Source organism: Roseococcus sp. SDR, from assembly GCF_019083995.1.
Lineage (GTDB): Bacteria > Pseudomonadota > Alphaproteobacteria > Acetobacterales > Acetobacteraceae > Roseococcus.
In genome coordinates, this window is the sequence record NZ_JAHRCU010000008.1 from 1 (window position 1) to 53972 (window position 53972).

57 protein-coding genes and 2 tRNA genes (1 of these 59 running past the window's edge) are annotated in these 53972 nt (G+C 69.8%); 40 read left to right on the forward strand and 19 right to left on the reverse strand.

The features are described 5' to 3' along the window. Positions 1 to 106 precede the first annotated feature (106 nt). Both rfbA and rfbB read right to left on the reverse strand, forming a co-directional pair. Complete coding sequence (rfbA, locus tag KTR66_RS10500; RefSeq protein ID WP_213612551.1) at positions 107 to 988, reverse strand: glucose-1-phosphate thymidylyltransferase RfbA; 882 nt, start codon at positions 986 to 988, stop codon at positions 107 to 109. Positions 989 to 1127: 139 nt separating this feature from the next. Next, complete coding sequence (gene rfbB, locus KTR66_RS10505; protein ID WP_213612552.1) at positions 1128 to 2186, reverse strand: dTDP-glucose 4,6-dehydratase; 1059 nt, start codon at positions 2184 to 2186, stop codon at positions 1128 to 1130. Positions 2187 to 2316: 130 nt separating this feature from the next. Here rfbB and KTR66_RS10510 point away from each other — a divergent pair, with 130 nt between their 5' ends. The 3 genes from KTR66_RS10510 to KTR66_RS10520 are packed head-to-tail and all read left to right on the forward strand — an operon-like array spanning position 2317 to position 4681. Next, positions 2317 to 3150 (forward strand): ABC transporter permease, encoded by an 834-nt coding sequence (locus KTR66_RS10510; protein WP_213612553.1) that lies wholly within the window; start codon positions 2317 to 2319, stop codon positions 3148 to 3150. A gap of 5 nt (positions 3151 to 3155) precedes the next feature. Then, positions 3156 to 3887 carry an ABC transporter ATP-binding protein gene (locus KTR66_RS10515; protein ID WP_213612554.1) on the forward strand — a complete coding sequence of 244 codons (732 nt, stop codon included), beginning with the start codon at positions 3156 to 3158 and terminating at the stop codon, positions 3885 to 3887. Between the two features lie 41 nt (positions 3888 to 3928). After that, positions 3929 to 4681, forward strand: coding sequence for a class I SAM-dependent methyltransferase (locus KTR66_RS10520; RefSeq protein ID WP_213612555.1), 753 nt, complete (start codon positions 3929 to 3931; stop codon positions 4679 to 4681). Between the two features lie 172 nt (positions 4682 to 4853). On the opposite strand, the gene obgE is transcribed toward KTR66_RS10520, so the two are convergent. The 3 genes from obgE to rplU all read right to left on the reverse strand — a co-directional run bounded on the left by obgE (position 4854) and on the right by rplU (position 6621). Next, positions 4854 to 5846, reverse strand: a complete 993-nt coding sequence (gene obgE, locus KTR66_RS10525) for a GTPase ObgE (RefSeq protein ID WP_213612556.1) — start codon at positions 5844 to 5846, stop codon at positions 4854 to 4856. Between the two features lie 175 nt (positions 5847 to 6021). Continuing rightward, entirely contained in the window at positions 6022 to 6291 is a 270-nt protein-coding gene (gene rpmA, locus KTR66_RS10530; protein WP_213612557.1) for a 50S ribosomal protein L27, read from the reverse strand. 15 nt (positions 6292 to 6306) lie between these two features. Then, positions 6307 to 6621, reverse strand: coding sequence for a 50S ribosomal protein L21 (gene rplU, locus KTR66_RS10535; protein WP_213612558.1), 315 nt, complete (start codon positions 6619 to 6621; stop codon positions 6307 to 6309). A 240-nt stretch (positions 6622 to 6861) separates the two neighbouring features. On the opposite strand from rplU, the gene KTR66_RS10540 reads away from it, so the two are divergent. After that, positions 6862 to 7266 (forward strand): RidA family protein, encoded by a 405-nt coding sequence (locus tag KTR66_RS10540; RefSeq protein ID WP_213612559.1) that lies wholly within the window; start codon positions 6862 to 6864, stop codon positions 7264 to 7266. 1 nt (position 7267) lies between these two features. On the opposite strand, the gene KTR66_RS10545 is transcribed toward KTR66_RS10540, so the two are convergent. Beyond that, a complete protein-coding gene (locus tag KTR66_RS10545; protein ID WP_213612560.1) occupies positions 7268 to 8047 on the reverse strand; it encodes a fumarylacetoacetate hydrolase family protein in 780 nt (259 codons plus the stop codon). A gap of 2 nt (positions 8048 to 8049) precedes the next feature. Next, positions 8050 to 8745 carry a bifunctional 2-polyprenyl-6-hydroxyphenol methylase/3-demethylubiquinol 3-O-methyltransferase UbiG gene (gene ubiG / locus KTR66_RS10550; protein WP_213612561.1) on the reverse strand — a complete coding sequence of 232 codons (696 nt, stop codon included), beginning with the start codon at positions 8743 to 8745 and terminating at the stop codon, positions 8050 to 8052. Positions 8746 to 8835: 90 nt separating this feature from the next. On the opposite strand from ubiG, the gene KTR66_RS10555 reads away from it, so the two are divergent. From KTR66_RS10555 to KTR66_RS10600, 10 genes are all read left to right on the forward strand, one after another. Beyond that, positions 8836 to 10056: an aspartate kinase gene (locus tag KTR66_RS10555; RefSeq protein ID WP_213612562.1), complete on the forward strand. Its 1221-nt coding sequence runs from the start codon at positions 8836 to 8838 to the stop codon at positions 10054 to 10056. Further along, on the forward strand, positions 10056 to 11099 hold the full coding sequence (locus KTR66_RS10560; protein ID WP_213612563.1) for a nitronate monooxygenase family protein: 1044 nt from the start codon (positions 10056 to 10058) through the stop codon (positions 11097 to 11099). Before KTR66_RS10555 ends, KTR66_RS10560 begins: the two co-directional genes overlap by 1 nt. A 109-nt stretch (positions 11100 to 11208) precedes the next feature. Further along, positions 11209 to 12177, forward strand: a complete 969-nt coding sequence (locus tag KTR66_RS10565; RefSeq protein WP_213612564.1) for a helix-turn-helix domain-containing protein — start codon at positions 11209 to 11211, stop codon at positions 12175 to 12177. Positions 12178 to 12263: 86 nt separating this feature from the next. Further along, entirely contained in the window at positions 12264 to 13409 is a 1146-nt protein-coding gene (gene ispG, locus KTR66_RS10570) for a flavodoxin-dependent (E)-4-hydroxy-3-methylbut-2-enyl-diphosphate synthase (protein ID WP_213612565.1), read from the forward strand. A gap of 23 nt (positions 13410 to 13432) precedes the next feature. Next, positions 13433 to 14098, forward strand: coding sequence for a glutathione S-transferase family protein (locus KTR66_RS10575; RefSeq protein ID WP_213612566.1), 666 nt, complete (start codon positions 13433 to 13435; stop codon positions 14096 to 14098). After that, the gene (locus KTR66_RS10580) at positions 14098 to 14607 is read left to right on the forward strand and encodes a VOC family protein (protein WP_213612567.1); all 510 of its coding nucleotides are present in this window, start codon (positions 14098 to 14100) and stop codon (positions 14605 to 14607) included. Before KTR66_RS10575 ends, KTR66_RS10580 begins: the two co-directional genes overlap by 1 nt. Before the next feature lie 124 nt (positions 14608 to 14731). Then, entirely contained in the window at positions 14732 to 15985 is a 1254-nt protein-coding gene (hisS, locus tag KTR66_RS10585) for a histidine--tRNA ligase (protein ID WP_213612568.1), read from the forward strand. Beyond that, a complete protein-coding gene (prfA, locus tag KTR66_RS10590) occupies positions 15982 to 17034 on the forward strand; it encodes a peptide chain release factor 1 (protein WP_213612569.1) in 1053 nt (350 codons plus the stop codon). Before hisS ends, prfA begins: the two co-directional genes overlap by 4 nt. 160 nt (positions 17035 to 17194) lie before the next feature. Further along, complete coding sequence (gene prmC / locus KTR66_RS10595; RefSeq protein ID WP_213612570.1) at positions 17195 to 18082, forward strand: peptide chain release factor N(5)-glutamine methyltransferase; 888 nt, start codon at positions 17195 to 17197, stop codon at positions 18080 to 18082. Between the two features lie 149 nt (positions 18083 to 18231). Continuing rightward, positions 18232 to 18738 carry a DUF4167 domain-containing protein gene (locus KTR66_RS10600; RefSeq protein WP_371819086.1) on the forward strand — a complete coding sequence of 169 codons (507 nt, stop codon included), beginning with the start codon at positions 18232 to 18234 and terminating at the stop codon, positions 18736 to 18738. A 78-nt stretch (positions 18739 to 18816) separates the two neighbouring features. Here the strand turns inward: KTR66_RS10600 and KTR66_RS10605 are convergent. From KTR66_RS10605 to KTR66_RS10615, 3 genes are all read right to left on the reverse strand, one after another. Then, positions 18817 to 18892 (reverse strand) — tRNA-Glu (locus KTR66_RS10605). A gap of 19 nt (positions 18893 to 18911) precedes the next feature. After that, the gene (locus tag KTR66_RS10610; RefSeq protein ID WP_213612572.1) at positions 18912 to 19085 is read right to left on the reverse strand and encodes a DUF2256 domain-containing protein; all 174 of its coding nucleotides are present in this window, start codon (positions 19083 to 19085) and stop codon (positions 18912 to 18914) included. Further along, positions 19085 to 19375, reverse strand: coding sequence for a DUF6476 family protein (locus KTR66_RS10615; RefSeq protein ID WP_213612573.1), 291 nt, complete (start codon positions 19373 to 19375; stop codon positions 19085 to 19087). The genes KTR66_RS10610 and KTR66_RS10615 overlap by 1 nt, the downstream gene beginning before the upstream one ends. Between KTR66_RS10615 and KTR66_RS10620 the strand changes: the two genes are divergently transcribed. Continuing rightward, entirely contained in the window at positions 19376 to 20389 is a 1014-nt protein-coding gene (locus tag KTR66_RS10620) for an RluA family pseudouridine synthase (protein ID WP_249732028.1), read from the forward strand. A 227-nt stretch (positions 20390 to 20616) separates the two neighbouring features. Then, positions 20617 to 21498, forward strand: coding sequence for an RNA polymerase sigma factor RpoH (gene rpoH / locus KTR66_RS10625; RefSeq protein WP_213612575.1), 882 nt, complete (start codon positions 20617 to 20619; stop codon positions 21496 to 21498). Positions 21499 to 21543: 45 nt separating this feature from the next. Here the strand turns inward: rpoH and KTR66_RS10630 are convergent, their stop codons facing one another. Beyond that, positions 21544 to 25782 carry a cadherin domain-containing protein gene (locus KTR66_RS10630; RefSeq protein WP_213612576.1) on the reverse strand — a complete coding sequence of 1413 codons (4239 nt, stop codon included), beginning with the start codon at positions 25780 to 25782 and terminating at the stop codon, positions 21544 to 21546. A 124-nt stretch (positions 25783 to 25906) separates the two neighbouring features. Next, positions 25907 to 26629, reverse strand: a complete 723-nt coding sequence (locus KTR66_RS10635; RefSeq protein WP_213612577.1) for a M48 family metallopeptidase — start codon at positions 26627 to 26629, stop codon at positions 25907 to 25909. Between the two features lie 59 nt (positions 26630 to 26688). Here KTR66_RS10635 and KTR66_RS10640 point away from each other — a divergent pair, with 59 nt between their 5' ends. The 3 genes from KTR66_RS10640 to KTR66_RS10650 are packed head-to-tail and all read left to right on the forward strand — an operon-like array spanning position 26689 to position 29010. Beyond that, on the forward strand, positions 26689 to 27591 hold the full coding sequence (locus KTR66_RS10640) for a DMT family transporter (RefSeq protein WP_213612578.1): 903 nt from the start codon (positions 26689 to 26691) through the stop codon (positions 27589 to 27591). A 59-nt stretch (positions 27592 to 27650) separates the two neighbouring features. After that, positions 27651 to 28139 carry a VOC family protein gene (locus KTR66_RS10645; protein ID WP_213612579.1) on the forward strand — a complete coding sequence of 163 codons (489 nt, stop codon included), beginning with the start codon at positions 27651 to 27653 and terminating at the stop codon, positions 28137 to 28139. Positions 28140 to 28161: 22 nt separating this feature from the next. Beyond that, positions 28162 to 29010 (forward strand): SDR family NAD(P)-dependent oxidoreductase, encoded by an 849-nt coding sequence (locus tag KTR66_RS10650; protein WP_213612580.1) that lies wholly within the window; start codon positions 28162 to 28164, stop codon positions 29008 to 29010. On the opposite strand, the gene KTR66_RS10655 is transcribed toward KTR66_RS10650, so the two are convergent. Further along, complete coding sequence (locus KTR66_RS10655) at positions 28963 to 29706, reverse strand: carboxylesterase (protein ID WP_213612581.1); 744 nt, start codon at positions 29704 to 29706, stop codon at positions 28963 to 28965. The two genes, KTR66_RS10650 and KTR66_RS10655, sit on opposite strands and share 48 nt — an antisense overlap. Positions 29707 to 29765: 59 nt before the next feature. On the opposite strand from KTR66_RS10655, the gene KTR66_RS10660 reads away from it, so the two are divergent. Together KTR66_RS10660 and KTR66_RS10665 are read left to right on the forward strand one after the other, a co-directional pair. Next, the gene (locus tag KTR66_RS10660; protein WP_213612582.1) at positions 29766 to 30875 is read left to right on the forward strand and encodes a glycosyltransferase family 4 protein; all 1110 of its coding nucleotides are present in this window, start codon (positions 29766 to 29768) and stop codon (positions 30873 to 30875) included. After that, positions 30872 to 31786, forward strand: coding sequence for a glycosyltransferase family 9 protein (locus KTR66_RS10665; RefSeq protein WP_213612583.1), 915 nt, complete (start codon positions 30872 to 30874; stop codon positions 31784 to 31786). The genes KTR66_RS10660 and KTR66_RS10665 overlap by 4 nt, the downstream gene beginning before the upstream one ends. On the opposite strand, the gene KTR66_RS10670 is transcribed toward KTR66_RS10665, so the two are convergent. After that, positions 31756 to 32577: an NYN domain-containing protein gene (locus KTR66_RS10670; protein WP_213612584.1), complete on the reverse strand. Its 822-nt coding sequence runs from the start codon at positions 32575 to 32577 to the stop codon at positions 31756 to 31758. The genes KTR66_RS10665 and KTR66_RS10670 overlap by 31 nt on opposite strands. 104 nt (positions 32578 to 32681) lie before the next feature. Here KTR66_RS10670 and thrS point away from each other — a divergent pair, with 104 nt between their 5' ends. The 13 genes from thrS (at position 32682) to KTR66_RS10735 (ending at position 44229) form a co-directional block, all read left to right on the forward strand. Next, a complete protein-coding gene (gene thrS, locus KTR66_RS10675) occupies positions 32682 to 34631 on the forward strand; it encodes a threonine--tRNA ligase (protein WP_213612585.1) in 1950 nt (649 codons plus the stop codon). A gap of 73 nt (positions 34632 to 34704) precedes the next feature. Next, positions 34705 to 35229 carry a translation initiation factor IF-3 gene (infC, locus tag KTR66_RS10680; RefSeq protein ID WP_213612586.1) on the forward strand — a complete coding sequence of 175 codons (525 nt, stop codon included), beginning with the start codon at positions 34705 to 34707 and terminating at the stop codon, positions 35227 to 35229. A gap of 101 nt (positions 35230 to 35330) precedes the next feature. Next, entirely contained in the window at positions 35331 to 36284 is a 954-nt protein-coding gene (locus KTR66_RS10685) for an alpha/beta hydrolase (protein ID WP_213612587.1), read from the forward strand. 13 nt (positions 36285 to 36297) lie between these two features. After that, the gene (locus tag KTR66_RS10690) at positions 36298 to 37263 is read left to right on the forward strand and encodes a tripartite tricarboxylate transporter substrate binding protein (RefSeq protein WP_213612588.1); all 966 of its coding nucleotides are present in this window, start codon (positions 36298 to 36300) and stop codon (positions 37261 to 37263) included. Positions 37264 to 37400: 137 nt separating this feature from the next. Further along, on the forward strand, positions 37401 to 38774 hold the full coding sequence (gene ffh, locus KTR66_RS10695) for a signal recognition particle protein (RefSeq protein WP_213612589.1): 1374 nt from the start codon (positions 37401 to 37403) through the stop codon (positions 38772 to 38774). A gap of 22 nt (positions 38775 to 38796) precedes the next feature. After that, positions 38797 to 39129: a 30S ribosomal protein S16 gene (gene rpsP / locus KTR66_RS10700; RefSeq protein ID WP_213612590.1), complete on the forward strand. Its 333-nt coding sequence runs from the start codon at positions 38797 to 38799 to the stop codon at positions 39127 to 39129. Positions 39130 to 39137: 8 nt separating this feature from the next. Then, positions 39138 to 39665 carry a ribosome maturation factor RimM gene (rimM, locus tag KTR66_RS10705; protein ID WP_213612591.1) on the forward strand — a complete coding sequence of 176 codons (528 nt, stop codon included), beginning with the start codon at positions 39138 to 39140 and terminating at the stop codon, positions 39663 to 39665. Further along, entirely contained in the window at positions 39662 to 40375 is a 714-nt protein-coding gene (gene trmD / locus KTR66_RS10710; RefSeq protein WP_213612592.1) for a tRNA (guanosine(37)-N1)-methyltransferase TrmD, read from the forward strand. The genes rimM and trmD overlap by 4 nt, the downstream gene beginning before the upstream one ends. A 26-nt stretch (positions 40376 to 40401) precedes the next feature. Beyond that, complete coding sequence (gene rplS, locus KTR66_RS10715; RefSeq protein ID WP_213612593.1) at positions 40402 to 40806, forward strand: 50S ribosomal protein L19; 405 nt, start codon at positions 40402 to 40404, stop codon at positions 40804 to 40806. A gap of 66 nt (positions 40807 to 40872) precedes the next feature. Then, a complete protein-coding gene (gene leuC, locus KTR66_RS10720) occupies positions 40873 to 42303 on the forward strand; it encodes a 3-isopropylmalate dehydratase large subunit (RefSeq protein ID WP_213612594.1) in 1431 nt (476 codons plus the stop codon). Between the two features lies 1 nt (position 42304). After that, complete coding sequence (gene leuD, locus KTR66_RS10725; protein WP_213612595.1) at positions 42305 to 42931, forward strand: 3-isopropylmalate dehydratase small subunit; 627 nt, start codon at positions 42305 to 42307, stop codon at positions 42929 to 42931. Next, a complete protein-coding gene (leuB, locus tag KTR66_RS10730; protein ID WP_213612596.1) occupies positions 42928 to 44040 on the forward strand; it encodes a 3-isopropylmalate dehydrogenase in 1113 nt (370 codons plus the stop codon). The genes leuD and leuB overlap by 4 nt, the downstream gene beginning before the upstream one ends. Before the next feature lie 113 nt (positions 44041 to 44153). Beyond that, positions 44154 to 44229 (forward strand) — tRNA-Arg (locus KTR66_RS10735). A 75-nt stretch (positions 44230 to 44304) separates the two neighbouring features. Here the strand turns inward: KTR66_RS10735 and KTR66_RS10740 are convergent. From KTR66_RS10740 to KTR66_RS10755, 4 genes are read right to left on the reverse strand one after another with little or no spacing between them, the layout of a single operon-like run. Continuing rightward, positions 44305 to 45267 (reverse strand): tripartite tricarboxylate transporter substrate binding protein, encoded by a 963-nt coding sequence (locus KTR66_RS10740; protein WP_213612597.1) that lies wholly within the window; start codon positions 45265 to 45267, stop codon positions 44305 to 44307. A gap of 26 nt (positions 45268 to 45293) precedes the next feature. After that, complete coding sequence (locus KTR66_RS10745) at positions 45294 to 45947, reverse strand: nucleoside phosphorylase (protein WP_213612598.1); 654 nt, start codon at positions 45945 to 45947, stop codon at positions 45294 to 45296. Further along, positions 45940 to 47304 (reverse strand): amidase, encoded by a 1365-nt coding sequence (locus tag KTR66_RS10750; RefSeq protein ID WP_213612599.1) that lies wholly within the window; start codon positions 47302 to 47304, stop codon positions 45940 to 45942. Before KTR66_RS10750 ends, KTR66_RS10745 begins: the two co-directional genes overlap by 8 nt. Next, positions 47301 to 47492, reverse strand: coding sequence for a hypothetical protein (locus KTR66_RS10755; RefSeq protein ID WP_213612600.1), 192 nt, complete (start codon positions 47490 to 47492; stop codon positions 47301 to 47303). The genes KTR66_RS10750 and KTR66_RS10755 overlap by 4 nt, the downstream gene beginning before the upstream one ends. Before the next feature lie 264 nt (positions 47493 to 47756). On the opposite strand from KTR66_RS10755, the gene KTR66_RS10760 reads away from it, so the two are divergent. The 6 genes from KTR66_RS10760 to ychF all read left to right on the forward strand — a co-directional run bounded on the left by KTR66_RS10760 (position 47757) and on the right by ychF (position 52772). Continuing rightward, entirely contained in the window at positions 47757 to 48926 is a 1170-nt protein-coding gene (locus KTR66_RS10760) for a CaiB/BaiF CoA-transferase family protein (RefSeq protein ID WP_213612601.1), read from the forward strand. Continuing rightward, positions 48923 to 49816, forward strand: a complete 894-nt coding sequence (locus KTR66_RS10765) for a hydroxymethylglutaryl-CoA lyase (RefSeq protein ID WP_213612602.1) — start codon at positions 48923 to 48925, stop codon at positions 49814 to 49816. The genes KTR66_RS10760 and KTR66_RS10765 overlap by 4 nt, the downstream gene beginning before the upstream one ends. 137 nt (positions 49817 to 49953) lie before the next feature. Then, the gene (locus KTR66_RS10770; protein WP_213612603.1) at positions 49954 to 50625 is read left to right on the forward strand and encodes a 50S ribosomal protein L25/general stress protein Ctc; all 672 of its coding nucleotides are present in this window, start codon (positions 49954 to 49956) and stop codon (positions 50623 to 50625) included. 12 nt (positions 50626 to 50637) lie between these two features. Beyond that, positions 50638 to 51210, forward strand: coding sequence for an aminoacyl-tRNA hydrolase (gene pth / locus KTR66_RS10775; protein ID WP_213612751.1), 573 nt, complete (start codon positions 50638 to 50640; stop codon positions 51208 to 51210). Next, positions 51210 to 51653 carry a hypothetical protein gene (locus KTR66_RS10780; RefSeq protein ID WP_213612604.1) on the forward strand — a complete coding sequence of 148 codons (444 nt, stop codon included), beginning with the start codon at positions 51210 to 51212 and terminating at the stop codon, positions 51651 to 51653. The genes pth and KTR66_RS10780 overlap by 1 nt, the downstream gene beginning before the upstream one ends. Positions 51654 to 51677: 24 nt before the next feature. Continuing rightward, entirely contained in the window at positions 51678 to 52772 is a 1095-nt protein-coding gene (gene ychF, locus KTR66_RS10785) for a redox-regulated ATPase YchF (RefSeq protein WP_213612605.1), read from the forward strand. 63 nt (positions 52773 to 52835) lie between these two features. On the opposite strand, the gene KTR66_RS10790 is transcribed toward ychF, so the two are convergent. After that, a protein-coding gene (locus tag KTR66_RS10790; protein WP_213612606.1) for a Zn-dependent hydrolase crosses the window boundary here: on the reverse strand, positions 52836 to 53972 show its 3' portion. The gene runs 126 nt beyond the window's last position; only the last 1137 of its 1263 coding nucleotides appear in the window; its start codon lies beyond the right edge, outside the window; it ends in the stop codon at positions 52836 to 52838.

Below are 53972 nucleotides of genomic sequence, written 5' to 3' on the forward strand. Positions count from 1 at the left end.
GCCGCCAGTGCGCTGCGCTTCCACACCTCGCTGAAGAAGCCGCGCGCATCGCCGAAGCGGTTGGGCTCGATCAGGAGCACATCGGGGATGGATTGCGGCGTGATCTTCATGCGTGGACCCCATCGGCCAATTGCACGAGATATTGGCCATAGGCCGTCTTGCCCAGCGCCTTGCCGCGCGCGCGCAGCTCATCGGCCGTCAGGAACCCGCGGCGGAAGCCGATTTCCTCCGGGCAGCCCACCACCAGGCCCTGGCGCTCCTGCACCGTCTGCACGAAGGTCGCCGCCTGCAGGAGGCTCGCCGGCGTGCCCGCATCGAGCCAGGCGCAGCCGCGGCCCAGCTGCTCGCAGGAGAGGTCGCCCGCATGCATGTAGAGCAGGTTGAGATCGGTGATCTCAAGCTCGCCGCGCGCCGAGGGCTTCACCCGCTTGGCCATCTCGACCACGCGCTTGTCGTAGAAATAGACGCCGATGACGGCCCAGTCCGACTTGGGCTTGGCGGGCTTCTCCTCGATGGAGATCACGCGGCCCGCGCCGTCGAACTCCGCCACGCCATAGCGCTCGGGGTCGGCCACGCGATAGCCGAAGACGGTGGCCCCCCCGGCCTCGGCACGGCCGCGCGCCGCACCGAGGCGCACCGAAAGGCCTTCGCCATAGATGATGTTGTCGCCCAGCGCCAAAGCGCAGGCGTCGCCCGCGATGAACTCCTCGCCGATCAGGAAGGCCTGCGCGAGGCCGTCGGGCGAGGGCTGCTCGGCATAGCTGAGCCGCACGCCGAAGGCGCTGCCATCGCCCAGCAGGCGCCGGAAGGCGGGCAGGTCCTGCGGGGTGGAGATGATCAGGATGTCCTGGATGCCGGCCAGCATCAGGGTGCCGAGCGGGTAATAGACCATCGGCTTGTCATAGACCGGCAGCAATTGCTTGGACGCCGCCAGCGTCATCGGATGCAGCCGCGTGCCGGAGCCCCCGGCCAGGATGATGCCCTTCATGATTTGATGCCCTCAAGCGCCGGGCGGCCGCGTCCGCGGCCTTGGCTCGAAACGCTGAAGCGTTTCGGCTCGGCTATGCGCCTCGCATCCTCGGAGGAGGATGCCTTCCTATCAACGGTTTCGCGGGTTGCGCGCAGGCTCACGACTTCACGCCGCCAAGCCGCTGGCCGGCATAGGCCTTCTCGCGGATCGGGCGCCACCAGGCCTCGTGGTCCAGGTACCAGCGGATGGTCTGCTCCAGCCCCGCCTCGAAATCGTAGCGCGGCTTCCAGCCCAGCGCCGCCTCGGCGCCCGAGGGGTCCATCGCGTAGCGGAAATCATGGCCGGGCCGGTCGCGCACGAAGGTGATCAGCCGCTCGCGCGGGCCGGCGGCATCGGGGCGCAGCCGGTCGAGCGTGGCGCAGATCGCCTTCACCACCTCGAGGTTGGTGCGCTCCTGCCGCGGCCCGATGCAATAGGTCGCCCCCGGCTTGCCATGCATCAGCGCCAGCACCAGCGCCTCGGCATGGTCCTCGACATGCAGCCAGTCGCGGATATTGGCGCCCTCGCCATAGACCGGCAGCGGCTTGCCCTCCAGCGCGTTCAGCGTGACCAGCGGGATCAGCTTCTCGGGGAATTGCCACGGCCCGTAATTGTTCGTCGTGTTCGAGACGAAGGAAGGGAAGCCATAGGTGTGGTTCCAGGCCCGCACCAGGTGGTCGGAGGCCGCCTTGCTCGCCGAATAGGGGCTGCGCGGGTCATAGGGCGTCTCGGGGGTGAAGGGCGGGTCGCCCGGATAGAGCGAGCCGAAGACCTCGTCCGTCGAGACATGATGGAAGCGGAAGGCCGCCTTCGCCTCGCCCTGCAGCGTGTTCCAGTATTCCCGCGCCGCCTCCAGCAGCACCTGGGTGCCGACGACGTTGGTGCGGATGAATTCGGCCGGCCCGTCGATCGATCGGTCCACATGGCTCTCGGCGGCGAGATGCATCACCGCCGTCGGCTTGTGCGCGGCGAAGACGGCGCGCATCGCCTCCACGTCGCAGATATCCGCCTGGACGTGGACGTGCCGGGCCTCGCCGGCATGCATGCCGAGCGAGGCGGGGCTCGCCGCATAGGTCATCTTGTCCACGTTGACGACCGTGGCACCCGTCGTCGTCAGAAGGCGCCGGACCACGGCCGAGCCGATGAAGCCGTATCCGCCGGTGATGAGGAAAAGCAAGGCGCATCGTCTCCTGGAAAGCCGGGGGGGCCTAACACAAGACCCGGGCCTGTCAATACGACGGCGCCGGTTACAAACGGAAGCCTTCCTCGGCTTTCGGCCCTGGAGCCCTGCGTGTATAGCCGCCCGCATGGCCACCTCGTCGCCCCGATCCTTCGAACATGACGCCGCGCGCCCCGAGCGCGGCGCCCGTGCCCGCGCGGACCTGCTGGAGGGCTTTCAGCGCTGGCGCCTCGCCTGGGTGCTGGCCCGGACCGACATCACCCACCGCTACCGCGGCTCTGTGCTGGGTCCGCTCTGGGTCACCATCTCGACGGCGGTGATGTTGATCTCGCTCGGCTTCCTCTACGCCAAGCTTTTCCAGATCGAGGTGGGGGTCTACCTGCCCTGGCTCGCCGTCAGCCTCATCATCTGGGCCATGATCGGCCAGGCGGTGACCGAGGCCTGCGCCACCATCACCTCGGCCGAGGGCGTCGTCCGGCAGATGCCCTTGCCCTATTCGGTGCATGCCCTGCGGACCGTCTTCCGCAACGCCGTGGTGGCGGCGCACAACCTGCCGCTGATCGTCGTCGTCTTCCTGATCTTCGGCGTATCGCCCGGCTGGGGCGCGCTCTGGGCGATCCCGGGCCTCATCCTGCTCGCCATCAACGTCTTCTGGGGTTCGCTCCTGCTCGGCCTCCTCTGCGCGCGCTTCCGCGACATCCCGCCCATCGTCGCCTCCGTCATGCAGATCGCCTTCTTCCTGACGCCCGTCATCTGGAAGCCGGAACTGATCGAGGGCGCGCAGGTCTACCTGCCCCTCAATCCCTTCTTCGCGGTGATGGAGACCATGCGCGGCCCGATCATGGGCACCGGCGCATCGGCCACCGTCTGGATCGCGGCGATCGTCTACACCGGCATCGTCTGGGCCGTGTCCCAGGCCTTCTTCACGCGGTTCCGCAACCGCGTCGCTTTCTGGGTCTGACCGACATGGCACGCATCGAGGCCGAGGGGCTGGCGATCGAGTATCCGCTCTACCATCACAATGCGCGCTCGCTGAAGCGGCGCCTGATGGGAGCGACCCCGCGCCGCCTGAAGGAGGACCCCTCGCATCGCGTCGTGGTCGCGGCCCTGCGCAACCTCACCTTCACCATCGAGCGCGGCGAGCGCGTGGCGCTGATCGGCCCCAATGGCGCGGGCAAGTCCACCCTGCTGCGCACCGTCGCCGGCATCTATGAACCCGTCGCCGGCCGGCTGCGCGTGGAGGGCGAGATCGGCTCCCTCATCGACCCTGGTGCGGGCATGGAGGCGCTGGCGACGGGGCGCGAGAACATCGTGCTGCGCGGCCTCTATCGCGGCATGTCGGAGGCCGAGGCCGAGGCGATGGCGGAGGAGGTCGTCGCCTTCGCCGATCTCGGCGAGTTCATCGACGTGCAGATCCGCGGCTATTCCGCCGGCATGCAGGTGCGCCTCGCCTTCGCGCTGGCCACCGCGATGATGCCCGAGATCCTGCTCATGGATGAATGGTTCCTGGCCGGCGATGCCGAGTTCATGGCCCGCGCGGAGGAGCGCCTGAAGCAGCTGGTGACCGGCGCCGACATCCTGATGCTGGCCACGCATGACATGGCCGTGGTCCGCCGCTGGTGCACGCGCGCCATCCGCATCGAGGGCGGGGTCATCCTGCAGGACGGCACGGTGGACGAGGTGCTGGGCCCGGCCTGAGGCCGATTGCGCCGCGGCCGCGCCCTCGCTAGGTGTGCGGCATGATCTGGCCCTTCCGCCGCCGCAAGCCGGCCACCCCCGATTCCCTGCTGCAATCCGACCCGGCGAACGAGCTCTACCGGCTCTTCCTGGAGCGCGGCGCCCGCACGCACAAGACCGCCAAGTGGCACCACTATTTCGACATCTACGACGCCTTCCTGGCGCGCTATCGCGGGCAGTCGCCCACGCTGCTCGAGATCGGCGTGGATGAATGCGGCTCGCTCGAGATCTGGCGCGAATGGCTGGGCCCCGGCGCGCGCATCTTCGGCATGGACATCAACCCGAAATCCGCCGAGCTGGCACCGCCCGGCTGCAAGGTCTTCATTGGCGACCAGGCGGACCCCGCCTTCCTGCGCCAGGTGCTGGCCGAGATCGGCACGCCCGACATCGTGGTGGATGATGGGGGCCACACCAGCAACCAGCAGATCGAGAGCTTCGAGGTCTTCTACCCCGCGATGGCGCCGGACGGCGTCTATATCGTGGAGGACACGCACACCGCCCTCTGGGGCGGGCAGTGGGATGACCGGCCGGGGATGACCTTCCTCGACTATGCGGCGGAGCGCGTGAAGGACCTGCACGCCTGGAGCGGCATCCACGCCAATTTCCGCCGTTACCACACGCATCCGAGCGAGCGCGTGGGGGCGGAGGCCGAAGTGCCGGCATTCACGCGCACGACGCGCGCCATCTCCTTCTTCGACAGCATCGTGGCCTTCGAGCGCGGCCCGCGCCGCGAGCCCTGGCAGGAGCGGCGCTGAGCCCGATCGCCTTTGGCCTCTTCGCCAAAGGCGTGAATCGGCCTCGCGGTGTACTGAGCCCGATCGCCTTTGGCCTCTTCGCCGAAGGCGTGAATCGGCCTCGCGGTGTACTGAGCCCGATCGCCTTTGGCCTCTTCGCCAAAGGCGTGAATCGGCCTCGCGGCGGTGATCGCTACTTCGCGCGCACCACATCCATCACGGCGCGCAGCACCTCCGGCACGCCTTCGCCGGTGGCACCGGCGGCCAGCATCACCGGCCCACCCGTTGCGCGCTCCAGCGCCTTCACGCGCGAGGCGCGGGCCTGCCGCGTCATCGCATCGAGCTTGTTGAGGACGACGATCTCGGGCTTTTCCGAGAGGCCGCCGCCATATTCCTCCAGCTCATTGCGGATCATCCGCCAGGCGCCCGCCGGGTCTGCCTGGCTGCCGTCGATCAGATGCAGCAGCACACGGCAGCGCTCCACATGCCCCAGGAAGCGCGTGCCGAGCCCGGCCCCCTCGCTCGCGCCCTCGATCAGCCCGGGGATGTCGGCCAGGACGAATTCCTCCGTCGCGTTGAGCCGCACGACGCCGAGCTGCGGGTGCAGCGTGGTGAAGGGATAATCCGCGATCTTGGGGCGCGCCGCACTCGCCGCCGCCAGGAAGGTGGACTTGCCCGCATTGGGCAGCCCCACCAGCCCCGCATCGGCGATGAGCTTGAGCCGCAGCCAGACCCATTTCTCCTCGCCCGGCCAGCCCGGATCGGCCCGGCGCGGCGCGCGGTTGGTGCTGGTCTTGTAATTCGCATTGCCGAAGCCGCCATCGCCGCCCTTGGCCAGCAGCACGCGCTTGCCCACCACGTCGAGGTCGGCGATCAGCGTCTCGCGATCCTCATCCAGGATCTGCGTGCCGACGGGCACCTTCAGCGTCACATCCGGTGCGGCTGCCCCGGTCCGGTCCGAGCCCGCGCCATTGCCGCCCTTGCGCGCCTTGAAATGCTGGGCGTAGCGGTAGTCGATCAGGGTGTTCAGCCCCTCCACCGCCTCGGCATAGACGCTGCCGCCGCGGCCGCCATTGCCGCCATCCGGCCCGCCATATTCGATGAAGCGCTCACGCCGGAAGGCGATGACGCCATTGCCGCCATCGCCCGATTTGATGAACACCTTGGCTTCGTCGAGAAACTTCATTTGTGCCGCCATGCAAGTAGCCGCGACACCAACCCTACTCGCATGGCGGCAAGGGGGGGCAGGGCCCCCCCTAGACCCCCCCTTTTCGCAAGGGGAGCGCTTGGGGGTTGGGGCGGTCTAAACAAAAACGGGGGCCACGAGGGCCCCCGCTGGTCACGCCACCCGGGGCGTCAATTCACTCGGCCGCGAGCTTGATCGGCTCGACCGAGACATGGACGCGGTCCTCGGCCTTGCGGGCGAACTTCACATGACCCTCGACCAGCGCGAAGAGCGTGTGATCGCGGCCCACGCCGACATTGGTGCCGGCCTTCATCTTGGTGCCGCGCTGCTTGACGAGGATGTTGCCGGCCAGCACGTGCTCGCCGCCGAACTTCTTCACGCCAAGCCGCTGACCGGGACTGTCACGCCCGTTGCGAGAGGAGCCGCCTGCCTTTTTGTGTGCCATCTGTCTTGCTCCTTCTTACGCCGCGATGCTGGCGATGCGCAGGACCGTCTGTTCCTGGCGATGGCCGCGCTTGCGGCGGCTGTTCTTGCGGCGGCGCTTCTTCAGGATCAGCACCTTGTCGCCGCGATTCTGGTCCACCACGGTGGCGGTGACGCTGGCACCCGGCACGGTCGGCGCGCCGATCTGCAGGCCGGCATCGTTGCTCACGGCCAGCACCTCGTGGAAGGTGACGGTGGCGCCGGGCTCAGCCTCCAGGCGCTCGACGATGACGACGGCGTTCGGCGTCACCCGGTATTGTTTTCCGCCAGTGCGGATCACTGCGAAGCTCATCACACGCGCCCTTCGGGCTGCCGCGCAAGGCGACGCTGCCCGTGATACTGAATGGTTATGGCCGCTGGCCGGAAGCACCGCACGGGCGCCCCATGAACGACCACGGGCGACACGCATGCGCCGCCCGGGAGGGGAGCGTGTAGGGGAGGGCAGGGCCGCGCGTCAAGTCGCAAGGCGGGCCCCGGGGGTGACATTCCCCGCAGGAGTGGCAGCCTCCGCCCGGTCAGGAGGAACCCCGCCATGTCCCGAATCCGCCGCGTCAGCAGCCCCGCCGTCCCCGAGCCGCCGCCCGGCCTCTGGTCCAACTGCCTGGTGGTGGACGGGATCGCCTATCTTTCCGGCTTCACCGCGCGCGACCAGGCGCTGCGCGCGCCCGAGGGCGCCGACATGCTGGCCCAGGCCCGGACCATCTTCGGCAAGATGCGGTCCCTGCTCGAGGCCGCCGGTGGCTGCATGGCCGATATGGTGAAATTGACGATCTTCGTGACCGACATCACCCAGCGCGAGGCCGTCTGGCAGGCCCGGCGCGAATTCTTCACCGGCGATTTCCCGGCCTGCTCGCTCGTCCAGGTGGCCGCGCTGGCCGAGCCCTCCATCCTGGTCGAGATCGAGGGCGTGGCGCATCTCGGCGCCAGCCGGGGTTAGCCTATTCGGGCGCGAAGGCGTTGGTCAGCGTGCCGATTCCCGCGATGGTGACGGCCACCTCCATCCCCGGCCGCATCGGCAGCGCGCCGACCGAGGTGCCGCAGGCGATCACATCGCCCGGCTCCAGCGTCATCTCCTGCGAGAGCAGCGAGACGATGCGGGCCGGCGGCAGGATCATGTCCGCGCAGGGGTAGTCCTGCCGGACGCGCCCGTTCAGCGCGACCTGCACGCGCAGCTCCCGCCAATCGAGCCCCTGGGCGATGCAGGGGCCGATCGGCCCGAAGCTGTCGGGCGACTTGGCCCGCGCCCATTGGGGAAAGGAAGGGTCGGCGGTCAGGATATCGAGCGCCGTCACGTCATTCACGCAGGTCAGGCCGAAGATCGCGGCTTCCGCCTCCGTCTCATCCGCGCGGCTGACCCGGCGGCCGATGACGAGGCCGAGCTCCCCCTCATAGAGCGTCTTGCCGGCATAGCCCGCGAGCGGGCGGATCGCCGCACCTGGCCCGATCACGGAACCCGGCGACTTCAGGAACCAGAGCGGTGTCTCGGGGATGGCATTGCCCTGCTTGGTGGCGAGCTCGTGATAATTGTTCCACAGCCCCACGAAGCGGGTGGGCCGCACCGGGGCCAGCAGCGCCACGTCGGACACCGCCAGAGCCGCCCCCGAGCCGGTATGGGCGCCGAACATGTCGCCGGCATGCGGGGTGATGCTCTCGCCCGCCAGCGTGCCGAAGCCCTCCGCGCCTTCGGCCGTGCGGAAGCGAACCCAATGCGTGACCATGCTCAGACCTTTCGTGCCGCCATCAGGTAGTTCACGCCCGTGTCGCGGGCGATGCGGAAGCCCGTGCGCAGGCTCGGCACCATGCCCGCCACATCGGTGACGGCGAGGCCGGCGCCGCGCAGCAGCCGGCCCAGCTCCTCGGGCGTGACGAACTGCTTCCAGTCATGCGTGCCGCGCGGCAGCCAGCGCAGGATCTGCTCGGCGCCCAGGATGGCAAAGAGGTAGGAACGCCGCGTGCGGTTCAGCGTGGAGAGAAAGACCTGCCCGCCCGGCCGTGTGAGCCGCGCCAGCGCCGCGCAGAAACCCGCGCGCTCGGCCGGCGGCACATGCTCGATCACCTCCAGCGAGATGACGGCATCGAAGGCCTCGGCCGCGAAATCCTCGGGCGTGCCCTCGCGATAATCGACGCTGACACCGTGGGAGGCCGCATGCGCGCGCGCCGCCTCCAGCGCCGCGCCCGCGGCATCCAGCCCGGTGACGATGGCGCCCCGCCGCGCCAGCCATTCCGACGCCAGGCCCGCCCCGCAGCCGACATCCAGGATGCGCAGGCCTTCCAGCGGGCCGAGGCGTTCGGCGATCCAGCCCATGCGGGCCGGGTTCATGGCGTGCAGCGGCGCCATGGGGCCCGTCGGCTTCCACCAATCCTGAGCCAGGGCGTCGAACTTCGCCACTTCCTGGAGGTCTGCGCTACCCGACATGTTGCCCATCCGCGTCATGAACGGTATCTGACCCGCCCTCAGGCCCACCGCAAGGCCTGTCCCCTCCAGGGGGGCAGGCCAGGAACTCGCATGTCCCGTATCGTGATGAAGTTCGGCGGCACCTCCGTCGCCGATCTCGACCGCATCAGAAACGTCGCCGCCCGCGTGAAGCGCGAGGTGGAGGCCGGCCACCAGGTGGCCGTCGTCGTCTCCGCCATGTCGGGCGCCACCAACCAGCTGGTGAAATGGTGCCAGGATCTCTCGCCCCTGCATGACGCCCGCGAATACGACACCGTCGTCGCGACCGGCGAGCAGGTGACCATCGGCCTCACCGCCATCGCGCTGCAGGCGATCGGCGTGGATGCGCGCTCCTGGCAGGGCTGGCAGGTGCCGATCCTGACCGACAACGCGCATGGCAAGGCCCGCGTGGACCGCATCGAGGGCGATGAGCTGATCCGCCGGATGGAGCAGGGCCAGGTCCCCGTCGTCGCCGGCTTCCAGGGCCTCGAGCCCACGCGCAACCGCGTCACCACGCTGGGCCGTGGCGGCTCCGACCTCTCGGCGGTGGCGCTGGCCGCGGCGCTCAAGGCCGATCGCTGCGACATCTACACCGATGTGGACGGCATCTACACGACCGATCCGCGCATCGTGCCGCGCGCGAAAAAGCTTGAGCGCATCTCCTATGAGGAGATGCTCGAACTGGCGTCGGTGGGCGCCAAGGTGTTGCAGACCCGCTCCGTCGAACTCGCCATGAAGGCGCGGGTTCGCGTGCAGGTTCTTTCCAGTTTCGAAGACAAGCCAGGCTCCCTGGTCGTGGATGAGGACGAGATCATGGAGAAGCCGATCGTTTCCGGCATTGCCTATTCGCGCGATGAGGCGAAGGTCACCCTTCGCCGCGTGCCCGACCGCCCGGGTGTCGCCGCCCGCGTCTTCGGCCCGCTTTCGGCCGCCAATGTGAATGTGGACATGATCGTCCAGAACATCGGCGCCGATGGCGGCACGGACATGACCTTCACCGTCGGCCGTTCGGATTTGCCGCGCGCCACCGACATCCTGGAGAAGGCCAAGGGCGAGCTGGGCTACGAGGCGCTGATCGCCGACCCCGAGGTGGCCAAGATCAGCGTGGTCGGCATCGGCATGCGCACCCATGCGGGCGTGGCGTCCACCATGTTCAAGACGCTGGCCGACAAGGGCATCAACATCCAGGTGATTTCGACCTCCGAGATCAAGGTGAGCGTGCTGGTCGCCGCCGACTACACCGAGCTCGCGGTCCGCGCGCTGCACACGGCCTACGGGTTGGACGCCGCCTGATGGACGCGACGCCGGTGGTCCCGCAGGCGGCCTTTGACGAGGTGGATCGCCTCATGGCGCGCGGCGCCGCCTTCTTCGGCTCGCGCTATGCGCTGCTGGGCGGCGCCATGTCCTGGGTGAGCGAGCGCAACCTGGTGGCGGCCCTCTCCAACGCCGGCGCCTTCGGCGTCATCGCCTGCGGCGCCATGGAGCCGCATCACCTGGATGCCGAGATCGCCGGCACCAAGGCGCTGACCGACAAGCCCTTCGGCGTGAACCTGATCACCATGCATCCGCGCCTGGAGCAGTTGGTGGACACCTGCCTGTCGCATGGCGTCTCCCACATCGTCTTCGCGGGCGGCATTCCGCCCACGGCGGCGATCAAGCGCGCGAAGGAGGGCGGGGCCAAGATCGTCTGCTTCGCCCCCGCGCTGGCCTTGGCCAAGAAGCTGATCCGCTCCGGCGCCGATGCGCTCGTCATCGAGGGCAGCGAGGCGGGGGGGCATATCGGCCCGGTCAGCCTCAACGTGCTGGCGCAGGAAATCCTGCCCCACATCACCGAGGTGCCGGTCTTCGTGGCTGGCGGCATCGGCCGCGGCGAGGCGATCCTCTCCTACCTGGAGATGGGCGCGGCCGGCGCGCAGCTCGGCACGCGCTTCGTCTGCGCCACCGAGTGCATCGCGCACCCCAACTTCAAGCGCGCCTTCATCCGCGGCAATGCGCGCGATGCGCTGCCCACCGTCCAGCTCGATGAGCGCTTTCCGGTGATCCCCGTGCGCGCCCTGCAGAATGAGGGCACCAAGCGCTTCATGGAGCACCAGGCCGCCGTGCTGAAGCGCTTCCAGGCCGGCGAGCTCGGCAAGGAGGAAGCCCAGCTCGACATCGAGCATTTCTGGGCCGGCGCGCTCCGCCGGGCCGTGGTGGATGGCGATGTGGAGCAGGGCTCGCTCATGGCCGGCCAGTCGGTCGGCATGGTCTCGCGCGAGCAGCCGGCCGTTGAAATCGTGGCGGAATTGATCGGCCAGGCCGCCGCCGCCGTGGCCGCCCGCCGCGGCCTCGCCTGAAGAATCGCGCCTGAGGGGAAGGGGGGGCTTTGCGCCCCCGCCCGGAAGGCGCTAACCATGGGCCGTGTTCGACGACATGAAACGCTTCCGCCCCCAGGAGGCCCAACCCGTGGATGCCGCACGCCTCGGCGAAGAGCTGCGTGACGCACGGCTGGCGCTTGGCCTGTCCATCGAGGATGTCGCGGCGGAGCTGCGCATCCGGCGCGTCTATCTGATCGCGCTCGAGGAAGGCCGCCTGAAGGATCTGCCTTCCCCCGCCTATGCGGTGGGGTTCGTGCGGAATTATTCCGGTGCCCTGGGCCTCGACCCGACCGAAATGGTCCGCCGCCTGCGCGATGCGGTGGCGACCGGCGCCCGCAAGACCGACCTCGTCTTCCCCGAGCCGGTGCCCGAGCGCGGCTTCCCGGCCGGCGTGCTGGTGCTGGCGGGTGCCGTCATCGCGGTTGGTGCCTATGTCGCCTGGTACAACTGGGCCGGCACGGGCAACCGCACGGTGGATGCCGTGCCCCCCGTGCCCGCCCGCCTGGAGCCCGCCGCCCGCACGGGCGAGGCCCTGCGCCCGACGACACCGGCCCCCGTGGCGCCCACCGCCGCGCCGGCGCCTGCCCCGGCCCCCACGCCTGCGCCCAGCGCACCCGTTGCCGCCACTCCGCCCGGCGCCGCCGTGATCGTCCCGGCCCTGCCGGTGCCCACCCCCGTGCCGGTCCAGGTGCCGACCCCCGCGCCGCCCGTCGCCGCCGCCCCGCCGGCTGACCAGCCGCGCATCACGTTGCGCGCCAAGGCCGAGATCTGGACCCAGGTGCGTGACACCCGCGCGAACCAGACGCTGATCTCCCGCAACATGCGCCCGGGCGAGACCTTCGTGGTGCCCAATCGTGAGGGGCTTCTGCTCTCGGTCGGCAATGCCGCGATGATCGACGTGCTGGTGGATGGCCAGCCCGCGCCGGCCTTCGGCAACACGCCCGGCGTGCGGCGTGACGTGCCCCTGGTGCCGGACCAGCTGCGTCCGCGCCCGGCCGCCGGTGCCACGCCCCCGGCCGCGCCTGCCCGCCTGAACCCGCCGCCCCAGCGGCAGTAACGGGCCTCGCCTCCGGCGAACGGCAAGCTTGGGCATTCCCGCGCGCGCGCCTATATTGCGCGCGAACGCCGTTTCCGAGGGAATGCATGAGCTACCGGCCTTATCAGCACATCGCGCGCCGCAAGTCGCGCCAGATCCGCGTGGGCAAGGTCCTGGTGGGCGGGGATGCCCCCATCAGCGTGCAGACCATGACCAACACGCTGACCTCGGACGCCGCCGCCACCATCGCGCAGATCCGCAAGTCCGAGCTCGCCGGCGTGGACATCGTCCGCGTCTCCTGCCCCGATGAGGAGAGCACCGCCGCACTCGCCGAGATCGTGCGCGAGGTGAATGTCCCGATCGTCGCCGACATCCATTTCCACTACCGCCGCGCCATCGAGGCGGCCGAGGCGGGGGCCGCCTGCCTGCGCATCAACCCGGGCAATATCGGCTCGCCCGAGCGCGTGAAGGAGGTGGTGAAGGCCGCGCGGGACCATGGCTGCGCCATCCGCATCGGCGTGAATGCCGGCAGCCTCGAGAAGCACCTGCTGGAGAAGTATGGCGAGCCCAACCCCGAGGCGCTGGTCGAAAGCGCCCTCTGGCACGCCGACCACCTGCTGCAGAACGACTTCCACGAGTTCAAGATCAGCGTGAAGGCGAGCGACGTCTTCATGGCCGTCGCCGCCTACACGCAGCTCGCCGAGCAATGCGACCACCCGCTGCACATCGGCATCACGGAAGCCGGCGGCAAGCGCGCGGGCACGGTGAAGAGCGCGATCGGCCTCGGCAACCTGCTCTGGGCCGGCATCGGCGACACCATGCGGGTGTCCTTGAGCGCCGAGCCGGAGGAGGAGGTCGCCGTCGCCTGGGACATCCTGAAGTCGCTCCATCTGCGCCATCGCGGCGTGAAGATCATCTCCTGCCCCTCCTGCGCGCGGCAGGGCTTCGACGTGATCCGCACGGTGGAGAAGCTCGAGGAACGCCTCGCGCATGTGACGCAGCCGGTCAGCCTTTCCATCATCGGCTGCGTGGTGAACGGCCCGGGCGAGGCGCTGATGACCGATATCGGCCTGACCGGCGGCGGCGCCGGGCGGCACATGGTCTATTCCACCGGCAAGCAGGACCACACGACCGATACGGAGGCCATGATCGACCACCTGGTCGAGATGGTGGAGGCGCGCGCCGCCCTGCTCCAGGCCGAGGCGGATGCGAAGAAGGCCGAAGAGGCGAAGGCGAAGATCGCCGCGGAATAAGGCGCCGGCAAGGAGCCAAGGCTTTGAAATTGCACTATTTCGACGGCTCGACCACCTGCCGCCCCATTGTCATGTTCGCGCATGAGGCGGGGCTGCCTCTGGAACTCGTGCCGGTGAACCTCTTCATTGGCGAGCACAAGGGCGAGGCCTATACCGGCATCAACCCGAACCAGCTCGTCCCCGTGCTGGAGGAGGCGGATGGCCACCGGCTGATCGAATGCTCGGCCATCCTGAAATACCTGGCGGACCTGCAGGGCCACCCTGCCTGGCCGGCCGACAAGCGCGCCCGGGCCGCGGTGAATGCGCGGATGGACTGGTTCAACACCGGCTTCTACCGCGTCTTCGGTTATGGCCTGGTCTATGGCCAGGTCCTGCCCGACTACATGTGGCCCGATGCCGCCATGCAGGCCGCCGCGCTGGAAAAGGCCGAGGCCAAGTCCCGCGCCCTGCTGACCGTGCTGAACGACCACATGCTGAACGATGCCGCCCCCTTCCTGGGCGGCGCCGAGCCCGACCTTTCCGATCATCTGGGTGCCGCCTATGTGACGCTGGGCGAGCTGATCGGCTTCGACTTCGCGCCCTGGCCGCGCGTTGAACGCTGGATCGCGGCGATGAAGGCCCGACCGAGCTGGGAGGCCGCCAATGGCGGCTTCAACGCCTGGCGCGGCATGCTGCGGGGTGCCGCCTGATGGTCGCGAACCCGGCCCATATGTTCCACCACGTCGCCTATCGGTGCCGGGATTCCGAGGCCACGCGCGCCTTCTACGAGGATTTCCTGGGCATGGAGCTGGCCCAGGCCTTCGTCATCGAACGCACGGCGACGGGGCGCGACGCCTCCGTCCTGCACAGCTTCTACAAGCTGGGCGATGGCAGCTTCCTCGCCTTCTTCGAGGTGCCGGACAGCGAGTTCGATTTCAAGCAGCAGCATGATTTCGACCTGCATGTCGCCATGGAGACCTCGCCCGTGGAGCTGGAGGCCGTGCTCGCCAAGGCGCGGGCGGCTGGCATCGAGGCGCGTGGCCCGGCCGATCACGGCATCATCCGCTCCATCTATCTGCGCGACCCGAATGGCTATGTCGTCGAACTGGCCGCGAAGACGGAACGCCACGCGGCCGAGATGGACCCCACGCGCAACAAGGCGCGGGCCACGCTCGACGCCTGGACCGCCCGCAAGGGGCATCAGAGTATGATCCGCTGAGGTGGCATCACCGAAGCGGTGAATCATCCTCTCAACATGCCTGGATCGTGACCCGGCGAGTGCGGATCGCGATCCAGCCCGCCCTTGCGGGGGCGCGCGTCAGGCGTTACCCGCCATCCCCATCATGTCCCAGATCAAGCTCCAGCCTCCGCGCGGCACGCGTGACCTCATCGGCGAGGAATTCCGCCGCCACCACCGCGTCATCAAGACCGCGCGCCGCATCTCGGCGCTTTATGGCTTCGAGGAATGGGCGACCCCCATCTTCGAGGACACGCGCGTCTTCGCCCGCGGCCTGGGCGAGACCTCGGACGTGGTCAGCAAGGAGATGTACGAGTTCCAGGATCGCGGCGGCGAAAGCGTCACGCTGCGCCCCGAGAACACGGCCGGCGTCTGCCGCGCGCTGGTTTCGGGCGGGCTCACGCAATCCCTGCCGCGCAAGGTCTTCTATGCCGGCCCCATGTTCCGCTACGAGCGCCCGCAGGCCGGCCGCTACCGCCAGTTCCACCAGATCGGCGCGGAAGTGCTGGGTGCCGCCGAGCCGCTGGCCGATGCCGAGGTGATCGCCTGCGGCTACCACATCATCCGCGAACTCGGCCTGGATGAGGGCGTGATCCTGGAGGTGAACACGCTGGGCGATGCGGAAAGCCGCGACGCCTACCGCGCGGCACTCATCGCCCATTTCACCGCCCATCGCGACAAGCTCAGCGAGGACAGCCAGCGGCGCCTCGAGAAGAACCCGCTGCGCATCATCGACAGCAAGGAGGCGCAGGACCGTGCGCTGGTGGCGGAAGCGCCCACCATCGAGCCCTTCCTGACCGAGAAGGCCCGCGCCCATTGGGACGCGCTGCGCCGGCACCTGACAACCTTCGCCGTGCCCTTCCGGGAGAACCCGCGCATCGTCCGCGGCCTCGACTACTACAGCCACACCGCCTTCGAATTCGTGACCGACCGCCTGGGCGCGCAGGGCACGGTGATGGGCGGCGGCCGCTATGACGGGCTGGTGGAGGAGATGGGCGGCCCACCGACACCCTCCGTCGGCTGGGCGGCGGGCGTGGAGCGCCTCGCCATGCTCATGGAGAAGGCGGGCCTGACGCCGGCCGCCCCGCGCCTCGTCACCGTGATCCCGGTCAGCGATGCGGAGGAGGGCGTCGCGCTGAACCTGCTGCAATCGCTGCGCGCGGCCGGCCTCGGCGCCGAGATGGGCTATCGCGGCAACCTCAAGCGCCGCATGGAGCGCGCCAACAAGCAGGGTGCGCGCGCCGCCATCATCATCGGCGAGACCGAGGCCGCCGCGGGCGTGGCGCAGCTGCGCGACCTCGATGCCGGCACGCAGGAGCAGGTCCCCTTCACGGCGCTGGTGGAGCGGCTGAAGAAGTGAGCCTCCCCGCCTCGCTGGAGCGTGTGATGCTGCGGGCGGAGGAGCTGCGCGCGCAGCTCGAAACCGCCGATGGCTCGCAGATCGGCGCCATCTCGAAGGAGCTTTCGGGCCTTGATCCGCTGGTCGAGAAGGTGCGCGAATACCGCGCGCTGGAAGCCGCCGAGGCCGAGGCGCAGGCCCTGCTCGACGATCCCGAGATGCGCGAGCTGGCCGAGGCCGAGCTGCTCGACGCCAAGCACCGACTGCCCAAGCTGGAGCGTGAGATCCGCCTCATGCTGCTGCCGAAGGATGCGGCGGATGAGCGCAGCGCGATCCTGGAAATCCGCCCGGCCGCGGGCGGCGACGAAGCCGGTCTCTTCGCCGCCGAGCTGTTCCGCGCCTATCAGAAATACGCGGAAAGCGTCGGCTGGCGCTTCACCGTACTCGAATATGACGAGAACGAGCTGGGCGGCATCAAGGGCGCCAGCGGCGAGATCGAAGGGCAGGGGGTCTTTGCCCGCCTCAAGTTCGAAAGCGGCGTGCACCGCGTGCAGCGCGTGCCGGCGACGGAGACCCAAGGCCGCATCCACACCTCCACCGTGACGGTCGCTGTCCTGGCGGAAGCCGAGGAGGTGGATGTGCGGATCGACGAGAAGGATCTGCGCATCGACACCTACCGCGCGCAGGGCGCCGGCGGCCAGCATGTGAACAAGACCGACAGCGCCGTGCGCATCACCCACATCCCGACCGGCACCGTGGTCGCGATGCAGGAAGAAAAGAGCCAGCACAAGAACAAGGCCAAGGCCATGAAGATGCTGCGCGCCAAGATCTACGACGCGCAGCGCCAGGCCCTCGATTCCGCGCGCGCCGCCGACCGCAAGGGCCAGGTCGGCACCGGCGATCGCAGCGAGCGCATCCGCACCTACAATTTCCCGCAGGGCCGCGTGACGGATCACCGCATCGGCCTCACGCTGCACAAGGTGGACCGCGTGATGATGGGCGAGATGGCCGAGATCTTCGACGCGCTGATCAGCGAGGACGAAGCCCAGCGCCTGGCAGCGGAAAATTGAACGCCCTCAGGCGCGTCACGCCGCAGGCGTGCCTTCGGCACGATGCGCGGCCTCCGGCCGCTTGGCTTCGCGCCGCCGCTGGTGCGCGGGTGGCAAGGTCGGTCTGGGCGCGCCGGCCGCCTTGCGGCCGGATTCTCGTGGCGCGGCTCTTGTTTCTCCCATGACCTGCGAGCCGGGGGAGAGCGTCGGCGCCTTCCTGTGCCAAGCCGGCCAGATGCTGCGCGCCGCCGCCATCGAAAACCCCCGCCTCGAAGCCCGCCTGCTGCTGGCCCACGCCATGTCCAGCACCACCGAGGCCCTGCTGCGAGACCCGCGCGCCGCCGTCCCGCCCGAGGCCGTGGCCCGCTTCCGCACCGCCCTCGATCAGCGACTCGCGCGCCTGCCCATGGCGCGCATCCTGGGCCATGCCGGATTCTGGACGCTGGATCTGGAGGTCGGCCCGGAGACGCTGATCCCCCGCGCGGATTCCGAGACGCTGATCGAAGCGGTGCTCGAATCCGGCATCGCCCCGCGTCGCATCCTGGACCTCGGCACCGGCACGGGTTGCCTCTTGTTGGCGGCACTCGCGGAATTCCCGGCCGCCTGGGGGCTTGGCCTCGACCTGCGGCCCGAGGCCGCGGCACTCGCCGCGCGCAACGCCGTGCGGAACGGTTTGTCGGGGCAGGCCGCCTTCGTCGCAGGTGACTGGGCTTCGGCGGTGGCCGGCCGCTTCGACCTGGTCCTCTCCAACCCGCCCTATATCGCCAGCACCGCGATCCCCGGCCTCATGCCCGAAGTGGCCGAGCATGAGCCATCCAGCGCGCTGGATGGCGGCCCGGACGGGCTCGACGCCTATCGGCGGATCATCGCCGACCTCCCGCGCTTGCTCGTGCCGGGCGGCCTTGCTGTTCTCGAACTGGGCGAAGGGCAGGGAATGGCCGTCTCGGCCTTGGCGGGTGACCAGGGCCTGGAGGTGCTCGGCCTGAAGCCCGATCTCGGCGGCATCGGCCGTGCCTTGATCCTGAAATTCTCCGAGAAACCGGTTGGCGAGGCGGCGTCTTGCGTCTAAAGTGACATTCGTCAGCGCAGGCCCCTGGCCCGCCGATGGGCACCACCCGCAAGGGCAATGCCCCGGACGACACCCAGCCAGCGGCGCCTCTTGAAACCTCCGCGGCAGCACAGACAGCAGAAGCACAGACACGAATGAACATGAAGCGCATGCGCCGTGGCCATCGCCATGGCGGCGGTGGTGGCAATGGCGGCGGGCAGTTTCGCTCGGCGGGCGGCGGCGGGGGTGGCAACGGCAACCAGCCGCTGAACCGCAACCACGTCTTCGATTCGAGCGGCCCGGATGTGCGGCTGCGGGGCACCGCCCAGCAGCTCTTCGAGAAGTATCTCCAGCTCGGCCGCGACGCGACCAGCAGCGGAGACCGCGTGGGCGCCGAGGGCTATTTCCAGCATGCGGAGCACTACTTCCGCATTCTGGGTGCCATGGCCGCCGTCCAGCAGCAGAATCAGCCGCAGCAGGAGCGCCGCTTCCGCGAGCAGAACAATGAGGGCTACCAGGGCGAGGCGCAGCCCGCGGAGGGCGCTGATGCCGCTGAGAGCAACATCACGGCGAGCCTGGAGGCCGAACTGGCCGGCGAGGCCGAGACTCTGCCCATGCCGCAGCCGCGCCACGTGGCGCCGCCGGCCGAGGATGCCGCACCCGAAGCCGCGCGCTGACGCTTCGGGGCCGCGCCGGACACGGCGCGGCCATCCGGCGGTTTCGTGCCGGTAGCGGCATGTCCTGTCTGTGGGAAATGGCGTCCCTTAGGGGATTCGAACCCCTGTTGCCGCCGTGAGAGGGCGGTGTCCTAGGCCTCTAGACGAAAGGGACGTGGCCAAGTGGGGCGGTCTTAGCCGCCCCGGCGGGGCAGGGCAAGCCGGGCCTTTGCATATCTCCCATCCCGGCACGCATCGGAGCAAAAGCGCACCTCTTCCCAGTTCCGCGCCCATTTCTTCCGCCAGGCGAAGGGGCGGCCACAGGCGGCGCAGGTCTTCTCCGGCAGGTTGGGCTTCTTGTGGGCCATCAGCGAACCGGAACGGCCGCACCCGGCATCACCTCACCCACCACGCGGCCGCTGCGCGAATCCAGCAGCAGGATGCGGTCCCCGTCCGGGCGCTGCACATGCACCGCGAAGTGGTCGCCGGCGCCGGCCACGCCCAGGATGCGGCTGCCCGCGGGCAGGTTCAGGCTCATCGCCGGCAGCGGCGCGTCACCCCGATGGCCGGCGCGCTGGACGAGAAGGACGACCAGCGTCACCGTGCCAGCCACGATCAGCACGCCCATCGCCACAACCAGGAACTTGAGTGCCTGCATTTGCCCCAGACCCATGAGATCACCGCGACGGAAGCCGATCACGGACAGCGCGTGGACCGATTCCTCGCGGAGCGGATAGGCGGTCTCTCGCGCTCCCGCGTCAAGGCGCTGATCGAGGAAGGCCATGTCACGCGCGATGGCGCGCCGCTCACCGAACCCGCCCAGCCCGTCCGCCCCGGCAGCGTCTATCGCCTCACTCCGCCGCCGCCCGCGCCCGCCAAGCCGCAGGCGGAGGCGATGCCGCTCGACATCCTCTTCGAGGACCAGCACCTCATCGTCCTCGACAAGCCCGCCGGCCTCGTCGTCCATCCCGCGCCGGGCAATATGGAGGGCACGCTGGTGAACGGCCTGCTCGCCCATGCAGGCGAGGAACTGGAAGGCATCGGCGGGGAAAAGCGCCCCGGCATCGTCCACCGGCTGGACAAGGACACCTCGGGCATCATGGTCGTGGCGAAGACGGAGCAGGCGCACCGCATCCTCTCCGACGCCTTCGTGACGCGCGACCTCGACCGCGAATACCTGGCGCTGGCCTGGGGCGTGCCCAGCCCGGCCCAAGGCGTGATCGACGCCGCGATCGGCCGCCACACGACGGACCGCAAGCGCATGGCGGTGGTCGAGCAACGCAGCCGCGGCGTCCAGCGCGGCGCCATGGCCGGCGCCAGCGCCGGCAAGCACGCCATCACGAATTACCGGACCGAGCAGGCCTTCCACGGCGCGGTCAGCCTGGTCCGCTGCAAGCTGGAGACGGGGCGGACGCACCAGATTCGCGTCCATATGGCGCATATCGGCCACCCCCTGGTGGGGGACCCCGTGTATCTGCGACGTATCCCGGCGGCCAGCCGGAGCCTGCCGGAGAGCCTCCGCGAGGCGCTCCTGGCCTTCCCGCGCCAGGCGCTTCATGCCGCAAGCCTTGGCTTCGCACACCCGATCACCAAGGAAAATCTCTCCTTCCGGTCTGATCCGCCGGAGGATTTCCGGAAACTCCAGGCGCTGCTCGCCTGTAACACCGAGTAACCGGACCAGTTTGGTCGGTTTTGCTTGCGCAAACCTGTTCGGTTCGGTAATTTCTCGCTGGAACTTAGCGACGGGGTGCCGCTACACCCCCGGCTGCTGCCACCGCCCCTTCCGTGACCGGGGCGGATGCATCCGGGAGGGCCCTGGACGCGTGAGGCCAGAAAGGCCGTGTGCCCGCCGCCGTCACGGGGTGGGGCACGGCGCAAATGGAAGGCTCGTCGAATCCGATGGCGTCTTTGAGTATCCCGCTTGCCCCTGAAGGCAACCTCTCTCGCTACCTTCAGGACATCCGGAAATTCCCCATGCTCGCCCCCGAGGAGGAGCTGGAACTCGCCAAGCGCTGGCGCGATGCCGGCGATGAGGCGGCGGCCCATAAGCTCGTCACCTCGCATCTGCGCCTCGTGGCGAAGATCGCGATGGGCTATCGCGGCTATGGCCTGCCCGTGGGCGAGCTGATCTCCGAGGGCAATGTCGGCATGATGCAGGCGGTGAAGCGGTTCGATCCGGACCGCGGCTTCCGCCTCGCCACCTACGCCATGTGGTGGATCCGCGCCGCCATCCAGGAATACATCCTGCACAGCTGGTCGCTCGTGAAGATGGGCACGACCGCCGCGCAGAAGAAGCTGTTCTTCAACCTCCGTCGCCTCAAGGGGCAGATCGGCGCGCTGGAGGATGGCGACCTGCAGCCCGAGGTGGTCGCGAAGATCGCGAAGACGCTGGCCGTGCCCGAGCAGGATGTGGTGAGCATGAACCGCCGCCTCGCCTCGCCGGACAACAGCCTGAACGCCCCCGTCCGCGCCGATAGCGAGGGCGAGTGGCAGGACTGGCTGGTGGACGATGCCGAGACGCAGGAAAGCGAGCTGGCCGAGCGGGAGGACATGTCCAACCGCAAGGACATGCTGAACGGCGCCCTGCGCACGCTGAACGAGCGCGAGCGGCACATCCTGATCGAGCGCCGCCTGAAGGACGAGCCGACCACGCTGGAGGAGCTCTCGCAGCAGTACAACATCAGCCGCGAGCGCGTCCGCCAGATCGAGGTCCGTGCCTTCGAGAAGCTGCAGAAGAGCATGAAGCAGCAGATCGCGGAGCGGCGCATCAGCGTCGGCTGAACCACGGCGCTCAGGGGCGCGCGCGGGGGGCTTGGCCTCCCGCGTTCAACCCCAGATGGGATCGAGGGGCGGCACGATCGGGCCTTCCAGAACATCCCGCACCGTGACCGTGAGGCTCGCCGTCCCGCTGAGCACCCCGTCCGAGGCTTCGAAGCTGAGGCGGTGGACATTGCTGCGTTCGTAATCGAGCCGCCCGGTCAGTGTGATATCCCCTGTCACGCGATCCCAGGCAAACAGACCGCCCCCGCCCGACATGACCGCCGTCCCGATTTCGCTCGCCGCGGGGCCATCGGGGTCGAGCGCGCGCATATTGGCGATGATGGTACCGACGCCCTGGTCCTCCCGCAGGCTCACGCCGGAGGGGCCCTGGAAATAGGGCGCCTCGTTGCGGTTCACCACATCGATGGAGACGTCACGCCGGGCGGTCAGGCTGCCATCGCTCACCTGCACGGTGAGGGTGTAGCTCCGCACCGCCTCGTAATCGAGCGTGCCGCTCAGGCTGATCTGCCCCGTCGCGGAGTTGATGGCGAAGAGCCCATGATCCTCCAGCAGGCTGAAGGTGAGGGTGGTGTCCGCATCCGGATCGAAAGCGGTGGCGAGGTCGAAGCGGGCCAGCGCGTGATAGCCCTCGGTGATGGCGGCGTTGCCCGTGCCGAGGAGACGCAGGCTGGGCGCCTCGTTCACGTCCTCGACCTCGATGTTCACCACATATTCCTGCTCATTCCAGGATTCGCCGAGACGGCTGAGCGTCATCGTGTAGCTGGACTGAACCTCGAAGTTCAGCGGCGCTGTCGTGTAGACGTTGTGCTCCCTGGCATAATAGGGCTTTCCATCGGCATCCGTGCGCAACAGCACGCTGTTCGTCAAAACAACAAAAGGCCCAGTGTAGGGACGGCCGCCGTCCACGGACCAAAGATAGGACGACCGCTCGGTTCCGTCAGGATCAATGACACGGAAGGAGAAGACCGGCGGCGGCAGGTAGCGATAATCCGTAAGCCAGGGCGCGTCCTCGCGCACCGAGACGGTGCCCGGCAAGCCGATCGGGGCACTCAGCTCGTCATCGTCCTGCACACGGATGGCGAAGGGCTGGCGGAGGGTCGTGACGCCATCGCTGGCCTGAACCTGCATGTCCAGCACGCGCGTCGTCTCGTAATCGAAGGGCGCGGTCTGGAAGACTGCGCCGGTCACAGCGTCGATGCGGAGATAACCCTCCGCCCCGATCAGGAGGAAGCGCGTCGCGGCGGGATCGAGCCCGGTGCCAGCCACCCCGAAATCCGCGATCGCGCCGGTCTCCGTGGTGTTCTCGAGGATGGCGATGCTGCGTGGGCCGGTCAGCGGCTCCGGCGCGTCGGTCAGGACGACCCGCACGGTGGTTGTCGCCGTATCCGTGCCGCTGAACGCCGTGACATCGAAGAGGAAGGCGCCATCCGTCTCGAAGTCCACGGGGCTGTCGAGCCGGATGACGCCCGTGGTTGGATCGATCTGGAAAGGGAGGTCGCGCGACAAAAACCGGTAGCCGACGACGGAGCCCGCATCTGGGTCCACCGCCGTCACCTGCCCCACCACATCGCCGATGCGCGCATGCTCGCTGAGATTGAAGACGGGTGAACGGCCGGTCGGGAAGGCCGGCGGCTCCGGCCTGTCTCCGACGAGGACATAGACCTCCTGGGTGGCGGTCAGGGCGCCGTCGCTGACCTGGACCTTGATCGTCACGAGGGGCGTCTGCTCGTGATCCAGCCGGCCATTCAGGAAGAGGACGCCGGTGGCGGCATCAATGCTGAAGCCGCTTGGTGCCCCGACCAGGCTGAACCGGAGTTCGCTGTCCCGATCGGGGTCGGTCGCGATCACGCTGCCCAGCGGTGTCGTGACGTATTGCCCCTCGGACAGGAAATAGCTCTGCGCTGGGCTGATGCCCGGTGCCTCGTTCACATTCGTCACCTTCACGCGGATGCGGGCCAGGGCGATCTGCCCCTGGCTCTCGAGCCAGATGTCGAATTCCTGTGCCGCCGTCGTCTCATGATCCATCGGGGCGGTGACGCGGATCTCGCCTGTGATCTCGTCGATCACGAACGGCGTGTTGGGTGTCGCCATCCGGAAGGTGACCGGCGGCGCGCCTGCATCCGGGTCCCTCGCCTGGACGCGGCCGACCAGCGTCCCGGCGGGGCTGTTCTCGGCGAGGTTGAAGCTGGAAGGGCTGCCGGGGGCGAGGGTCGGCGGCTCATTGGCATCCGTGACCTGGAGGATCACGCCGCGCCGCGTGCTGAGGCTGCCATCGCTGGCGCGCAGGTGCAGCTCGATACTGGGCTGGGTCTCGAAATCCAGCTCGCCCGTGAAGCGGATGTCGCCCGTGGCGTTGTCGATGCTGAAGCCGGGACCGGGGCTGAGCAGACTGTAAGTGAGCACCGCGCCCGCATCCGCATCGGTGGCCTGGACGCGGCCGATGACCTCGTTGGTGTATCGTCCCTCGCGGATGCTGAATGTGCCCGGACCCGTGAAGAGGGGGGCCTCGTTCACGTTGGTGACGGTGATTGTCAGCACATGCTCGGTCGTTGCACGGCCGTCGCTGGCCCGGAAGGTCAGCGTCCAGCTGGAGCGGCTCTCGAAATCGAGGCCCCTGGCCGTCAGCTCCCCGGTGATGTCGTTCCAGGAAAAGACCGAGCCGCCGCCCTGCATGCTCACGAAGCTGGCGGCCCCTGTCAGGCCCGTCGGGTCCGGATCGCTCACCGTGACGCGCCCGACGACGCGGGGCAGCAGGCTGCTGCCGCCTTCGGCCAGGGTGAGGCTGTTCGGGCCGGTGAAGACCGGCGGGGCGTTCGTCACGACGGAGATGCTGGCTGTGGCCGTCCCGCTATCCCCGCGCAGATCCGACACGGCATAGGTGAAGCGGTCCACTCCCGTGAAGCTGCTGGCGGGCCGGTAATCGAAGCTGCCATCCGCGCGCAGCGTCACGCTGCCGCCACGCTCGGTGGTGAAGACGCCTGCCTGGGCGCGAAGCGCGAGGCCGAGATCATTGGCCAGGAGGCCCCGCGCCGCGTCCACGCGCAGCGTCCCATCCTGGTCCAGCAGCTCATAGCCGTCGGGCCGCACGGCGAAGGGAAGCGTCGCCTGCGCGAGGCTCAGCATCAGCCCGCCTGGCTGCGCGATCACCACGGTTTCGACGCCGGCCATGTCGAGCTGCAGCGCGCTGGAGAGGAAGCGCCCCGCTTCCGCGCCGGGGGCCACGGCGCCGAGGAAGCCATGAAGCCGGAGCAGCTCCGCCTTCACATCCGTCCGCGCATAGGCTTCGGTGCTGAGGTCGAGCACCAGGAGGTCCGAACCCGTGCCGCCCCGCAGCACATCGCGTTCCGCGTCGAGCGTGAGCCGCAGCACGTCATCGCCCTCGCCCCCCTGCAGGGTGTCCGCGCCCTGGTTCCCGGCCAGCCAGTCATTGCCGGCGTCGCCCGAGAGGAGATCATCGCCCTGCCCGCCGGTCAGAGTGTCATCCCCGGCACGGGCATACACCGCGAGCCGCACCGCGGGATCAAGTGCCGCAGCATCCACGGCGAGCGCCGCGCCTGTCACAGCCGAGATCCGCAACCCATCCGCGAAGGCGAGGCTGGCCGCGGCGCCGAGCGTGAGGGAGGAGAGGCCCACCCCCCGCAGCACCAGCACCTCCATCCCCGCCACCTGAGCGAAATCCGTATCCAGCAGGGTGACGGCGTCGGAGAATTGCAGCGTGTCCGTGTCGGTGCCCCCATCGAGGGTTGCGGCGCGCAGATCCGTCCCGCCGCCCAGAAGGAAGCGATCCTCGCCGCCGCCGCCGCGCAGCGTGTCGGCACCGCCGCCGCCCGAGAAGCTGTCGAGACCAGCGCCTCCGATCAGCAGATCGTCACCGGCCGTGCCGCTGATCGTCAGGGGTGTCGCGCTTCCAAGGGCGCTGCCATCCACAATGAGCGCGCCGGCGCTGACCGTGGCGGAGATGCGAAGCCCCGCGGCAAAGGCTGCCGCGGCCAGGGCCCCCAGCGTGAGCGACGAAGTGCCGGCACCCTCGAAGCGGATCGCCTCCATCGCCAGGACATTGGCGAAGGCGGCATCGGTCAGGGTGACGGCGCTGGCGAAACTGAGGCGGTCGAAGCCTTCGCCACCATCCAGCACCCGGCCGGGCGCCAGAAAGGCGGCGACTGACCTGAAGCTGAAAGTGTCATGGCCCGCGCCGCCCAGCAGCGTGTCCGCCCCGGCCGATCCGAAAAGGCTGTCGTTCCCATCGCTGCCGATGAGTCGATCGGCCAGATCGGTCCCACGCAACCTCAATCCGGCCATTCATAATCTCCGATCGCATGCAATCAGGGCGCGAGAATTACTCTTCCTCCACGGGCTCGGCAATGAGGTTGTTCAGGGGCGGGAAGCTTCTGCACGGCGTTGGTGCAATTCATCCCATCCTCTGCAGGGCGGGCCCGTGCCGCCTGAGCCATTCGGTCGCGGCGTGCCGATGCGCCGAGCGGCTCTCCACCAGCGCCCAGAAGCGGTCCGAGTGGTTCATCTCGCGCAGATGCGCCACCTCATGCGCCACCACGTAGTCCAGCACCCAGTCGGGCGCGAGCACGAGGCGCCAGGAGAAGGCGAGGGTGCGGTTGGGTGCGCAACTCCCCCAACGGCTCTTCGTGTCCTTCAGCCGGATGGCGCTGGGCGCGACAGCCAGCGCCTCGCAATGCGGGCGCGCGGCGGCGATGATCCGGCGCAGCGCCTCGGCGCGCAGGAAGTCGCGCACGCGCCGCGCGATGAAGGGCGCCTCGCCCGTCACCACCAGCGCGCCCTCCTCCAGGAAGGCGCCGCCGCGGCGGCCAGGTTCATGGCGGATCGGGTGCTCCACGCCGCCGATCGGCACGCTGCCGCCGGCCTCGAAGGGCCGCTCGGGGGCCAGGCTGCCCAGCTTCTGCATGATCCAGCCGGCATGCTCGGTCAGCAGCGCCACGCCATGGCGCTTGGCCGCGCGGCTCGGCAGCGTCACGACCACATCGCCGCGCGCCGGATCGATCCGAAGCGAAACGCGCCGCGCGCGGGGCGAGCGGCGCCAGCGCACCGGGCAGGGCTCGGGCGGCAGCAGCGGGTCGCGCCGCAGCGGGATGATCTCGGACTCGGGCAGTTCCGGCATGGCGCAGCATGTCGGCATTCCGCGCCGTGGTTCAACGGCTGCTACCCCTGGTTGACAGAATGGGCGGCTTCGCGCCTTTCCCCCGCATGTCGCTCGCCCGCCACATCCCCGCGCTGCTGATTCTCGGCGTGGTCTGGGGGCTGACGCCCTCCATCGTGAAGGCGGCCATGGCCGGCGGCTTCGCACCGCTGGGCTTCGCCTTCTGGGGCGCCTTCGGCTCGGCGTTGATCCTCTCCGTGCTTTGCGCCAAGCGGCGGCTGGCCATCCCCCTCGATCGGCCGCACCTCATCCAATACGCGGCTTCGGGTTTCTCCGGCTTCGCGCTGGCGAATTTCGCGGGCTACACGGCGCTGCAATACATCCCGGCCGGCTTCTTCGCGCTGCTGGTGCCGCTCTCGCCCATCCTGACCGTGCTGGGGGCGGCGGCGCTGGGGATGGACCGGCTGACGCCTGCCCGCATCGCGGGCACGCTGCTGGGCTTCGCGGGCGTCGCACTCGCCATGGCGCCCGGTGCAGCGCTGCCCGATCCGAGCCTGCTGGGCTGGGCCCTGCTGGCCGCCATCACGCCCGTCGGCTTCGCCATCTCCAACATCGTGGCCTCGCGCCTCGCCCCGCGCGGCACCGACGCGCTGGTGCTTGCGACCGGCGCGCTCTACGCCGCCGCCTTCTTCATCGCGATCTTCGGCGTGATCATGGGCCAGGTGCATCTGCCCGGCGCGATCGGCTGGCGCGTCGAGTGGCTGATCCCCTTCCAGGCCTCGCTCACCGCCTTCGCCTATTTGCTCTATTTCCGGCTGATCGCCGCCACCGGCAGCGTGATCACGAGCCAGACGGGATACATCGTCACCATCGCGGGCGTCCTCTGGGGCGCGGCCCTGTTCGGCGAGCGCATGGGCTGGCTGGCGCTGCCGGCCGCGGCGCTGGTCTTCGCCGGATTGTGGCTGGTCACCTCGCGCCGTTGATGGCGCTCATTGCGGATCGTGATTGGCGCGGCGGCGGCCCGGGGTGCCAGGATGCGCCCATGGAACAGACGCCCTACACCGCACCCGCCGCCACCCGCATCGGCCATGTCCACCTCAAGGTGGCCGACATCCCCCGCGCGCTCGCCTTCTGGCGCGACGTGCTGGGCCTGACCGTGATGCTGGAGCGCCCCGGCGCCGCCTTCCTCTCGGCTGGCGGCTACCACCACCACATCGCCCTCAACACCTGGGAGAGCGAGGGCGGTTCGCCCCCGCCGCCGCACCACACCGGCCTCTATCACGTGGCCATCCTCTACCCGGACCGCGCTTCGCTCGCCGCCGCCGTGAAGCGCGTGCTGGAAGCCGGCCTCCGGCTCGACGGCGCTTCCGACCATGGCGTGAGCGAAGCCCTCTACCTGCGCGACCCCGACGGCAATGGCGTGGAGCTCTATCGCGACCGCCCGCGCGAGGAATGGCCGCGCGACGAGGCGGGCGAGATGACCATGTTCACCCGCCGCCTCGACGTCGCTGGCCTGCTGGCCGAGGCGTGACCCGCGGGGCAGAATGCGCCCCATGGATCGCAATCTCCTCATCATCGGCAAGGGCTATACGGGCGAGGCCATCCTGGACCTTGCGCGCCGCGCGGGCTGGACGGCCCGCATCACCTCCCGCAAGGCCGGCGGGCCGGGCGTCGTCGCTTTCGATGATCCGGCGCTGCTCGACGGCGTCACGCATCTCGTCATCACCGCGCCGCCCGGCCCGGCGGGGGATCCCGTCTGGGCCATGCATGCGGCCGCCTTGCGCGCCGCGCCGCTGCGATGGGTCGGCTACATCTCCACCACCGGCGTCTATGGCGACCGCCAGGGCGGTTGGGTGGAGGAGGACACGCCGCCCGCGCCGGGGCAGGAGCGCAGCCAGCGCCGCCTGGATGCCGAGAACCAATGGCGCGAACTCGCGCCCCGTGTGGCGGTGGACCTGTTCCGCACCGGCGGCATCTATGGCCCGGGCCGTTCGGCGCTGGATGACGTCCGCGCCGGCACGGCGCGCTGCGTGGTGAAGCCTGGCCACAGCTTCAGCCGCATCCATCGCGACGACATCGCCCGCGCCGTGCTGGCCGCCGCAACCCGCCCGCCCGGGCCGGGGGTGCGCGTGCTGCATCTGGTGGACGACACGCCCAGCACCCAGGCCGATGTCACGCTGGAGGCCTGCCGCCTGCTGGGCGTGACGCCGCCGCCGCCCACCCCCTTCGCCGAGGCCTATGCGCGGATGAGCGAGATGGGCCGCAGCTTCTGGGATGAAAGCCGCCTCGTCTCCAGCCGCCGCACGAGGCAGGCGCTGGGCATCGAATGGGCCTATCCCAGTTATCGCGAGGGGCTAGCCAGCATTCTCGCCGAGGAGGGCGCCGAGCGTCCGGCCGAGTAGGGCAAGTTCCGCCGGCTTGGAGAGGCGGTGGTCGCCCGCCTTCACCAGCGTCACCTCCACATCCTCGCCGGTGATGTGGGCCGCGAGGCGGATCGCCGTCTCCCAGGGCACGTCCGGGTCCGCCTGGCCCTGCAGCAGCCGCACCGGGGCGGCGATGGCGAGAGGCTCGCGCAGCACCAGATTCCGCCGCCCATCCTCGATGAGGTGGCGCGTGATGGGGTAGGGGGCGCCGTATTCCGAGGGGCGCAGCCATTGCCCCTCGCGCTCTATCTGTTTGCGCACCGCCCTCGGGAACTGTGCCCACATCAGGTCTTCCGTGAAGTCAGGCGCGGCAGCGATGCCGATCAGCCCGGCCAGCCGCTCTGGATGGCGGCGGGCCAGGAGCAGCGAGATCCAGCCGCCCATGGAGGAGCCGATGAGGATCTGCGGCCCCGTGGTCAGCTCCAGCAGCACGCGCTCGGCATCCTCCGCCCATTGGCCGATGGAGCCCTCCTCGAAGCGCCCGCCCGAGGCGCCGTGGCCGCTATAGTCGAAGCGCAGGAAGGCCCGGCCCCGCGCGGCGCACCAGCCAGCGAGGTATTCCGCCTTGCTGCCCGTCATGTCGCTGTTGAAGCCGCCGAGGAAGACGACGCCGGGCCCGAGCCCAGGAAGCCGCCGATACGCCAGGTGTCCGAGGGTGCCGTGTTCTTCGTTCATCCCCCCGGAATCGCACGCGGAGTGGACGCCGTCCATGCGGAAGGATAGCAGGGGCCTCCATGTCTCTTCCGCCCGCCATCCTCCAGGTGCTGCCTGCCCTTGATGCGGGCGGCGTGGAGCGCGGCACGCTGGAGATCGCCGAGGCGATCCAGGCGGCGGGCTGGCGCGCGCTGGTCGCCTCGGCCGGCGGGCGGCTGGTGCCGGCGCTGGAGGCGACGGGGGCGCGGCACATCACCCTGCCGCTCGCCACCAAGTCGCCCTTCGCCATCTGGCGCAACGCGGCGGCGCTGGCGGATCTGGTGCGGGCCGAGCGGGTGTCCATCCTGCATGCCCGCTCCCGCGCGCCGGCCTGGTCGGCCTGGCTGGCGGCACGGCGCTGCGGCATCCCCTTCGTCACCACCTATCACGGCACCTATGGCGAGGGCTTCCCGGGCAAGCGCCTCTACAATTCCATCATGGCGCGGGGCGACCGCGTCATCGCCATCAGCCGCCACATCGCCGATCACATCCGCGTCACGCATGGCCTGGCGAGCCTGGTCATCCCGCGTGGGGTGGACCCGCGCCGCTTCGACCCGGCGCTGGTCGCGCCCGAGCGCATCGCCGCCCTGCGCGCCGCCTGGGATATTCCGCCCGATGCGCCCGTCATCCTGCTGCCGGCACGCCTCACGCGCTGGAAGGGCCAGGCCGTGCTGATCGAGGCCCTGGCGGAAATCCCGGGCGCCATCGCCGTCCTGGCGGGCGACCCGCAGGGGCGCGACGCTTATGTGGCCAGCCTGCGCGCCCTGGCCGAGCAACGCGGCGTGGCGGACCGCCTGCGCATCCCCGGCCACATCGCCGACATGCCCGCCGCGCTGCTGGCCGCCGACGTGGTGGTCCATGCCAGCATCGAGCCCGAGGCCTTCGGCCGCACCGTGATCGAGGCCCAGGCCATGGGCCGCCCGATCATCGCGGCCGATCTCGGCGGCCCGCGGGAGACGGTGGAGCACGGCGTGACCGGCTGGCTCACTCCGGCCGGCGACGCCGCCGCACTGGCCGCGCAGATCAACGCGGCGCTGGCCCTGCCGCCGGAGGCGCGCGCCGCCCTGGGCGGAGCGGCACGAAGCCGCGTGCCCACCATGGAGGCCATGCAGGCCGCGACCCTCGGCCTCTATCGCGAGCTTCTGCCATGACCCGCATCCTGGTCATCAAGCTCGCGGCCCTGGGCGATTTCGTGCAGGCCTTCGGCCCCTTCGCTGCCATCCGCGCGCATCATCCGGGCGCGCGGATCACGCTGCTGACCACGCCGCCCTTCCGCGCGCTGGCCGAGGCCGCGCCCTGGTTCGACGAGATCTGGAGCGAGGGCCGCCCGGACTGGACCAATCTCCCCGCCGTGCTGCGCCTGGCACTCAGGCTGCGCCAGGCCGGCTTCGACCGCGTCTATGACCTGCAGACCTCCTCCCGTTCCTCCCGCTATCGCTGGTTCGTGGGCGGGGCCGCGGAGTGGTCCGGCATCGCGCGCGGCGCCTCCCACCCCGATGCCGACCCCCGGCGGGACTTCCTGCACACGGTGGAGCGCCAGCGGGGCCAGCTGCGCGCCGCCGGGATCACCGAATTCCCGGCGCCCGCGCTGGATTGGCTGGATGCCGATGTCACGGGCTTCGGCCTGCCCGAGGGCTTCGCGCTGATCCTCCCCGGCGCTTCGCCGCTGCGCCCGGCCAAGCGCTGGCCCGTGGCGCGCTTCGCCGAGATGGCGGCCCGGCTCGGCCGGCCGGTGGTGATCGGCGGCGGCCCGGCCGAGGCGCCGCTGGCCCAGGAGATCCAGGCCCTTGTGCCCGAAGCGCTGGACCTGACGGGCCGCACCGACCTGCGGCAACTCGCCGCCGTCGCCCGCCGCGCGGGGCTCACCATCGGCAATGACAGCGGCCCGACGCACATGGCCGCAGCCGCCGGCTGCCCGACGCTCGCCCTCTTCGGCGATGACAGCGACCCCGCCCTCTGCGCCCCGCGCGGCCAGGCGGTGCGCGTGCTGCGCCACCAGCCGCTGGCCGAACTGCCGGTGGCGGCGGTGCTTCAGGAAGTCTCGTCGCTCGCGGGCGGCTGATCGAGCCATTCCGGGCGCAGGATATGCCCGCCGCCCGGCCCCTCGCGCCGGATGAAACCCCCGGCAGCGGCCAGCAGCGCGTCCAGCGAGCCGGTGCCCGCGAAATCGCTGCCGCGCAGCGTGGCCCCGGTCCGGTCGCGCAGCATCTGGCCCAGATGCGGCACATGCACCGGCACATCGGCTTCCAGCAGGATGTCGCGCACCACGGCCAGCAGCTCATCGGCGCTGGGGGCGAAGGCCGGCCCCGCCTCCCGCGCCGGCTGCCAGCCGAGCCAGCCCGCCAGCATATCGAGGCCGATCACCTCATCCGCCGCCGCCCGCACCACCCGCCCCACCTCGGGATGCGCCACCAGCCGTGTCCGCCGGTCGGCCGCGCGCAGGCGCTGCAGCAGGGGCACGAAGTCGGAATCGGTGGAAAGCAGGATGAACTCGTCGAAGCGTGCGAGGGGCGAGAGCATGGCCTCCATCGCATCCAGCGCGATGCGCAGGTCGGCCGCGTTCTTGAGGCGCGTGAGCCGCGGGCAATCCACCACCTCGAACCCCGCCGCCAGGAAGGCCCAGCGGAATTCGGCGTAGCGCAGGCGCGAACCCGCCCCATCCTCCAGGGCACCGGCCGGGTTCATGTAGCAACGGCGCAGCAGGGCGCGGCGAGGCTGGTCGGCCAGGAGTGGCGTCAGCCAGAGATCGGGCCGCTCGGCGAAGCGCAGCGCGTATTCCGGGCCAGCCCCGTCCCTGAGGCCGGAGATCAGGTTGTCGAAGTCCAGGAAGATCGCGCTGCGCAGCTCGCTCATGGCCCATCTTGGCGCGCGCGGCCCAGCCGTGCAAAGGGAAGCGCTTGACCGGCGCGGCCGCGCTGCCCATGGTCCGCCACCCGTTTCACCAGCACGAGATAGCCATGCCCGCGATCACCCTCCCTGACGGTTCCCTTCGCCAGTTCGACGGCGCGGTGACCGGCACGACGGTGGCCGCCTCCATCGGCCCCGGCCTGGCCAAGGCGGCGCTCGCCATGGTCGTGAATGGCGAGATGATGGATCTCAGCCGTGAGATCACGGCGGATGCCAGCCTTCGCTTCATCACCCGCAAGGACCCCGAGGCGCTGGAACTCATCCGCCACGATGCCGCCCATGTGTTGGCGGAAGCCGTGCAGGAGCTTTTTCCCGGCACGCAGGTGACGATCGGCCCCGCCATCGAGAACGGCTTCTACTACGATTTCTCCCCGAATGAGCCCTTCACGCCCGAGGACTTCCCGGTCATCGAGGCGAAGATGCGCGAGATCATCGCGCGGAACGCCGCCTTCACGCGCGAGGTCTGGCCGCGCGAGCAGGCCATCGAATTCTTCGAGAAGAAGGGCGAGCGCTACAAGGCGGAGCTGATCCGCGACCTGCCGGCGGATGTGCCCATCTCGATCTATCGCCAGGGCGACTGGCTCGACCTGTGCCGCGGCCCGCATATGCCGAGCACGGGTGCCATCGGGAGCGCCTTCAAGCTGATGAAGGTGGCCGGGGCCTATTGGCGCGGCGACCATCGCAACGCGATGCTGAGCCGCATCTATGCCACGGCCTGGCGGGACCAGAAGGAACTGGACGCCCATCTGCTGCAGCTTGAGGAGGCCGAGCGGCGCGATCATCGTGGCCTCGGCCAGCGCATGGACCTGTTCCACTTTCAGTCGGACGCGCCGGGCGCGGTGTTCTGGCACCCGCGAGGCTGGAAGCTCTTCTCCACGCTGATCGACTACATGCGCCGCCGCCAGGAGGCCGCGGGTTATCTGGAGATCAACACGCCGGACATCATGGACCGCGGCCTATGGGAGAAATCCGGCCATTGGGACAAGTTCCGCGACGCCATGTACCTGACTGAGGCCAAGGAGGATCGCGTCTTCGCGCTGAAGCCGATGAACTGCCCGGGAGGCATTCAGGTCTTCAAGCAGGGGTTGCGGAGCTACCGCGAATTGCCCCTCAAGCTGGGCGAATTCGGCAAGGTGCATCGCTTCGAGCCCTCGGGCGCCCTGCAGGGGCTGATGCGCGTGCGTGCCTTCACCCAGGATGACGCGCATGTCTTCTGCACGGAAGCGCAGATGCAGCAGGAGTGCGTGAAGATCATCGATCTCTGCCTCTCCATCTACAAGGATTTCGGCTTCGAGGATGTGCGCATCAAGCTCTCTGACCGGCCTGAGAAGCGCGTCGGTACGGATGAGATCTGGGATCGCAGCGAGGCGGCGCTGCACGCGGCGCTCATGGCCGCCGGCATCCGCGAATACTCGGTGAACAAGGGCGAGGGCGCCTTCTATGGTCCGAAGCTCGAATTCGTCCTGCGCGATGCGATGGGCCGTGACTGGCAATGCGGCACCCTTCAGGTGGACTTCAACATGCCGGGCGCGCTTGGCGCGAGCTACATCGGCGAGGACAGCCAGCGCCATGTCCCGGTCATGCTGCACCGGGCGCTCTTCGGCAGTCTGGAGCGCTTCACCGGCATCCTGATCGAGCACACCGCCGGCCGTCTCCCGCTCTGGCTCGCACCGCAGCAGGTCGTGGTCGCCAGCATCGTGGATGACGCCGCCGCCTATGCCGAGTCGGTGGCGCGCCAGATGCGCGCTGCGGGCCTGCGCGCCGAAGCTGACACCCGCAACGAGAAGATCAACCGCAAGGTGGTGGATCACATCGAGACCAACCTGCCGGTCCTCGCCGTGGTCGGCCGGCGCGAGGCGGAGGAGGGGATGCTGGTGCTGCGGCGCCTGCCGGGCCGCGAGCAGGAGACCCTGCCGCTGGCCGAGGCGGTGGCCCTGCTTGCAAAGGAGGCAACCCCTCCCGATCTGCGGGCAGAATCGTTGCAGACAGTTGCGGCCTGACGCGGACGGTCCCATAAGACGCGCTGACGCCGTTTGATAACTGAGACAGGAGACGACCATAGCACGAGGCCCCATGCCCCCTTCGCCCCCCTCCCGCGAGGGGCCGCGCGTGAACGAGGAGATCCGCGTTCCGCAGGTGCGTCTGATTGACGAGAATGGCGAAATGCTTGGCGTGATGAGCATCCGCGACGCCCTCTACAAGGCGTTCCAGGCGGGGCTCGATCTGCTGGAAATCAGCCCGAACGCCGTCCCGCCGGTCTGCAAGATCACCGACTACGGCAAGTTCAAGTACGAGCAGCAGAAGAAGGCCAACGAGGCCCGCAAGAAGCAGAAGGTCGTCGAGATCAAGGAAATCAAGGTTCGCCCGAACATTGATGACCATGACTATGACGTGAAGATGCGCCAGGCGAAGAGCTTCATCGGCGAGGGTGACAAGGTGAAGGTCACGCTGCGCTTCCGTGGCCGCGAGATGGCGCACCAGGAACTCGGCGTGAAGCTGCTGGAGCGCATCCGCACCGAGCTGACCGACATCGTGAAGGTCGAGCAGATGCCGCGCCTGGAAAACCGCCAGATGATCATGGTGCTGGCGCCGAAATAGCGCCGGCTTCCAGGCTTGCGGTGAAATGGCGGCGCGAGCCGCCATTTTCATGTCTGGCCCTCGCGCTGGACATTGTCCGGATGAATTCTTAGCGTCGGGCAATGACCGAGCCGGACCCCCTTGAGCCGGGGCTGCAAGCCTATCTCGACCACACGCGGCGGGTGACGGCCGGGCTTGGCCCCCTGGGCGGGCTCACGCCGGCGCAGCGGCGGGAGCGGGCGGAGCTCTACGCCCTGGCCACGCAGGAGCCGCACCCGCCCGGACTGCACACCCGCACCGATTATGTCGTCCTGCCGGGCCGCGAGATCCCGGTGCGCCTCTACCGGCCGCCAGGGCCGGCACGCGCCGGCCTCGTCTACCTGCATGGCGGCAGCTGGATCGCCGGCAGCCCCGAGACGCATGATTTCGTCACCGCGAGCCTTGCGATGAACACCGGGGCGCAGATCCTCAGCGTGCATTACCGCCGCGCGCCGGAGAACCCTTACCCCGCGCCGACGCAGGACGCTGATGCCGCCCTGCGCTGGGCCTTGGACAGCGCCGCCGCACTGGGCCTGGACCCGCAGCGCATCGGCCTCGCGGGTGACAGCGCCGGCGGCAACCTGGCGGCCGGCGCGGCGCTCATGGCGCGGGACCGTGGCGGCGCCCAGCCCGCCTGCCTGGTCCTGATCTATCCCGTCCTCGACCGCGATCTCGGCACGCCGAGCTACCGCGCGGCGCGCGACCCCATCCTGACCCGCGCGGCGATGCACGAGGCGATCGAGGCCTTCGCCCCGCCGGACGAACCCTACGCCCTGCCGCTCCGCGCGCCGGAGCTCGCGGGCCTCCCGCCCACCATCCTCTCCGTCGCCGAGCGCGACCCGCTGCGCGACGAGGGCCTGGCCTTCGCCGCCCGCCTCAAGGCCGCCGGCGTGCCCCTCTGGTGCCGCGAGGCGCCCGGCATGATCCACAGCTATCCCCGCGCACGCCGCCACAGCGCCGTGGCCGAGGCGGAGTTCCAGCAACTCTGCGCCGCGATCCGCCACGCCCTGGCCCTGCCCGACCTGCCCCCCTGGTGAAGGAGACCTGCCCATGCGCCGCCGCCACCTGCTCTCCCTGCTGCCCGCCACGCTCGCCGCGCCGGCCCTGGCCCAGGCTTTCCCCGAGCGCCCCATCACCTTGGTCATCCCTTTCGCCCCGGGCGGATCGAGCGACGCCATCGCGCGGCTTCTCTCCGAACGGATGACGCCGCTGCTGGGCCAGCCGGTGGTGGCCGAGAACCGGCCGGGGGCCGGGGGCATCGTCGCCTCCCAGGCCGTGGCCCGGGCGCGGCCGGATGGCCACACCCTGCTCTTCGGCGGGCTTTCGGCGCAGATCCTGGTGCAGGGCGTGCAGCCCAACCTGCCCTTCGATCCGGTGGCCGATTTCGCGCCGGTGATCATCACCTCCAAGGTGCCGCTCGTGCTGGTGGCCGCCCGCCAGCTCGAGGTGACCGACGCGCCGGCGCTCGTCGAGCGCCTGCGGCGCGAACCGGGCCGGCACAATTTCAGCTCGGCCGGCAATGGCACCTCGGGCCATATCTCGGCGCAGCACTTCGCCGATGTGAACCAGCTCCAGGTGACGCATGTGCCCTATCGCGGCAGTGCCGCGGGCCTGGCCGACCTGATCGCCGGGCGGATCTCCTACCTTTCCGACACGCCCTCGGTCGTCGCGGCCCAGGCCCAGGCGGGGCAGTTGCGCGCGCTGGCGGTCTTCTCCGGCAGCCGCGCCGCGGCCCTGCCGGGCGTGCCGACCTTCCGCGAGGCCGGGCTGCCGCAGGTCAACAATATGGAACCCTGGCAGGCCATCCTCGCGCCACGCGGGACGCCGGAGCCGGTTCTGGCGCGGCTGAACGCCGTGCTGACGGCCATCCTGGGCGAGCCCGAGGTCCGCGCCCGCTTCGCCGCCATCGACCTCACCGTCATGGGCGGCAGCGTGGCCGAGGCCGCCGCCTTCTTCCGGGCCGAGAACGACCTCTGGGTGCCGATCCTGCGCGGGATGGGGCTTTCGGCCACCTGAATGATTGACGCCCCCGGGCTGAGCCCCTAAACGCACGCTCGTCAGGCGTCCCTGACATGGGTCCCGCGATCTGTGGGATCCCCGTCGCTCCGCGAGTTTCGCGCAGCGGCGCGTTTTCTGTTGGAGAGGGTTTTTTCGTGTTCGAGACCTTGGGCAACCGGTTGCAGGGAGTGTTCGACCGCCTGCGCGGCCGCGGCGCCCTGTCCGAGTCCGATGTCTCCGACGCGCTGCGCGAAGTCCGCGTCGCCCTGCTCGAGGCCGATGTCGCGCTCTCCGTGGTGAAGGACATCACCGCCCGCGTGCGCGAGCGCGCCGTGGGGCAGGAGGTCATCCGCTCGATCCAGCCCGGCCAGCAGGTCGTGAAGATCGTGAACGACGCGCTGGTGGAAGCGCTGGGCGGCAATGAGCCGGGCCCGCGCGGCATCAGCCTGGACGCCGCCGCGCCCGTCGCCATCCTGATGGTCGGCCTGCAGGGCTCGGGCAAGACGACCACCTCCGGCAAGATCGCGCTGCGCCTCAAGGGCCGTGAGCGCAAGAAGGTGCTGCTGGCGAGCCTCGACGTGCACCGCCCCGCCGCGCAATTGCAGCTGGCCCAGCTCGCCGAGCGCGCCGAGGTGACGAGCCTGCCCATCATCGCGGGCCAGACGCCGCTGCAGATCGCCGAGCGCGCCATGGATCTGGGCCGCCGCGAACTCTATGACGTGGTGATCCTCGACACCGCCGGCCGCCTCTCCATCGACGAGGCGCTGATGGCCGAGGTCGCGGCCGTGAAGCAGGCGGTGAACCCGCATGAGACGCTGCTGGTCGTGGACGCCATGACCGGCCAGGACGCGGTGAACACGGCGCGCATCTTCAATGAGCGCGTGGGCATCTCCGGCATCGTGATGACGCGTGTGGATGGCGATGCGCGCGGTGGCGCGGCGCTCTCCATGCGGGCCGTCACCGGCGCGCCGATCAAGCTGCTGGGCGCGGGCGAAAAGCTCGACGCGCTCGAGGATTTCCACCCGGACCGCATCGCCAACCGCATCCTCGGCATGGGGGACATCGTCTCCCTCGTCGAGCGCGCGGCCGAGAGCATCGACCAGGCGGAGGCCGAGAAGCTCGCCGCCCGCATGCAGAAGGGCCAGTTCTCGCTGGAGGACTATGCCCAGCAGCTCAAGCAGATCGGCAAGATGGGCGGCATGACCGGGCTGATGGGCATGCTGCCCGGTGTGGCGAAGGTCAAGGCGCAGCTGCAGGACGCCAATCTGGACACCGGCATCCTGAAGAAGCAGGCCGCCATCATCGGCAGCATGACGGTGCAGGAGCGCCGCCAGCCCGACATCATCAAGGCGTCGCGCAAGCGGCGCATCGCGGCCGGTTCCGGCGCCTCCGTGCAGGAGGTGAACCGCCTGCTCAAGCAGTTCGAGGACATGCGCGACATGATGAAGCGCATGAACAAGATGGGCCAGAAGGGGATGATGCGCGGCGGCCTCGCCAGCCTCCTCCCCCAAGGCCGCAGACCTTTTTGACTTTACTGAAGGAGAGAGCCCGATGGGCCTGAAGATCCGCCTTGCCCGCGCCGGTGCGAAGAAGCGCCCCTATTACCACATCGTGGTGGCCGACAGCCGTTCGCCGCGCGATGGCCGCTTCATCGAGAAGGTGGGCAGCTACAACCCCATGCTGCCGGCCGAGCACGCGGACCGCATCCGCCTGCAGGAGGAGCGCATCAAGGAGTGGCTCTCCCAGGGCGCGCTGGCGACGGACCGCGTGGCGAAGTTCCTGGGCCGCGCCGGCCTGATCGCGATGCCGGCGATCCCGACGCAGCCGATCCAGTCCGCGCCGAAGAAGAAGGCGCAGGAACGCGCCGCGGCCGCCGCGCGCTGAACTGATCCATGGCTGAGGCGATGATCCTGCTGGGCGAAATCGGGAGGCCGCACGGTGTGCGGGGCCTGGTGCGCGTCCGCAGCTTCACCGCCGAGCCTGAGGATCTGACGGCCTATGGCCCGCTCAGCGACGCCACGGGCACGCAGCGCTTCGTGCTGGAGATGCTGGCCCCCGACCTCGCCCGCATCGAAGGTGTTTCCGACCGCGACCAGGCCGCGCGCCTGACCGGGACGAAGCTCTACGTGCCGCGCGCGGCGCTGCCACCGCCCGAGGATGAGGACGAGTTCTACCTCTCCGACCTCGAGGGCATGGCGGCGGTGACCGAGGCGGGCGCTTCGCTCGGCCGGGTGCGCTCGGTCGAGGATCACGGGGCGGGGGCCTTCCTCGTGCTGGAAGGCCCGCCCGAGCGGCTGGTGCCCTTCACGCGCGCGGCGGTGCCCGTGGTGGATGTGGCGGCACGCCGCATCACCGTGGTGCCGCCCGAGGAAGTGCTGGTGGAACCGCAACCGGGCGAGCAGGAGGCGGGCGCGGCATGAGCTGGCACGCCACCATCCTGACGCTCTTCCCGGAGATGTTCCCGGGGCCGCTCGGCGTCTCGCTGGCCGGCCGCGCGCTGCGCGAGGGCATCTGGCGCTGCGAGGCGCTGGATATCCGGAGCTTCGCGACCGACAGGCACCGCACGGTGGATGACACGCCCTTCGGCGGCGGCGCCGGCATGGTGATGCGCCCCGACGTGGCGGATACGGCCATCGCGGCCGCCATGCCGGACGGGGATCGGCGCCCGCTGGTCTATCTCACGCCGCGCGGCCGACTGCTCGACCAGGCGATGGTGCGCGATTTCGCGGCCGGGCCCGGGATCGTGCTGTTCTGCGGCCGCTACGAGGGGCTGGACCAGCGCGTGATCGAGGCGCGCGGCATGCGCGAGGTGAGCCTCGGCGACTACGTCCTCTCCGGGGGCGAGGTCGCGGCTCTCGCGCTGCTCGATGCCTGCGTGCGGCTGCTGCCGGGCGTCATGGGCGCGGCCGAGAGCGCGGTGGAGGAAAGCCACAGCGCGGGGCTGCTCGAATACCCGCACTACACGCGGCCGGCCGAATGGCAGGGCCGCGCCGTCCCGCCCGTGCTGCTCTCGGGCCACCATGCCGAGGTGGCACGCTGGCGGCGCCATCAATCCGAGGCCGCGACGCGCGAGCGGCGGCCCGATCTCTGGAACCGCATCCAGGTTGCGGGCACGCAAGCCCCGGCCTAAAGCAATTTCTTCGAAAGGACTTGACCATGAACCTCTTGCAGCAGTTCGACGCCGACCAGAAGGCCCGCCTGACGGCCGCGCGCCCCGTTCCCGAATTCGCCGCCGGTGACACCGTGCGCGTGATGGTGAAGGTGGTGGAAGGCGAGCGCACGCGCGTCCAGGCCTATGAGGGCGTGGTGATCGCGCGTTCCAACCGCGGCCTGCACAGCAACTTCACGGTGCGCAAGCTCTCCTACGGTGAGGGCGTTGAGCGCGTCTTCCCGCTGCACTCCCCCTCCATCGCGGAGATCTCCGTGGTCCGCCGCGGCAAGGTGCGCCGCGCGAAGCTCTATTACCTGCGTGGCCGCACCGGCAAGTCCGCGCGCATCGCCGAGAAGCTCGGCCTGCGCACCCCAGCCGCCGAGGCCGGCAAGGACGCCGCCGAGGCCTGAGGCCCGGTTGCGGGGGGCTGTCCGGCCCCCCGCCTGACTATCACTGCCAAGAGGGAGAAGCCGCCAATGAGCGCTGGAAAGCCGCGCACGCTGTTCGACAAGATCTGGGCCGCCCATGTGGTCGAGACGCTTCCGGACGGAACGGCCCTTCTCTACATCGACCTCCACCTCACCCATGAGGTGACGACGCCGCAGGCCTTCGAGGGCCTGCGCATGGCCGGCCGCAAGATCCGCCGCCCGGATCTGACGCTGGGCGTGATCGACCACAACATCGCGACCGACGCCTCGCGCTACACCGGCATCGTGGACCCCGAGAGCCGCCTGCAGGTCGAGACGCTGGAGAAGAACGCGGCCGAATTCGGCATGCCGCTCATCCCGCTGCTCGACAAGCGCCAGGGCATCGTCCACGTCATCGGGCCGGAACTGGGCCGTTCGCTGCCGGGCATGACCATCGTCTGCGGCGATAGCCACACCTCGACGCATGGCGCGATGGGGGCACTCGCCTTCGGCATCGGCACCTCCGAGGTGGAGCATGTGCTGGCCACGCAGACGCTGCTGCAGAAGCCGGCCAAGAACATGCAGGTGCTGGTCGAGGGCAACCTCGCCATCGGCTGCTCGGGCAAGGACATCACGCTGGCCATCATCGGCAAGATCGGCACGGCGGGCGGCACGGGCCATGTCATCGAGTATTGCGGCGATACGATCCGCGCGCTCGACATGGCGGGCCGCATGACGCTCTGCAACATGTCCATCGAGGGCGGGGCGCGGGCCGGCATGGTGGCGCCGGACGAGACCACCTTCGAGTATATCCGCGGCCGCCCCATGGCGCCGAAGGGCGAGGCGCTGGCGCGCGCCATGGAATACTGGAAGACGCTGCCGAGCGACCCGGGTGCCCATTACGACACGGTGGTGAAGCTCGCCGCGCATGAGATCGCGCCGCAGGTCACCTGGGGCACCAGCCCCGAGGATGTGCTGCCCATCACGGGCGTGGTGCCGAACCCGGAAGAGGCCAAGGACGAGGCGCGCCGCGCCCAGCTCCGCCGCATGGTCGAATATATGGGCCTGACGCCGGGGCAGAAGCTGACGGACCTCAAGATCGACGTCGCCTTCATCGGCAGCTGCACCAACAGCCGCATCGAGGATATCCGCGCCGCCGCCGCCATCGCCAAGGGCCGCAAGGTGGCCGATGGCGTGCGCGCCATGGTGGTGCCGGGCTCCGGCCTCGTGAAGGCGCAGGCCGAGGAGGAGGGGCTGGATCGCATCCTCACCGAGGCCGGCTTCGAATGGCGCGAGGCGGGCTGCTCGATGTGCCTCGGCATGAACCCGGACAAGCTGACGCCGGGCCAGCGCAGCGCCAGCACCAGCAACCGCAATTTCGAAGGGCGCCAGGGCCCGGGCGGGCGCACGCACCTGCTCTCGCCCGCCATGGCGGCGGCCGCCGCCATCGCCGGCCACCTGGCCGATGTGCGCGATTATCAGCCCAAGGGGAGCCTGTGACATGCAAGCCTTCACCACGCTGACCGGCATCGCGGCCCCGCTTCCCAAGGCCAATGTGGATACCGACCAGATCATCCCCGCGCGCTTCCTGAAGTCCATCGCGCGCACGGGCTTCGGCAAGAACCTCTTCGCCAATTTCCGCTACAATCCGGATGGCTCGGAGCAGCCGGATTTCGTGCTGAACCAGGAGCCCTATCGCAAGGCCGAGATCCTCATCGCCTTCGAGAATTTCGGCTGCGGCTCCTCGCGTGAGCATGCGCCCTGGGCGCTGCTCGATTTCGGCATCCGCTGCGTGATCGCGCCCGACTTCGCCGACATCTTCCACAACAACAGCTTCAAGAACGGCCTGCTGCCCATCCGCCTGCCGCGCGAGATCTGCGAGAAGCTGATGGAAGATGCCAAGCTCGGCGGCAATGCGCGCATCACGGTGGATCTGGAGCGCAATGTCGTCGTGCGCCCGAATGGCGAGGAGATCTCCTTCTCCATCGACCCGTTCCGCCGCCACTGCCTGCTGAACGGCCTCGATGATATCGGCCAGACGATGCAGCACACGACTTCCATCGACAGCTATGAAGACAAGCAGCGCCAGGCCCAGCCCTGGCTGCACGCCGCGGAGAACCGCCTGTGATCGCCAACAAGAAGCTCCTCGTCCTGCCGGGTGACGGCATCGGCCCCGAGGTGATGCACGAGGTCCGCCGCGTCATCGACTGGATGGAAAGCCGCCGCATGGTGCGCTTCGAGATCGGCGAGGGCCTGGTGGGTGGTGCGGCCATCGATGCCGAGGGCGTGCCCTGCCCGGACCGCACGCTGGAAGCCGCGCGCAACGCCGATGCCGTGCTCTTCGGCAGCGTGGGCGGCCCCAAGTGGGACAAGCTGCCCTTCGAGCAGCGCCCTGAGCTTGGCATCCTGCGCCTGCGCAAGGAGCTTGGCCTGTTTGCCAACCTCCGCCCGGCCATCGTGCTCGATCCGCTCGTGGACGCCTCCTCGCTGAAGCCCGATGTGGTGCGCGGCCTCGACATCATGATCGTGCGGGAGAGCACGGGCGGCATCTATTTCGGTGAGCCGCGCGGCATCCATACCGACGCCAACGGCAAGCGCGTCGGCATCGACACCGAGGTCTATTCGGAGGAGGAGATCGCCCGCGCCGCGCGCGTCGCCTTCGACCTCGCGCGCAAGCGCCGCAACAAGGTGACGAGCACCGAGAAGGCGAATGTCATGCAGTCCGGCCGCCTCTGGCGCGCCGTGGTGAGCGAGGTCCACAAGGCCGAGTTCCCGGATGTCGAGCTCGAGCACATGTATGCCGACAATGCGGCGATGCAGCTCTGCTCCCGCCCCAAGCAGTTCGACGTGATCCTCGCCTCCAACCTCTTCGGCGACGTGCTGAGCGATCTCGCGGCCGCTCTCACCGGCTCGCTTGGCATGCTGCCTTCGGCCACGCTGGGCGCCGTGCAGCCCGATGGCCGCCGCCATGCGCTCTATGAGCCGATCCACGGCTCGGCCCCGGATATCGCGGGCAAGGGCATCGCGAATCCGTCGGCGCAGATCCTCTCCTTCGCCATGCTGCTGCGCTGGTCCTTCGGCATGGAGGAGCAGGCGAAGCTGGTGGAGCAGGCGGTGGAGCGCGTGCTGGCCGGTGGTCTGCGCACGGCCGACATCATGCAGCCCGGCATGGCGCGCATCAGCTGCTCCGTGATGGGCGAGAGCGTGGTGCGGGAGTTGAACAAGCTCGCCGGTTGATCCGCGCGGCACGCATGGCGCCCTTGCCGCAACGCGCGGCGGGATCGTCACAAAGCTGACGCCCGGGGGGTTGCGCGGCATGGCCGCGAAGGCTATTCCCCGGGCCACGGCAAGCACCCGTAGCTCAATGGATAGAGCACCAGACTACGAATCTGGGGGTTGGAGGTTCGAGTCCTTCCGGGTGCGCCACTCTTCCTGCGATGCCGATACGAAAAAGGGCGAGCCTCACGGCTCGCCCTTTTCGCGTCCGGCGCTGTGCGCGCCTTACTCGGGCTCGATCCCCGCGGCGCGGATCGCGTTCGTCCACTTCACCGTCTCGCTGCGCATGAAGGCCACCGCCTCCTCCTGCGTGGAGGGCGTGACACTCATGCCCAGCGTCTGCTCCAGCCGCTGGCGCAGCTCGGGGTTCTGCGTCGCATGGCGCACGGCGGCGTTGAGGCGCGCCAGCACGGCGGGCGGTGTGCCCGTGGGCGCCACCAGCACGAACCAGGCGAAGAGCTCGTAGTTCGGCAGGTTGCCGGCCTCGGCCACGGTCGGCACATCGGGCAGCTGCGGCGAGCGCGTGCGCGTCGTCACACCCAGCACGCGGAGCTGGCCCGCCTGGGTGGGCGGCAGGATCACCGCCTGGTCGGCGATGAAGACGTCCACGCGGCCCGAAATCAGATCCTGCACGGCGGCCGGCGAAGCGCGGTAGGGCACGTGCAGCATGCGCACGCCGGCCATCGAGGCCAGCATCTCGGAGGCCACGCGCTGCGAGGAGGATGCGGAGGCGAAGGAGATCGCCTCCGGCCGCGCGCGGGCCGCGGTGAGCAGATCGGCCAGCGTGCGGTGCGGGCTGTTGGCCGGCACCGCCACCAGCAGCGGAACGGAAGCGAGCAGCGACGCCGGGACGAAGTCGCGCTCCATATCGAAGGGCACGCGGCGGAACAGCGCGTTCGCCGCGGCATTGGTGGAGTTGGTGCCGAAGAGCAGCGTCAGGCCATCCGGCGCCGAACGCGCGACGAATTCGGCACCGATCAGCCCCGAGGCGCCGGCGCGATTCTCGACGACGACGGGCTGGCCCAGCACCTCGCGCATGCGCTCGGCAAACAGACGCGCCACGATGTCGGTCGCGCTGCCGGCGGCGAAGGGTACGACGGCGCGGACGGGCGCCGCGGGCCATTCCTGGGCGGCGGCGGGCAGCGCGAGCGCGGCGGGGGCGGCGGTGAGAAGCGTGCGGCGAAGCATGGTGGGTCCTCCGGTTTGGCGCGGAGTTAGAGCGCGGGAGCCGCAGAGGCAAGAACACGGCGCAGCGCGGCATGGGCGGCGGCGCTGGCGCGTGCCAGGCGCAGCAGGGCAGGGAGGTCTTGCGGCCGGCGCAGCAGCGCGCGCAGCACGCGGCCGGGCGCGGGTGAGCCATCCGGGTTGAGCCCGACCGCGGCCGCTTCGGGCAGCACATCTCGCGGCCCGTCCGCCACGGCCCGCAGAGCCGCGAAAGGCAGGCCGCGCGCCGCGGCGAAGCGCCAGGCGGCGCCGCTTTCCATATCCACTGCCAGCGCGCCCGAGGCACGGTACAGCGCGGCCTTGGCGGCGCCGCTGTCCAGCAGCGCATCGCTCGCCGCGAGCACGCCTGAGCGCGCCTTGCAGCGGGCCTGCAGCGTGGCGGACCAGGCGGCGTCCACGGCGCGCGCCACGCCCGCTTCCCAGAGCGCGGAGGCCACCAGCACGTCGCCGGTGGCGACATCGGGCGCCAGGCCGCCCGCGATGCCAAAGGAGAGAACAGCGGCCGCATCCGCGGGCCACAGCGTCGCAAGCCGCGCCGGATCGCCGCCGGAGACGATGCAGCGCACCCCCGCCGGCAGCAGTGCCGCCTCGCTCTTCAACCCGACGACGACGACGCAGCCGGGCGGGAAGATCGCCTCAACCATCCAGCGGCGGCGCGCGGTCCTTCCAGGGTGCCGCGCGTTCGAAGCCATGCGCCACGCGCAGCAGCAGCGCTTCGGTGAAGGCCGGCGTCACGAATTGCAGCGAAAGCGGCAGACCGCGGGCGGAGAGGCCCGACATCAGGGTGATGGCCGGATGCCCGCTGACGTTGAAGGGCGTGCGCGCTTGGCGCGGATAGGTGCGCTCCACGGCTTCCGTGTCGTCAATCTTGCAGGCGGGGTCCATGCTGCTCGCCGTCAGCAGCACATCCACCTCATCGAAGGCGGCGTTGATCGCCGCGATGAGCTGCGTGCGGCGCCGTGCCGCGTGCATGTAGTCCACCGCGGGCAGGAAGAGGCCCGGCAACAGGCGGCGGCGCGTGACATTCGCGTATTCGTCCGGGCGCGTGGTCAGCCATTCCTCATGCACGGCGGAGCTTTCGGCGTAGAGCACGGTGCGGTTGACGGCGGCGAACTCGGAGAGGCGAGGCAGGGTCACATCGGTGACGATGGCGCCCTCGGCGGCGAGCAGGCGGGCACCCTCTTCGAGCGCCGCCGCCATCTCCGGGTCGGCCGGCATGTCGGTCTCATGGAAATGCCGCACGAACCCGATGCGCAGGCCCTTGAGGCCGAGGCCCAGATCGCGCGTGTAATCCTCGCGCCCGCCCGACATCACGTTCAGCATCAGCGCGGCATCGCGCACGGTGCGCGTCAACGGCCCCACATGGTCGAGCGAGAAGGCCAGCGGGAACACGCCCTCCCGTGGCACGAGGCCATAGGTCGCCTTCAGGCCGACGATCCCGCAATGGGACGCCGGGTGCCGCACGCTGCCCCCGGTATCCGTCCCGAGTGCGGCCGGCAGCATGCGCGCGGCGACCGCCGCGCCCGAGCCGGAGGAGGAGCCGCCCGGGTGATGCGCCGTGTTCCAGGGGTTGCGCGCGGGCGGGAAGGGCAGGTCGAAGGCCGGGCCGCCGATCGCGAACTCGTGGGTTGCCAGCTTGCCCGGAAACACGGCACCGCCCTGGCGCAGCAGCCCAACCACCGCCGCATCCTCGCTCGCCACGTGGTCGAGGCGAAGGCGCGAATGGCAGGTCGTCGGATGCCCGGCGAGGTCGATGATGTCCTTGATCCCGATCGGAATGCCATGCAGCGCGGAACGGGGGCCGTTGCGCCTGATCTCGGCCTCGGCCTCGCGCGCGGCGGCTTCGGCCTCGGGCAGGGTCTGACGGATGAAGGCGTTGATGCGCGGCTCCAGCGCCGCGATGCGCGCTGCGCAGTCGGCGAGCAGTTCCACCGGCGAGAGCTTGCCGGCGGCGATGAGGCCCGAGGCTTCGGCCAGCGTCATCTGATGCGGCGCGGTCATGCGCGCGGGCCCCCGTGGGACAGCCCCTGATAGGCGGGCGTCGGCTCCAGCGCCGGGTCGCTGCTGCGGGGCAGGGCGGCCTTGTGCTTGGCGAGCGTGGCCAGCGCTTCTTCCACATCGGCCGGGAAGCGGGCGGCCGTCGCGGCGAGGCCGGCGGCCTCAGCCAGGGTTTTGGTGCGGTCATCCATGCGGGCATTCCTCCGGCGTGATGCAGGCGAGAGTGACGCAAGCCGGAGGCGGGGCAAAGATGGGGGCGGATGCGGCAGCACCCGCCCCCGAGTTGGGTCGCGCGCCTGCGGGGGGGCAGGCGGCATCCGGGAGAGACGGGAGGGTCAGGGGAACCGCTCCCGAGACCCGGCATAAGGCCGCGCCATGAACAAAGCGTTGCGCTCGAATTCTCGCCGGGCGCGCGCCGCGCTAAACCCGCGCCAGCGAATCACGGGGGAACACGCATGCTGCCCTTGCAAGGCCTGAAGATCGTCGAGCTGGGGCACTACATCGCCGCCCCCTTCTGCACCCGCCTGCTGGCCGATCTCGGCGCCGAGGTGATCAAGGTCGAGCCGCCCGATGGCGACCCCTTCCGCGGCTGGGGCTCCAAGAAGGACGGGCATTCCGTCTGGTTCAGCGTGCATGGCCGCAACAAGCTCTCCGTCACGCTCGACCTGAAGAGCGCCGAGGGTCAGCGCCGCGTGAAGGCGCTCTGCGCGCGGGCCGATGCGATGGTGGAGAATTTCCGCCCCGGCTATCTGGAGCGCATCGGCCTCGGCCCCGCCGTGCTGCAGGCGGAGAATCCGCGCCTCACCATCGCGCGCATCAGCGGCTACGGGCAGGACGGGCCCTATCGCGACAAGCCCGCCTTCGGCGCGATCGGCGAGGCGATGGGCGGGCTGCGCCACCTGACCGCCAATCCGGGCCAGAGCGAATACCCGCCGCCGCGCTGCGGCGTTTCCATCAGCGATGATCTGGCGGGGATGTATGCGGCCCTCGCCCTGGTGTCCGCCTGCTGGGGGCGCGACCGCAGCCCCGATGGCAAGGGCCGCATCCTCGATCTCGACCTCGTCAGCAGCGTCTTCTCGCTCATGGAGGGCATGCTGCCGGAATACGGGCTGACCGGTGCCATCCGCCAACCCGCGGGGGCGGCCATCCCGACCGCCGCGCCCACCAACACCTACCCGTGTGCCGATGGCAAATGGCTCTGCGTCGCCGGCAACTCGGACCTGATCTTCCGCCGGCTGATGACGCTGATCGGGCGTGAGGACCTCTCGGCCGATCCGCGCATGGCGACGAATGGCGGCCGCTGCGAGCACGCGGCCGAGCTCGACGCCGCCATCGCCGCCTGGACGCGGACGCTGCCCGCGCGCGAGGCCGAGGCGCTGCTGGAGAAGGCCGAGGTTCCCTGCTCGCGCCTCTACGACATCGCCGATTGCGCGAATGACCCGCATTTCCGCGCGCGCGGCACCGTGCTTCCGGTGCAGGACCCGCTGCTGGGCGAGGTGTTGCACCCGGCCCCCCCCTTCCGCCTGGATGGCGTCACCCCGGCCGAGATGGTGCGCTGGACGGGCCGTGCGGCCGGTGCTGACAATGACCACGTGTTCCATGAATTGCTGGGAGAAGCCCGATGAACGTCACCCTCTCCGAGGTGAGCCCGCGCGACGGGCTGCAGCCCATCAAGCAATTCGTGCCGACCGAGACGAAGATCGCCCTTGTCCGCGCGCTGCACGCGGCCGGCATCCGCCGCATGGAGGTGGGCAGCTTCGTCAGCCCGAAGGCCATCCCGCAAATGGCCGATACGGGCGAGGTGCTGCAGGCGGCGAAGCAATTGGACGGGCTGGAATGCACCGTGCTGGTGCCAAATCGCCGCGGCTTCGATACGGCGATCGCGGCCGGGGCCGATCGCCTGGGCCTCTTCATGTCGCTCACCGAGGGGCACAACCAGGCCAATCTCAACCGCTCGCGCCAGGCGAGCTTCGATGACCTCGCTGGAATCGTGCGCGATGCGCCGAAGGGCCAGAAGATCCGCTTCAACCTCTCCTGCACCTTCCACTGCCCCTTCGAGGGCGTGGTGGATGAGGCCGACGCCCTCTCCTGGGTCGAGCGCGTCGCCGCGCTGAACCCGGAGATGGAGATCTCGCTCTGCGACACCACGGGCAATGCGGCGCCCGACCAGGTGCGGCGGATGATGCGCCAGGCCATCGCAAATTTCGGTGATCGCTTCGCCTATCACGGGCACGACACCTATGGCCTCGGCCTCGCCAACATGGCCGCCGCCTGGGAGGCGGGCTGCCGGGTCTTCGATGCGGGCTCGGGCGGCATCGGCGGCTGCCCCTATGCGCCGGGTGCCACGGGCAATACCGCGATGGAGGATGCGGTCTGGATGTTCCACCGCATGGGTGTGGAGACCGGCATCCATTGGGGCAGGCTGCTGGAGGCGGCGGATCTGGCCGCCGGCATCGCAGGCGCGCTGCCCGGCGGGCGCGTGCGCGGCGTGCCGGGGGCGCGGGCTGCGGCATGAGAGCCCCGCGCGTTTCAGGGGTTGGCGCGGGGCCGCGCATCCCCTAAACCCCCTCGCACGGTGGCACCCCTGGAGGCCGCCTCCATGCGCGCGCCCATCGCGCCGCGTGGAATCACACCCGTTAAGGAGCAAGTGGCATGGTCCAAACCATCAGGATCGAGGCCGCGGCGCGCGGGCGTGCCGGTAAGGGGGCGGCGCGCGCGACCCGGCGAGAGGGGCTGGTCCCCGGTGTTGTCTATGGGGCGAAGCAGGAGGCGACGCTGGTCGCTTTCGATCCCCGCGACATCATGAAGGAAATGCACAAGGGCGGCTGGCAGTCGCACCTCTATGAGGTGGCGGTGAAGGACGGCCCGACCGAGCGTGCGCTGATGCGCGACGTGCAGTTCGACCCGGTGACGGACCGCCCGCTGCACATCGATTTCCAGCGTCTCGCGCCCGGCGCCCGCATCCGCGTGAAGGTGCCCGTCACCTTCCTGCACGAAGAGACCTGCCCGGGCATCAAGGCCGGCGGCGTGCTCAACGTCGTCCGCCGCGAGATCGAGGTGATGGCCGATGTGGACACGGTGCCCGAGCGCTTCGAGGTTGATCTGGCCGAGGCCAAGATCGGCGAGAGCCTGCGCTGGTCCGCCGTGAAGGACGCCTTCGGCGCCAAGCCCGTGATCACCGGCCGTGACTTCGTCGTGGCGACCATCGCGGCACCCACCGTGGTCGAGGATGCCGTGGCCGCGCCCCCGGCGGAAGTGCAGGCGACCAAGCAGAAGGCCCCGGCCGCTGCGGCCGCCGCCAAGGCCCCCGCGAAGAAGAAGTAAGCCCGCTTGGCGCTGCTCTGGGTGGGTCTCGGCAATCCCGGGCCCGAACACGCAAGGCAGCGCCACAATATCGGCTTCATGGCGCTCGACGCCATTCAACGCCGCCACGGGTTCGCCCCGTGGCGGTCCAAGTTCAAGGCGGAACTCTCCGAGGGCACGCTCGCCGGCCAGAAGGTCTTCCTCCTCAAGCCGCAGACCTACATGAATTTGAGCGGCGATGCGGTGAAACCCGCCAGCGCCTTCCACAAGATCCCGCCCGCCGCCATCACCGCCTGGCATGACGAGCTCGACCTCGCGCCGGGCAAGATGCGCGTGAAGCAGGGCGGCGGCACGGCCGGGCATAATGGGCTGCGCGACATGCAGCGGGCGCTGGGCACGGCGGAATTCGGCCGCGTGCGGCTGGGCATCGGCCATCCCGGCCACAAGGACCGCGTGAGCGGCTATGTGCTGGGCGGCTTCGCCAAGGATGAGAGCTGGGTCGGCCCACTGCTCGATGCGCTGGCCGACGCCGCGCCCCTGCTGGCCGAGGGCAAGCCGGCCGATTTCATGACGCGGGTGGCGCTGCTCACCCAGGAGAAGCCCTGATGGAACCGATGGTGGTTGAAGAATTCTTCGGCGGCCCGGGCCCCGAGGATCTGCTGAACGCGGCCGCCGCCATTGCCCAGGCGTTGCGGCAATTTGCGGCGACCGAGGCCCAGGCGGCCGCGGGCCTCACCGCCTGCCTGCCCCGCGCGGGTGAGCCGGGCCCGATCAGCGACATCCGCCGCGGCAAGGCGGTGGCGCAGGCGGCCGCCGAGGCTGCGAGCCGCGCCGCGCTGCTGCTGGAAGCGGCCGACCTGCTGGCCCCCGGCGGCACGGCGGCCGAGATCGCGGCCGCACTGGGCAATGCCACCAAGCGCGCGGGCCTGCCGCCCGGCGTGCTGATCCCGCTGCTGCGCGCGGCGGCCCTTTCCCTGCCCACGGATGACGCCTCGGCCCGCATCGCGGCCTCGGTGCGCGTGCAGGAACTTGCCAACCTGCTGGCCTGACATCTTTCAGACGGAACCAATCAGATGGGCTTCAATTGTGGAATCGTGGGCCTGCCCAATGTCGGCAAGTCCACCCTGTTCAACGCGCTGACGCAGACGGTGGCGGCGCAGGCGGCGAATTACCCCTTCTGCACCATCGAGCCCAATATCGGCCGCGTGGCCGTGCCGGATGAGCGGCTGCAGAAGCTCGCCGCCATTGGCAAGAGCCAGAAGATCATCCCGACCAGCCTGGAATTCGTGGACATCGCGGGCCTAGTGCGCGGCGCCTCCAAGGGCGAGGGGCTGGGCAACCAGTTCCTCGGCAATATCCGCGAGGTGGATGCCATCGTGCATGTGCTGCGCTGCTTCGAGGATGGCGATGTGACGCATGTCGAGGGCAGCGTGGACCCGCTGCGCGACATGGAGACGATCGAGACCGAGCTGATGCTGGCCGATCTCGACAGCCTCGAGAAGCGCGTGCCTGCGCTGCAGAAGAAGGCGCGCGGCAATGACAAGGAGGCGCAGGCGCAGTTGGCCCTGGTCGAAGCCTTGCTGCCCGCGCTGCAGGCCGGCCGCGCCGCCCGCACCGCCGTGCCCAAGGGCGAGGAGGAGGCGGCGAAGCGCCTCGGCCTGATGACGACCAAGCCCGTGCTCTATGTCTGCAATGTCGAGGAAGGCTCGGCCGCCACCGGCAATGCGCACAGCCAGCGCGTGCTGGAATTCGCGGCACGCGAGAAGGCCAGCGCCGTCGTCGTCTCGGCCGCCATCGAGGCCGAGATCGCGCAGATGGCCGAGGCCGACCGTGGCGAGTTCCTGGAGACGCTGGGGCTGTCGGACAGCGGCCTCGATCGCGTGATCCGCGCGGGCTACGGGCTGCTCGGCCTCATCACCTATTTCACGGTCGGCCCCAAGGAGACGCGCGCCTGGACCATCATCCGCGGCATGACGGCGCCGCAGGCGGCGGGCGTGATCCATGGCGATTTCGAGCGCGGTTTCATCGCGGCCGAGACCATCGGCTATGACGACTACATCGCGCTGGGCGGCGAGCAGGGCGCCAAGGAGGCCGGCAAGATGCGCGTCGAGGGCAAGGGCTATGTCGTGCGCGATGGCGACGTGATGCTGTTCCGCTTCAACGTCTGAGGCGCGGTCGAGTCTGATCGCCGTTGGTGGCTTCACCAAAGGCGTGAATCAGCCTCGCAGACATCAGGCGGCCGCTTTCGCGCACCAATGCGTGATGGCGGCGGTGGCGGCGGCGAAATCCTCCATCCGCATGTCTTCCAGCGGCGTGTGGCTGCCATTCTGGTTGCGCACGAAGACCATCATCGCCGGAATGCCGGCCTGGGCGAAGGCCGCCGCATCATGCCCGCCGCCGGAGGGCATGATCTTGTGGGCGATGCCCATGGCTTCCGCCGATTGGCGCAGCGCCTCGCGCAGCTTCGCATCCATCGGCGTGGGCATGCTGGCCTGGCGGCCTTCGAGCGCGAAGCTCACGCCGCGCGCGGCGCTGATCTCCGCGATCAGGCGGTCAATCTCGGCATAGGCGCGATCCAGCGTCGCTATTTCGGGCGCGCGCACATCGAGGCTGAAGCTGATCTCGCCCGGCACCTTGCCGAAGCCCGCCTGGTCGCTGGTTTCGATGGTGCAGAAGGTGATGACGAGCGGTACGCCCTCCGCCTCCAGCCCGCCCCAGAACAGGTCCAGCCGATGCGCGAATTCCGCGAGCGCGAGGGCCGCATCATGCCGATAGGCGCGCGGCGTCGCACCCGAATGGTTCCACTCGCCGCGCACCAGTCCGCGCCGCACGCGCCGATTGCCGGGCAGGGCGGTGACGAGGCCCATCGGGATCTCCTCCGCGTCCAGCACCGGGCCCTGCTCGATATGCAGCTCGACATAGGCGGCGACCGTCTCGGGCAGGATGTGCTGGCGGCCCTGGCGCAGCGCCTCCGGGTCGAAGCCCAGTTCGCGCATGTGGTGCTCCAGCGAGAGGCCGGTATCGGGCCGGAGGATGGCGAGGTTCTCGGGCGGGAAGCTGCCCAGCGCGCCGCGGCTGCCCGGGAAGCCGTTGAACCAGGCGCCGCCCTCCTCGGCGCGGATCGCCATGACCGTCACGTCGCGCGTGGGCGTGAAGCCCGCCTGGCGCATGCCGGCCACCACCGCCATGCCGCAGAGCACGCCCGCCGCGCCATCGTAATTGCCGCCCTGCGGCACGGAATCGAGATGGCTGCCCAGGATGATGCGCGGCAGGCTGCGATCCGTCCCCGGCAGCGTCATGTACATGTTGCCGGCAAAGTCCACGCTGATCTCGAGGCCGAGCTTCTCCGCCTCGGCGCGCACCAGCGC

What these genes read in the sequence shown, in the direction of transcription:
- KTR66_RS10650 (WP_213612580.1), top strand. Translation starts at nt 28,162, where the DNA reads ATGGATCGCAATCTCCTCATCATCGGCAAGGGCTATACGGGCGAGGCC.
- rpmA (WP_213612557.1), bottom strand. Translation starts at nt 6,291, where the DNA reads ATGGCACACAAAAAGGCAGGCGGCTCCTCTCGCAACGGGCGTGACAGT.
- KTR66_RS10610 (WP_213612572.1), bottom strand. Translation starts at nt 19,085, where the DNA reads ATGGCCCACAAGAAGCCCAACCTGCCGGAGAAGACCTGCGCCGCCTGT.
- KTR66_RS10665 (WP_213612583.1), top strand. Translation starts at nt 30,872, where the DNA reads ATGACCCGCATCCTGGTCATCAAGCTCGCGGCCCTGGGCGATTTCGTG.
- KTR66_RS10755 (WP_213612600.1), bottom strand. Translation starts at nt 47,492, where the DNA reads ATGGATGACCGCACCAAAACCCTGGCTGAGGCCGCCGGCCTCGCCGCG.
- KTR66_RS10685 (WP_213612587.1), top strand. Translation starts at nt 35,331, where the DNA reads ATGACCGAGCCGGACCCCCTTGAGCCGGGGCTGCAAGCCTATCTCGAC.
- KTR66_RS10510 (WP_213612553.1), top strand. Translation starts at nt 2,317, where the DNA reads ATGGCCACCTCGTCGCCCCGATCCTTCGAACATGACGCCGCGCGCCCC.
- KTR66_RS10740 (WP_213612597.1), bottom strand. Translation starts at nt 45,267, where the DNA reads ATGCTTCGCCGCACGCTTCTCACCGCCGCCCCCGCCGCGCTCGCGCTG.
- KTR66_RS10580 (WP_213612567.1), top strand. Translation starts at nt 14,098, where the DNA reads ATGGTCGCGAACCCGGCCCATATGTTCCACCACGTCGCCTATCGGTGC.
- KTR66_RS10560 (WP_213612563.1), top strand. Translation starts at nt 10,056, where the DNA reads ATGGACGCGACGCCGGTGGTCCCGCAGGCGGCCTTTGACGAGGTGGAT.
- KTR66_RS10640 (WP_213612578.1), top strand. Translation starts at nt 26,689, where the DNA reads ATGGGCGGCTTCGCGCCTTTCCCCCGCATGTCGCTCGCCCGCCACATC.
- KTR66_RS10540 (WP_213612559.1), top strand. Translation starts at nt 6,862, where the DNA reads ATGTCCCGAATCCGCCGCGTCAGCAGCCCCGCCGTCCCCGAGCCGCCG.
- KTR66_RS10545 (WP_213612560.1), bottom strand. Translation starts at nt 8,047, where the DNA reads ATGGTCACGCATTGGGTTCGCTTCCGCACGGCCGAAGGCGCGGAGGGC.
- KTR66_RS10555 (WP_213612562.1), top strand. Translation starts at nt 8,836, where the DNA reads ATGTCCCGTATCGTGATGAAGTTCGGCGGCACCTCCGTCGCCGATCTC.
- KTR66_RS10660 (WP_213612582.1), top strand. Translation starts at nt 29,766, where the DNA reads ATGTCTCTTCCGCCCGCCATCCTCCAGGTGCTGCCTGCCCTTGATGCG.
- KTR66_RS10600 (WP_371819086.1), top strand. Translation starts at nt 18,232, where the DNA reads ATGCGCCGTGGCCATCGCCATGGCGGCGGTGGTGGCAATGGCGGCGGG.
- ispG (WP_213612565.1), top strand. Translation starts at nt 12,264, where the DNA reads ATGAGCTACCGGCCTTATCAGCACATCGCGCGCCGCAAGTCGCGCCAG.
- KTR66_RS10635 (WP_213612577.1), bottom strand. Translation starts at nt 26,629, where the DNA reads ATGCCGGAACTGCCCGAGTCCGAGATCATCCCGCTGCGGCGCGACCCG.
- obgE (WP_213612556.1), bottom strand. Translation starts at nt 5,846, where the DNA reads ATGAAGTTTCTCGACGAAGCCAAGGTGTTCATCAAATCGGGCGATGGC.
- infC (WP_213612586.1), top strand. Translation starts at nt 34,705, where the DNA reads ATGCCCCCTTCGCCCCCCTCCCGCGAGGGGCCGCGCGTGAACGAGGAG.
- leuD (WP_213612595.1), top strand. Translation starts at nt 42,305, where the DNA reads ATGCAAGCCTTCACCACGCTGACCGGCATCGCGGCCCCGCTTCCCAAG.
- KTR66_RS10745 (WP_213612598.1), bottom strand. Translation starts at nt 45,947, where the DNA reads ATGGTTGAGGCGATCTTCCCGCCCGGCTGCGTCGTCGTCGTCGGGTTG.
- rplU (WP_213612558.1), bottom strand. Translation starts at nt 6,621, where the DNA reads ATGAGCTTCGCAGTGATCCGCACTGGCGGAAAACAATACCGGGTGACG.
- trmD (WP_213612592.1), top strand. Translation starts at nt 39,662, where the DNA reads ATGAGCTGGCACGCCACCATCCTGACGCTCTTCCCGGAGATGTTCCCG.
- KTR66_RS10780 (WP_213612604.1), top strand. Translation starts at nt 51,210, where the DNA reads ATGGAACCGATGGTGGTTGAAGAATTCTTCGGCGGCCCGGGCCCCGAG.
- KTR66_RS10515 (WP_213612554.1), top strand. Translation starts at nt 3,156, where the DNA reads ATGGCACGCATCGAGGCCGAGGGGCTGGCGATCGAGTATCCGCTCTAC.
- rpsP (WP_213612590.1), top strand. Translation starts at nt 38,797, where the DNA reads ATGGGCCTGAAGATCCGCCTTGCCCGCGCCGGTGCGAAGAAGCGCCCC.
- KTR66_RS10645 (WP_213612579.1), top strand. Translation starts at nt 27,651, where the DNA reads ATGGAACAGACGCCCTACACCGCACCCGCCGCCACCCGCATCGGCCAT.
- rimM (WP_213612591.1), top strand. Translation starts at nt 39,138, where the DNA reads ATGGCTGAGGCGATGATCCTGCTGGGCGAAATCGGGAGGCCGCACGGT.
- rplS (WP_213612593.1), top strand. Translation starts at nt 40,402, where the DNA reads ATGAACCTCTTGCAGCAGTTCGACGCCGACCAGAAGGCCCGCCTGACG.
- thrS (WP_213612585.1), top strand. Translation starts at nt 32,682, where the DNA reads ATGCCCGCGATCACCCTCCCTGACGGTTCCCTTCGCCAGTTCGACGGC.
- KTR66_RS10760 (WP_213612601.1), top strand. Translation starts at nt 47,757, where the DNA reads ATGCTGCCCTTGCAAGGCCTGAAGATCGTCGAGCTGGGGCACTACATC.
- KTR66_RS10690 (WP_213612588.1), top strand. Translation starts at nt 36,298, where the DNA reads ATGCGCCGCCGCCACCTGCTCTCCCTGCTGCCCGCCACGCTCGCCGCG.
- rfbA (WP_213612551.1), bottom strand. Translation starts at nt 988, where the DNA reads ATGAAGGGCATCATCCTGGCCGGGGGCTCCGGCACGCGGCTGCATCCG.
- KTR66_RS10750 (WP_213612599.1), bottom strand. Translation starts at nt 47,304, where the DNA reads ATGACCGCGCCGCATCAGATGACGCTGGCCGAAGCCTCGGGCCTCATC.
- KTR66_RS10520 (WP_213612555.1), top strand. Translation starts at nt 3,929, where the DNA reads ATGATCTGGCCCTTCCGCCGCCGCAAGCCGGCCACCCCCGATTCCCTG.
- ubiG (WP_213612561.1), bottom strand. Translation starts at nt 8,745, where the DNA reads ATGTCGGGTAGCGCAGACCTCCAGGAAGTGGCGAAGTTCGACGCCCTG.
- hisS (WP_213612568.1), top strand. Translation starts at nt 14,732, where the DNA reads ATGTCCCAGATCAAGCTCCAGCCTCCGCGCGGCACGCGTGACCTCATC.
- leuC (WP_213612594.1), top strand. Translation starts at nt 40,873, where the DNA reads ATGAGCGCTGGAAAGCCGCGCACGCTGTTCGACAAGATCTGGGCCGCC.
- KTR66_RS10655 (WP_213612581.1), bottom strand. Translation starts at nt 29,706, where the DNA reads ATGAACGAAGAACACGGCACCCTCGGACACCTGGCGTATCGGCGGCTT.
- KTR66_RS10670 (WP_213612584.1), bottom strand. Translation starts at nt 32,577, where the DNA reads ATGAGCGAGCTGCGCAGCGCGATCTTCCTGGACTTCGACAACCTGATC.
- ychF (WP_213612605.1), top strand. Translation starts at nt 51,678, where the DNA reads ATGGGCTTCAATTGTGGAATCGTGGGCCTGCCCAATGTCGGCAAGTCC.
- rpoH (WP_213612575.1), top strand. Translation starts at nt 20,617, where the DNA reads ATGGCGTCTTTGAGTATCCCGCTTGCCCCTGAAGGCAACCTCTCTCGC.
- KTR66_RS10615 (WP_213612573.1), bottom strand. Translation starts at nt 19,375, where the DNA reads ATGCAGGCACTCAAGTTCCTGGTTGTGGCGATGGGCGTGCTGATCGTG.
- KTR66_RS10770 (WP_213612603.1), top strand. Translation starts at nt 49,954, where the DNA reads ATGGTCCAAACCATCAGGATCGAGGCCGCGGCGCGCGGGCGTGCCGGT.
- KTR66_RS10765 (WP_213612602.1), top strand. Translation starts at nt 48,923, where the DNA reads ATGAACGTCACCCTCTCCGAGGTGAGCCCGCGCGACGGGCTGCAGCCC.
- prmC (WP_213612570.1), top strand. Translation starts at nt 17,195, where the DNA reads ATGACCTGCGAGCCGGGGGAGAGCGTCGGCGCCTTCCTGTGCCAAGCC.